At 49.2% G+C, this 57,671-nt stretch carries 46 protein-coding genes and 1 tRNA gene (1 of these 47 only partly in view); 34 read left to right on the top strand and 13 right to left on the bottom strand.

Going from position 1 to position 57,671, the window contains the following annotated elements; all coding sequences use genetic code 11:
• The 6 genes from CRN95_RS12890 to CRN95_RS12865 form a co-directional block, all read left to right on the top strand.
• Positions 1 to 179: the end of a ribose-phosphate pyrophosphokinase gene (locus tag CRN95_RS12890; protein WP_014545977.1), read on the top strand. It extends 988 nt beyond the left edge of the window; only the last 179 of its 1,167 coding nucleotides appear in the window; its start codon lies beyond the left edge, outside the window; its stop codon occupies positions 177 to 179.
• Positions 180 to 370: 191 nt separating this feature from the next.
• The gene (locus tag CRN95_RS12885; protein ID WP_097021159.1) at positions 371 to 4,153 is read left to right on the top strand and encodes a response regulator; all 3,783 of its coding nucleotides are present in this window, start codon (positions 371 to 373) and stop codon (positions 4,151 to 4,153) included.
• A gap of 7 nt (positions 4,154 to 4,160) precedes the next feature.
• The gene (locus tag CRN95_RS12880) at positions 4,161 to 7,187 is read left to right on the top strand and encodes a response regulator (RefSeq protein WP_097021158.1); all 3,027 of its coding nucleotides are present in this window, start codon (positions 4,161 to 4,163) and stop codon (positions 7,185 to 7,187) included.
• A gap of 114 nt (positions 7,188 to 7,301) precedes the next feature.
• Positions 7,302 to 8,588 (top strand): Na+/H+ antiporter NhaA, encoded by a 1,287-nt coding sequence (nhaA, locus tag CRN95_RS12875; RefSeq protein ID WP_235003042.1) that lies wholly within the window; start codon positions 7,302 to 7,304, stop codon positions 8,586 to 8,588.
• An 88-nt stretch (positions 8,589 to 8,676) separates the two neighbouring features.
• The gene (locus tag CRN95_RS12870) at positions 8,677 to 9,033 is read left to right on the top strand and encodes a GIY-YIG nuclease family protein (protein WP_235003041.1); all 357 of its coding nucleotides are present in this window, start codon (positions 8,677 to 8,679) and stop codon (positions 9,031 to 9,033) included.
• Positions 9,034 to 9,104: 71 nt separating this feature from the next.
• On the top strand, positions 9,105 to 10,049 hold the full coding sequence (locus CRN95_RS12865; RefSeq protein ID WP_097021155.1) for a hypothetical protein: 945 nt from the start codon (positions 9,105 to 9,107) through the stop codon (positions 10,047 to 10,049).
• Positions 10,050 to 10,051: 2 nt separating this feature from the next.
• Here CRN95_RS12865 and CRN95_RS12860 read toward each other — a convergent pair whose 3' ends face one another.
• The 5 genes from CRN95_RS12860 to CRN95_RS12840 all read right to left on the bottom strand — a co-directional run bounded on the left by CRN95_RS12860 (position 10,052) and on the right by CRN95_RS12840 (position 16,894).
• A complete protein-coding gene (locus tag CRN95_RS12860) occupies positions 10,052 to 10,822 on the bottom strand; it encodes a sulfite exporter TauE/SafE family protein (RefSeq protein WP_097021154.1) in 771 nt (256 codons plus the stop codon).
• Positions 10,819 to 12,096 (bottom strand): hypothetical protein, encoded by a 1,278-nt coding sequence (locus CRN95_RS12855; RefSeq protein ID WP_097021153.1) that lies wholly within the window; start codon positions 12,094 to 12,096, stop codon positions 10,819 to 10,821. Before CRN95_RS12855 ends, CRN95_RS12860 begins: the two co-directional genes overlap by 4 nt.
• Before the next feature lie 102 nt (positions 12,097 to 12,198).
• Positions 12,199 to 12,720 (bottom strand): hypothetical protein, encoded by a 522-nt coding sequence (locus CRN95_RS12850; protein WP_097021152.1) that lies wholly within the window; start codon positions 12,718 to 12,720, stop codon positions 12,199 to 12,201.
• 23 nt (positions 12,721 to 12,743) lie between these two features.
• Complete coding sequence (locus CRN95_RS12845) at positions 12,744 to 13,346, bottom strand: hypothetical protein (protein WP_097021151.1); 603 nt, start codon at positions 13,344 to 13,346, stop codon at positions 12,744 to 12,746.
• Between the two features lie 128 nt (positions 13,347 to 13,474).
• Complete coding sequence (locus CRN95_RS12840; RefSeq protein WP_097021150.1) at positions 13,475 to 16,894, bottom strand: transglycosylase domain-containing protein; 3,420 nt, start codon at positions 16,892 to 16,894, stop codon at positions 13,475 to 13,477.
• 177 nt (positions 16,895 to 17,071) lie between these two features.
• On the opposite strand from CRN95_RS12840, the gene CRN95_RS12835 reads away from it, so the two are divergent.
• Positions 17,072 to 17,160 (top strand) — tRNA-Ser (locus CRN95_RS12835).
• Positions 17,161 to 17,241: 81 nt separating this feature from the next.
• Here CRN95_RS12835 and CRN95_RS12830 read toward each other — a convergent pair.
• Positions 17,242 to 18,834, bottom strand: a complete 1,593-nt coding sequence (locus tag CRN95_RS12830) for a GGDEF domain-containing protein (RefSeq protein ID WP_159462318.1) — start codon at positions 18,832 to 18,834, stop codon at positions 17,242 to 17,244.
• A 225-nt stretch (positions 18,835 to 19,059) separates the two neighbouring features.
• Between CRN95_RS12830 and CRN95_RS12825 the strand changes: the two genes are divergently transcribed.
• Positions 19,060 to 19,407 carry a hypothetical protein gene (locus tag CRN95_RS12825; RefSeq protein WP_097021148.1) on the top strand — a complete coding sequence of 116 codons (348 nt, stop codon included), beginning with the start codon at positions 19,060 to 19,062 and terminating at the stop codon, positions 19,405 to 19,407.
• A gap of 276 nt (positions 19,408 to 19,683) precedes the next feature.
• Here the strand turns inward: CRN95_RS12825 and CRN95_RS12820 are convergent, their stop codons facing one another.
• Positions 19,684 to 20,862 carry an FprA family A-type flavoprotein gene (locus CRN95_RS12820; protein ID WP_097021147.1) on the bottom strand — a complete coding sequence of 393 codons (1,179 nt, stop codon included), beginning with the start codon at positions 20,860 to 20,862 and terminating at the stop codon, positions 19,684 to 19,686.
• A 428-nt stretch (positions 20,863 to 21,290) separates the two neighbouring features.
• Here CRN95_RS12820 and CRN95_RS12815 point away from each other — a divergent pair, with 428 nt between their 5' ends.
• The 12 genes from CRN95_RS12815 (at position 21,291) to CRN95_RS12760 (ending at position 32,110) form a co-directional block, all read left to right on the top strand.
• Positions 21,291 to 22,958 (top strand): thiamine pyrophosphate-dependent enzyme, encoded by a 1,668-nt coding sequence (locus CRN95_RS12815; protein ID WP_072829924.1) that lies wholly within the window; start codon positions 21,291 to 21,293, stop codon positions 22,956 to 22,958.
• Between the two features lie 18 nt (positions 22,959 to 22,976).
• Entirely contained in the window at positions 22,977 to 23,450 is a 474-nt protein-coding gene (locus tag CRN95_RS12810) for a 2-oxoacid:acceptor oxidoreductase family protein (protein WP_097021146.1), read from the top strand.
• A gap of 419 nt (positions 23,451 to 23,869) precedes the next feature.
• Complete coding sequence (locus CRN95_RS12805) at positions 23,870 to 24,205, top strand: type II toxin-antitoxin system RelE/ParE family toxin (RefSeq protein ID WP_097021145.1); 336 nt, start codon at positions 23,870 to 23,872, stop codon at positions 24,203 to 24,205.
• Between the two features lie 2 nt (positions 24,206 to 24,207).
• Positions 24,208 to 24,519, top strand: coding sequence for a helix-turn-helix transcriptional regulator (locus CRN95_RS12800; protein WP_088630107.1), 312 nt, complete (start codon positions 24,208 to 24,210; stop codon positions 24,517 to 24,519).
• Between the two features lie 122 nt (positions 24,520 to 24,641).
• The gene (gene lptC, locus CRN95_RS12795; protein ID WP_235003040.1) at positions 24,642 to 25,346 is read left to right on the top strand and encodes an LPS export ABC transporter periplasmic protein LptC; all 705 of its coding nucleotides are present in this window, start codon (positions 24,642 to 24,644) and stop codon (positions 25,344 to 25,346) included.
• The gene (locus CRN95_RS12790; protein WP_097021143.1) at positions 25,346 to 26,689 is read left to right on the top strand and encodes a hypothetical protein; all 1,344 of its coding nucleotides are present in this window, start codon (positions 25,346 to 25,348) and stop codon (positions 26,687 to 26,689) included. The genes lptC and CRN95_RS12790 overlap by 1 nt, the downstream gene beginning before the upstream one ends.
• 5 nt (positions 26,690 to 26,694) lie before the next feature.
• Complete coding sequence (gene lptB, locus CRN95_RS12785; RefSeq protein ID WP_014545959.1) at positions 26,695 to 27,423, top strand: LPS export ABC transporter ATP-binding protein; 729 nt, start codon at positions 26,695 to 26,697, stop codon at positions 27,421 to 27,423.
• An 8-nt stretch (positions 27,424 to 27,431) separates the two neighbouring features.
• The gene (gene rpoN, locus CRN95_RS12780) at positions 27,432 to 29,063 is read left to right on the top strand and encodes an RNA polymerase factor sigma-54 (RefSeq protein WP_085491716.1); all 1,632 of its coding nucleotides are present in this window, start codon (positions 27,432 to 27,434) and stop codon (positions 29,061 to 29,063) included.
• A gap of 183 nt (positions 29,064 to 29,246) precedes the next feature.
• Entirely contained in the window at positions 29,247 to 29,564 is a 318-nt protein-coding gene (hpf, locus tag CRN95_RS12775) for a ribosome hibernation-promoting factor, HPF/YfiA family (RefSeq protein ID WP_014545957.1), read from the top strand.
• Positions 29,564 to 30,592 carry an HPr(Ser) kinase/phosphatase gene (gene hprK, locus CRN95_RS12770; RefSeq protein WP_073424744.1) on the top strand — a complete coding sequence of 343 codons (1,029 nt, stop codon included), beginning with the start codon at positions 29,564 to 29,566 and terminating at the stop codon, positions 30,590 to 30,592. The genes hpf and hprK overlap by 1 nt, the downstream gene beginning before the upstream one ends.
• Complete coding sequence (locus CRN95_RS12765) at positions 30,585 to 31,502, top strand: MlaD family protein (protein WP_097021142.1); 918 nt, start codon at positions 30,585 to 30,587, stop codon at positions 31,500 to 31,502. The genes hprK and CRN95_RS12765 overlap by 8 nt, the downstream gene beginning before the upstream one ends.
• 134 nt (positions 31,503 to 31,636) lie before the next feature.
• Positions 31,637 to 32,110: a TraR/DksA C4-type zinc finger protein gene (locus CRN95_RS12760; protein ID WP_088630112.1), complete on the top strand. Its 474-nt coding sequence runs from the start codon at positions 31,637 to 31,639 to the stop codon at positions 32,108 to 32,110.
• A 136-nt stretch (positions 32,111 to 32,246) separates the two neighbouring features.
• On the opposite strand, the gene CRN95_RS12755 is transcribed toward CRN95_RS12760, so the two are convergent.
• From CRN95_RS12755 to CRN95_RS12745, 3 genes are all read right to left on the bottom strand, one after another.
• On the bottom strand, positions 32,247 to 33,290 hold the full coding sequence (locus CRN95_RS12755; RefSeq protein ID WP_088630201.1) for a serine hydrolase: 1,044 nt from the start codon (positions 33,288 to 33,290) through the stop codon (positions 32,247 to 32,249).
• A 299-nt stretch (positions 33,291 to 33,589) separates the two neighbouring features.
• Positions 33,590 to 33,904: a hypothetical protein gene (locus tag CRN95_RS12750; RefSeq protein ID WP_014545952.1), complete on the bottom strand. Its 315-nt coding sequence runs from the start codon at positions 33,902 to 33,904 to the stop codon at positions 33,590 to 33,592.
• A 45-nt stretch (positions 33,905 to 33,949) separates the two neighbouring features.
• Positions 33,950 to 34,849, bottom strand: a complete 900-nt coding sequence (locus tag CRN95_RS12745; RefSeq protein WP_088630113.1) for a glycosyl transferase family 2 — start codon at positions 34,847 to 34,849, stop codon at positions 33,950 to 33,952.
• 246 nt (positions 34,850 to 35,095) lie between these two features.
• On the opposite strand from CRN95_RS12745, the gene uvrC reads away from it, so the two are divergent.
• The 7 genes from uvrC (at position 35,096) to CRN95_RS12710 (ending at position 43,792) form a co-directional block, all read left to right on the top strand.
• Complete coding sequence (gene uvrC / locus CRN95_RS12740; RefSeq protein ID WP_088630114.1) at positions 35,096 to 36,970, top strand: excinuclease ABC subunit UvrC; 1,875 nt, start codon at positions 35,096 to 35,098, stop codon at positions 36,968 to 36,970.
• Between the two features lie 60 nt (positions 36,971 to 37,030).
• A complete protein-coding gene (locus CRN95_RS12735) occupies positions 37,031 to 37,483 on the top strand; it encodes a hypothetical protein (protein WP_088630115.1) in 453 nt (150 codons plus the stop codon).
• 408 nt (positions 37,484 to 37,891) lie between these two features.
• Positions 37,892 to 39,709 carry an ABC transporter substrate-binding protein gene (locus CRN95_RS12730; protein WP_097021141.1) on the top strand — a complete coding sequence of 606 codons (1,818 nt, stop codon included), beginning with the start codon at positions 37,892 to 37,894 and terminating at the stop codon, positions 39,707 to 39,709.
• Positions 39,710 to 39,744: 35 nt separating this feature from the next.
• Entirely contained in the window at positions 39,745 to 41,136 is a 1,392-nt protein-coding gene (locus CRN95_RS12725) for an ABC transporter permease (protein WP_235003038.1), read from the top strand.
• Positions 41,137 to 41,138: 2 nt separating this feature from the next.
• Positions 41,139 to 41,984: an ABC transporter permease gene (locus tag CRN95_RS12720; protein ID WP_073424752.1), complete on the top strand. Its 846-nt coding sequence runs from the start codon at positions 41,139 to 41,141 to the stop codon at positions 41,982 to 41,984.
• Between the two features lie 10 nt (positions 41,985 to 41,994).
• Positions 41,995 to 42,993 (top strand): ABC transporter ATP-binding protein, encoded by a 999-nt coding sequence (locus tag CRN95_RS12715; RefSeq protein WP_097021140.1) that lies wholly within the window; start codon positions 41,995 to 41,997, stop codon positions 42,991 to 42,993.
• Positions 42,983 to 43,792, top strand: a complete 810-nt coding sequence (locus CRN95_RS12710; RefSeq protein ID WP_014545945.1) for an ABC transporter ATP-binding protein — start codon at positions 42,983 to 42,985, stop codon at positions 43,790 to 43,792. Before CRN95_RS12715 ends, CRN95_RS12710 begins: the two co-directional genes overlap by 11 nt.
• A gap of 141 nt (positions 43,793 to 43,933) precedes the next feature.
• Here CRN95_RS12710 and CRN95_RS12705 read toward each other — a convergent pair whose 3' ends face one another.
• Entirely contained in the window at positions 43,934 to 45,562 is a 1,629-nt protein-coding gene (locus tag CRN95_RS12705; protein WP_097021139.1) for an FISUMP domain-containing protein, read from the bottom strand.
• Positions 45,563 to 45,641: 79 nt separating this feature from the next.
• Here CRN95_RS12705 and CRN95_RS12700 point away from each other — a divergent pair, with 79 nt between their 5' ends.
• Positions 45,642 to 47,378 (top strand): DUF4832 domain-containing protein, encoded by a 1,737-nt coding sequence (locus tag CRN95_RS12700; protein ID WP_097021138.1) that lies wholly within the window; start codon positions 45,642 to 45,644, stop codon positions 47,376 to 47,378.
• Positions 47,379 to 47,513: 135 nt separating this feature from the next.
• Here CRN95_RS12700 and CRN95_RS12695 read toward each other — a convergent pair whose 3' ends face one another.
• Entirely contained in the window at positions 47,514 to 49,757 is a 2,244-nt protein-coding gene (locus CRN95_RS12695; protein ID WP_097021137.1) for a cellulase family glycosylhydrolase, read from the bottom strand.
• A 429-nt stretch (positions 49,758 to 50,186) separates the two neighbouring features.
• On the opposite strand from CRN95_RS12695, the gene CRN95_RS12690 reads away from it, so the two are divergent.
• From CRN95_RS12690 to CRN95_RS12665, 6 genes are all read left to right on the top strand, one after another.
• Entirely contained in the window at positions 50,187 to 51,140 is a 954-nt protein-coding gene (locus tag CRN95_RS12690; RefSeq protein ID WP_088630121.1) for a T9SS type A sorting domain-containing protein, read from the top strand.
• Positions 51,141 to 51,331: 191 nt separating this feature from the next.
• Complete coding sequence (locus CRN95_RS12685) at positions 51,332 to 52,822, top strand: glycosyl hydrolase family 8 (RefSeq protein ID WP_145993996.1); 1,491 nt, start codon at positions 51,332 to 51,334, stop codon at positions 52,820 to 52,822.
• A 78-nt stretch (positions 52,823 to 52,900) separates the two neighbouring features.
• Positions 52,901 to 53,917 carry a BatD family protein gene (locus tag CRN95_RS12680; RefSeq protein ID WP_097021135.1) on the top strand — a complete coding sequence of 339 codons (1,017 nt, stop codon included), beginning with the start codon at positions 52,901 to 52,903 and terminating at the stop codon, positions 53,915 to 53,917.
• Positions 53,917 to 54,978 carry an acyltransferase gene (locus CRN95_RS12675; protein WP_097021134.1) on the top strand — a complete coding sequence of 354 codons (1,062 nt, stop codon included), beginning with the start codon at positions 53,917 to 53,919 and terminating at the stop codon, positions 54,976 to 54,978. Before CRN95_RS12680 ends, CRN95_RS12675 begins: the two co-directional genes overlap by 1 nt.
• 73 nt (positions 54,979 to 55,051) lie before the next feature.
• The gene (locus tag CRN95_RS12670) at positions 55,052 to 56,098 is read left to right on the top strand and encodes a hypothetical protein (RefSeq protein ID WP_097021133.1); all 1,047 of its coding nucleotides are present in this window, start codon (positions 55,052 to 55,054) and stop codon (positions 56,096 to 56,098) included.
• A complete protein-coding gene (locus CRN95_RS12665; RefSeq protein WP_097021132.1) occupies positions 56,085 to 56,405 on the top strand; it encodes a TfoX/Sxy family protein in 321 nt (106 codons plus the stop codon). Before CRN95_RS12670 ends, CRN95_RS12665 begins: the two co-directional genes overlap by 14 nt.
• A gap of 34 nt (positions 56,406 to 56,439) precedes the next feature.
• On the opposite strand, the gene CRN95_RS12660 is transcribed toward CRN95_RS12665, so the two are convergent.
• The gene (locus CRN95_RS12660) at positions 56,440 to 57,633 is read right to left on the bottom strand and encodes a YhcG family protein (protein WP_097021131.1); all 1,194 of its coding nucleotides are present in this window, start codon (positions 57,631 to 57,633) and stop codon (positions 56,440 to 56,442) included.
• Positions 57,634 to 57,671: the final 38 nt, after the last annotated feature.

Raw genomic sequence — 57,671 nt, 5'->3', positions numbered from 1 at the left:
TCATGAACCGTGACTGCCAGGGCCGCCTCCGTAAAAAGCTCACCGTGCTCAAGCTCGGCAAGTGGATTGCTCGCCACGTGATGCAGATGTACGGCATGGACGATGGCCGCTTCGAGAAGGACTTCTACAAGATCGATATGTCCTCGAAGAACCCGCGTTGGCCGCCTGCATTCTTCTAATAGAGTCTGTATATGGAAAAAAAGTCCGGATGCCGCAAGACGTCCGGATTTTTGTTTTTTTTGAACTTTTTTCCGGAAAAGTGGTTTAAATGTCGGGTTGAAGTATTGTTTAGCTTGACATAAATATTTTCGCTGATTTGAAATTTTAATAAAACGTATTATTTTTATAAGAAAGGATATGGAACCACTTTATGGCTGACGAACACTCGATACCGTTGACGACAAATATTTTGGACGGGGTAGGCATAGGGCTTTGGGCTGTCGAAATTGATGACGGCTGCGCTCCACGTATGACTGCGAATCCGACCATGCTCAAGTTGCTTGGGCTTGAAGAGGGTGTTTCTGCCGAGGATATTTTCCATGCTTGGTTTGATAATATCGACCCGGAGCATTTTGCCGAAGTCAAGGCGTATGTCGACAAGATGAGTGCAGGCGAGGCGCCTGAAATTCAGTACCCTTGGCATGCTCCCGATGGCCGTGTCCGTTTTGTCCGTTGTGGTGGAACCCGCAATTTTCACTATAAGAAAGGTGTGAGGCTTGAAGGCTGGCACAAGGATATCACAGAGCTTGCGCTAATCCAGAAGACCACCGAAGAAGAGCTGCGTGACGAAATCAAGACGATGGATCTTGATACAAAGCGCGAACGCTTGCAGAGTGCCCTCAACGAAAAGCTTTATGGAAAGGCGATTCTCGACAAGGCGTATAGCTATTTCAAGGTGAACTTGTCGGAGGGCAAAGTCTCTCGCCCTTTTATCCAGATTATTGAAGGCAAGTCCGTCGATGTGAGCGATTCGTTTGGCGAAGACTTCCCGCATTACGATGCGATTATCGAGAAGATTGCAGACCAGCTCGTAGATAAGGATTACCGTAAGGCTTTTGTGCAGCACCTCTCGGCAAAGTCGCTCATTGACCAGGTCAAAAAAGGCGATTCCATCCCTGAATACACTTGCCGTTTTTATTCGCCGCATATCGGCTGGCATTACAGCCGTTTTGTCTGCTACGTTTCTAAGAACGAAATCCTGAATGAATACCAGGCGATGTTGGTCGCTTATAACGTCTCGGAACAGCAGAAACAGGATGCCGCAATTCGCGACTGCATCGATGTTCTCTATAAGGAAAATCGTTCCAAGGACGCTATCGAAGAACTGCTTGCAACGCTTGCCTCTTATTACGATGCCGATAGGGCGTATATCCTGGAATGCGACAAGGAAAGGGAATTCCTCTGTAGCACGTATGAATGGTGCCGCAAGGGTGTAAGGCCCAACAAGGCGGGGCTCCAGCATATTCCATTGGAAATTATCAGTCCGTGGATTGAATCCGTGGGCGATATGGACGCCGTCTATCTCGAATCGCAGGATGATGAATACGGTGTCTGGGAAAGGCTGTACAGCTCGTTGCCGGTTCTAGATATCAAGAGCATAAGCGTTTCGACGATTGCTTCGAATGAACAGCGTTACAGTTTCCTTGTTTTAGACAACCCCAAGGAATCGCAGAAGAATTTTGCTGTACTCAAGCTCGTCGCGAGTTTTGCCGAAAACGAAATCAACCGCAGAAAGCGCATGGACGAAGATGCCGCTGTGACTTCGCTCTTGGCGTCGGACTACTCGTGTATTTTCTATTGCGACCTGGAATACGACCTGGTGACAGCGCACAAGCTGAACGCGAACATCCAGAAGATGCTTGGCGATTCTCTGGGTGAATTTACTTATAGTGGTGCGATTAATCATATCGTCAATAAAGTTGTCGCTCCTGAATATCAAGATGCCGTGCTGAAAAAACTCTCGGCCAAAAGTCTCAATTCGCTCTTGCAAAAGAAGGGCGTCACGAGTTTTGAGTTTGTGAGCTATTCGGACAAGTTCTGCGAATGCAAAATCGTTGCCGTCAACAAGGGGCAAAAAGCTTTTGTGATTGGCTTTGCCGACAAGGATGAACAGATCCGCACGGTACGTATGCATCAGAAGAAGATTGAACAGGACCTGGAAATCATTGATGTCTTGGCGTCGGAATATTCTTCTGTTTATTACATTGATCTTGAAAAGGATGCGATTACGCCGTATTCGATGAACAAGGAATCGGAGTCGCTGTTTGGTCGTCGTTTCCGTTCGGGTGTTTCGTATTCCAAGGCCTTTGAAGAATATGTCGATGGTGTTGTTTGGGAACGTGATCGCCAGATGATGCACGAGGCCGGAACGCTCGACAATATTAAAAAGCAACTTGTTCGGCAGAAGACTTTTATCACGACGTATCGCGGGAATGTCGATGGCAGACCGCACTATTGCGAAATGAAGTTCGTGAAGGTGGGCGATGAATTCGATAAGCCGAAGGCTGTTGCGCTTGGCTTTGCCGAAAAGGACGACCTCATCCTCAAGGACTTTGTGAACGACATCCTGTACGATGATTACGTGTCCATCTACTTTGTGAATGTCGAAGACAATTCGTTTCGCACCATTAAATCTTCGAATGTCTCGTGGGTCGAGAAACGCCCGCTGTACAGTTCGTACTCTTCCGAAATCAAGCAAATCAGCAGTATTGTCTCAGACGAATTCCAGCAGGATTGGCTGAAGCTGTCGAACCTGTTCTATGTGCAAAAGTTCTTGAAGGGGACCGACCAGCGCGAACTGGAATTCAAGATTGCAAGCGGTGAATGGCTGCGTGCAAAGTTCACGACTATCGAACGCAATGACGATGGCGAGGTTGTCTCGTTTGTGCTTTCGTTCTTGCTGTTGAGCGATGACCAGGTTGAAAAACTGGAACTGGATGCGAAGATTGCCGAGCAGAACGACTTGCTCGAAAAGCAGCAGGTGATGCTCCAGAAGGCTCTTTCGATGGCGCAGTCTTCGGATCGTGCAAAGACGACGTTCCTCTCGAACATGAGCCATGATATCCGTACGCCGATGAATGCAATCGTGGGCTTTACGGGCCTTGCCATGGCACACATTGATGAAAAGGAAGTGGTTCTCGATTACTTGCGCAAGCTTGGCCAGAGTTCCAATCATTTGCTCTCGCTCATTAACGATGTGCTCGACATGAGCCGTATCGAATCGGGCAAGGTTGTGCTTTCGGAAAAAGACGAAGACCTGATTGAAATTATCAACGCCCTCAAGGACATTGTGCAGGCCGACGTCGATACGAAGAAACTCTCGTTTGATGTGAATATGAATATCTATGATTCAGGAATCGTGTGCGACAAGCTGCGACTGAATCAGGTGATTTTGAATGTCCTTTCGAATGCTATCAAGTACACGCAAGAGGGCGGCTCGGTTACAATGGTGGTGGACGAACGGGAATCGGAAAAGCCGAATTCGGCTCGATTTGAAATCCGTATTCGCGATAACGGCATGGGCATGAGCGAAAAATTCCTGAAGACGATTTACGAGCCGTTTACGCGCGCCAATTCTTCGACGGTGAGCGGTATTCAGGGAACTGGCCTTGGAATGTCCATCACGAAGAACATTGTCGAGATGATGGGCGGCAGCATTCAGATCTTTAGCGAAGAGAATAAAGGTACTGAAGTTGTCTTGAGTATCGACTTCAAGTTGCATGGCAAAAAGAGTGTCGGTTCCCAAATGCAGATCGGTGATTTCAGCTTCAAGGGCAAAAAGATTTTGCTTGTCGAAGATAACGAAATGAACCGCCAGATTGCATGCGATATTCTTGACGACAACGGATTTATTGTGTTTACGGCGGAAAATGGAAAACAGGCTGTGGAACTTATGCAAAATGCAAAGCCCGGGCAGTACGATCTTGTGCTCATGGACGTGCAGATGCCTGTGATGGACGGTTTTGCGGCAACGCGTGCAATCCGCATGCTTCCGGCAGGTTATCAGTCCCGCATACCGATTGTCGCCATGACGGCAAATGCCTTTGAAGAAGACCGCAAGGCGGCCCTTGATGCAGGCATGGATGAACACATTTCGAAACCTATTGACATTGACAAAATGAAGTATATTTTGTCAAGATTCCTCAAGAAGTGATGACTGAATGCTGAAAAATATTGATGGTACCCATAATGACAAGGTGATGCATAAGGATCACCTTGTTTTTGCTGTAATTCTTTTTGTGGTGACGGCTTTTGTTTTTTTGTTTATCTGCCAAAAGGTTTTGAAAATCGTTGAAGACGGTTGCTTCAATAGACTTCGTGAATATGCCGAGGTGGCGTCGAACGAATTTATAATGAATAACCTGCATTACGGTGGAGCGCTCCAGTTTGTGGCGGATGCCTTGGGGGACCGTGGCGATTATTCTGTTGACAGCCTGCAGCCGAAATTGGGTGAAATGCAGCCGTTTTTGCGCGACCAGAAAATCAGCATTCTCTTGCCGGGCGATACGGTGATTTTGCCAGATGGCGTGGTAACGAGTTCCTCGAAAATGAAGTTGTCCTTTGAACAGGAGGCAACGCCGAATCCGCATGTGACGGTGCGCCTTGAAAGCGATAAGCAAGAAGAAAAGCTCTTGTACCATTTTGTGCCGATTAAAAGTCATGGTCATACGGTTGCTGTGGCCTACTGGAATTTCAGTTTGGGCTTGATCCATCAATACTTGCGTAAGGACAAGCGCTATGACCGTAAAATGTACGTGTACGTCATCAATCGCGACGATGGCCGCCTGATTGCAGATACCAAGCACGATTCGCTGAAGAGCGTCCATGATTACAAGAACGAGATGGATAATGAAAAGGGCTTGTTCTCTGCCCTTGTGGATAGCGTACTTGCTGGCGCTTCTGGTGAAGCCTGCGTCGAAAACTACTGGGAAGAATCGAACTGTTTCTATTACAAGCCTTTGGCAGTGAATCACTGGAGTATTGTGATTTCGTCTCCTGAAAAGGTGGCGATGTCGGCAATCCATAAAGTCCGCTTTATCCTTCTTTGCTTTGGCGTTGTAGTGTTCGTATTTTTTGCGGCTTATTTTGTGTTGCTCCGCCGTGTGGCCATCCGAAGCATTGTGAACGAGACTGAACGTATGAAACAAGACGAAGTGGGCAAGGTGCGCTACATGCAGATGAAACTTCTCGGTCTTTTGTCCAAGAACTTTATTCACATTTACTACGTGAATCCGGAATCGGGATCGTATGTTGTTTACCCGAGTGCCATGAACGATCTGTACAAGGAAATCCTCAGTCGGTTTGACTGTAACGTTTCGTTGTACGACATCATGAACAATGATGAGCTCACGAAAATCCACAAGGATGATTTGGAACTTTGCCATAGCGTGTTCAACAAGGACGCTTTCCTGGAGATGATGGGCCCGAATGAGTCAAGAAAAGTGGTGGACATGCGCTGGTTCATCAATGGCAACTGGGTGTGGCTGCGTCATACGCTGATTGGCCTTGCTGATGGTAAGGGCGATGGCTATGTGCTTATCGGTGTTGAAGACGTGAACGACGAAAAGGTTGCTATCGAAGCCGAACGTGAAAGACTTTCGGTAATCAAGGGCCTTTCGGAAGACTTTACGCTCGTGAGCTTTATCAACCCCTCTACACGTGAAGATCATCTTTATTACGTCAAGAAGAATAACTGGGCGGATAATCCGAACTGGAGAAAGGTCGGGAACTTTGAAGACCGCCTAAAGCTGATTGCAAATACTCTTGTGCACCCGGATGACCGCAAGATGTTCATGGAAATGACGTCTAGCGAAGTTGTGAGTGAAAAGCTTGCGGCGAAGGGCGCCTATTATGTCAACTACCGCATGATTATCAATGGTGTGGTTGAATATTGGCAGCTCAAGTTTGTGATGGCGGGTAAGGCTCCTGATGCGCAGAACCAGATCGTGGCGGGCTTTATCAGCGTCGATGAATCCACTCGTTTGCAGCTGGAGCAGAAGGAACAGCTCGAAACGCAGGCTGAGGCTTTGAAACAGGCGCTCTCGGCAGCACAGGCCGCAAACAGTGCCAAGAAGGAATTCCTCAATAGCATAAGTCATGAAATCCGTACGCCGCTCAATGCCGTTATCGGCCTTACCTCGATTGCGTCTGCGCATTTGGGGGATAGCGAACGCGTCAAGGATTGCCTTGTGAAAATTGACCAGAGCTCCGATCGCCTGCTTTCGATTATCAACGACATTCTCGACATGAGCCGTATTGAATCAGGCAAGTTCGACCTCAACGAAGGTCCGATGCACTTGTTCGAAGTCATCCATGAGGTGGAACGCGATATCCGCAATGACTTGCAGGCGAAGGACCTCAAGTTTGAGCTGGATTGCGTCGGCATCAATGATGACGAAGTCGTTTGCGACAAGGAACGCTTGCGCCAGGTGCTCCTCAAGGTGCTTTCGAACGCGATCAAGTTTACGAAGGAAGGTGGCTCTGTCTCGATGAGCGTCAAGGAAACGCCGCTCACGAAGTCTAGCTATGCGGCCTACGAGTTCCGCATCAAGGATAACGGTATCGGCATGAGCGAAGAGTTCCTCAAGACGGTCTATGAACCGTTTACGAGAGAATCTGCAGTGTCGAGAGATGTCCGCGGCATGGGCCTTGGACTTGCCATCACGAAGAATTCCGTCGAGATGATGGGTGGCCAGATTGAAATTGCAAGCCGAAGAAATGTCGGTACCGAAGTTGTCATGACGTTTGAATTCAAGCTTGTGCAGTCCAAGAAGAGCGACGAAAGCAATGATGTTGCCAATTCCGGATTTGCAGGAAAGAGGATTCTCCTTGTCGAAGACAATATCCTCAACCGCGAAATTACGATGGAAATCCTCCAGGACAATGGTTTTATTGTGACGGCGGTGGAAGATGGCGATATTGCCGTGAAAATGCTTGCAAAGGCAAAATCGAGGCCGTTTGACGTCGTTTTGATGGACGTTCGCATGCCGGTGATGGACGGTTACGAGGCGACAAAGCGCATCCGCGCGTTCGAAAACAAGGATGTTGCCGAAATCCCGATTATCGCCATGACCGCTAACGCGTTTGACGAAGACCGCAAGGCTTCTTTCGAGGCGGGCATGAACGAACATATCGCAAAGCCGGTCAGTATTGAAAAGCTGAAGGACGTGCTTGCGATGTTCTTGTAATTTTATTCCTATTTATCTGTTACAACGGCGGTACAGCTCCAAAAAAATGTAAAAAGTTATCTATATTGAAAACATATGTCAGCACGAGTAACAAGCAGCGATAAAATTGAAGATATGTTTCCGGAAACCCCGGTACGTAAGATTATCACCCCGATCGAGCGCCTGATGAAGGTGGAGACGACGGGCGGCATAGTGCTTATCATTATGACGCTTGCGGCTCTCATCTGGGCGAACCTGAGTCCGTCATCGTACGAGCACTTTTGGCATTTGCCGTTCGTGGTGACGATTGGCAGCTGGGTGGGCACTGGCGACTTGCACTGGTTCATCAACGATGCGCTGATGACGATATTCTTCTTCAATATCGGGCTTGAAGTCAAGGGCGAAATGACCTATGGCGAACTCCGCGATCCGAAGGCGGCGAGCCTCCCGATTATTGCGGCTGCTGGCGGTATGCTTTTCCCGGCGCTGATTTACTTGGCTCTTTGTCCTCCGGGTACGTCACATGGCTGGGGAATCCCGACGGCGACGGATATCGCGTTTGTGGTGGGCTGCATGGCGATTTTGGGCAAGAAGGTGCCGCATGCGCTCCGCGTGATGATTTTGACTTTGGCCATTGCGGACGATATCGGTGCAATCCTCGTGATTGCGATTGGCTACCCGAGCGGCGACGGCATCAACTTTAGCGCTCTTGGAATGGCTTTTGTGCTCCTCGCCTTGTTTAACGTGTTCTTCCGCATCGGTGTCCGCAACATGCTGCTGCTCCATTTCACGGGTATTGCCGTGTGGGCGTTCTTTGTCAAGTCCGGGGTGCATCCGACGATTGCGGGCGTGCTCCTTGGCCTTTCCGTGCCTGCGAAAGCCGTGGTGGCGAAAGGCATGGTCGCAAGCTTCACGAACAGTGTTGGAAACGTGCTCTCTGGCGAGACGAAGGACCGCAACGAACAGTATGAAGTCTTTACGATGCTCAAGCGCGGGGCAAGCGAAAGCGTCTCCTTGCAGGAACGCTTGTACAAGATGCTTGTGCCTTGGGTGAACTTTGGCATCATGCCGATTTTTGCGCTTGCAAATGCCGGTGTCGAAATCAAGCTCGGTGGCCTTGACGTGCCTGTGCTTGGTGCTGTGGCTCTCGCTCTCATCTTCGGTAAGCCGATTGGTATTTTCCTCTTCAGCCTCCTCTCTGTGAAGATTGGCGTTTCCAAGAAGCCGAGCTACTCCTGGAAGGTCCTTTGGGGTGGTGGCATGCTTGCCGGTATCGGATTTACGATGGCTCTCTTTGTCACTGGCCTTGCTTTTGAGGACGGTGCGAACAAGGACTCTGCAAAGCTTGGCATCCTCCTCGGAAGCTTTAGTGCTGCCATCCTCGGTACCATCTACATGAGCATTGTGTCTAAGAAAGAATAGTTGGTGGAGTTTAGAACTTAGGAATGTCATGCCGGCCGCAGCCTGTGCTGAGCGTAGTCGAAGCATGCCGGCATCTCCATATACGGTAATGACCAAAGCTCACTTTGTCTACATGCTCCGTTGCAAGGGTGACCGCATTTACACGGGCTATGCCGTGGATGTCGATGCCCGCTATGAGGAACATTGCAGTGGGCGTGGCGCGAGGTTTACCAAAGCGTTCCCGCCGGAATGCATTTTACGCACATTTGAACTCGAAACTCGCGAAGAAGCGCTCCGCCTGGAAGCGCGTATTAAAAAGCTTAAACGCCCGCAAAAGGAACTCCTTGCTGCGGGTGATTCTGCATTAGAAGGCGAATTGCGATCGGGTCTTGGTGAACGCCTAAAGCCAAAAAAGAAATGCCGGAAACAGAAATCGAAAATTCGCAAAGCAAAAACCGACGCTTAAGTGCTAATGCGTTTGGTGTTGCCGATGAATGCTATTGTTTTAAACGGCTAATGAATGTACATTATTTATGTATGATATCTATCGAAGACGCCAAAAATCAGGAAGACCTCTTCCAAATAAAGTCCGCCATCATGAGCAAGAAGCTCGAAGAGATTGGTGGTCGAAAAGGCGTGATGGAAATTTTGAGTTTGTCCCTGGATGCGTACAAGAATAAGGATTACGAAAAGTCTCTCAAAATTCTTGAACCGCTAATGCGGGTGCTTAAAGAACATCCATTTGTGACTAGCGATGATGTCCGCTATGTCGCTATTTCGGACGAAATGGAATGGGTGCTTTATCAGCATTTTTACCAGAATCCGTCGCAACAGGTAAAGAACGTCAGCGTCGTCTGCCCGATGGACTGGATCTATCGCCAGTATGCGCTCGCCGCTTTAGATTTAGGCGATTATTCTACGGCGTTGAAAGGCGTGACCGAAGCCGTCCAGTGGAACCCGACCTCTGCAAAATGCAGAATCTTGTATGCGATGCTCTGCAGTGCTGAAGGTCATTGGGAGAACTTGCTCAAAGAAATTGTTTCTGCCATGAAGTACACGTATCGTTCTAGCGATATGATCCATTGCTTCCGCTTTTTGAAAGATTATTTTATGTACAAAAAGATGTATGATGTGGCTGTATATTGCAGCTTTTTACGCTCGCGCTTTTCGTCTTCTGAAAATGTAATGCTTGAAATCGTGGGCGATATGGTCATGCTCCTTAAACGCACGAATTTTGACTACAGCAGTATAAACGATGACGATATGATTGCTGCTTGTAAAAAGTATGGGTTTATGCCCAACTTTAATCCAGAAGTAATTGCAGTAGCTCAAGACAGTTACGAAGACGCCTTCCTTGCAAAAGATACTGGAAGGGCTGCTTATTTCGCACAGATTATGGAAGACCTCAAGACGGAACAAGAAAAAAGAGATGCCGTCAATCTACGGCAACTCTTCGAAAGTCACAGAAATCCGGTGAGCTAGGCTTATTTCATCACCAAGTCCACCACGAGCGCGATTGCCATGCCGATACTGCAAATGCTGATAAATCGCTGGATGAACTTGTTGCCTTTTTTTCGCTGCGTGAAGCTGCCGAGGTAGCCGCCGAGCCAGGCGCCTGCGGCCATGATAATCGCTATTGGCCAGTCAATTTTCCCTGCGATGCCGAGTGCCACTGTGCTTACGATCAGGAACACGTTCGTAAGTGCATTCTTGACGGCGTTCACGTGAATTGGGTCAAGACCGGTGTAACGCGTGAGTCCAAATATTTGCACGAACCCAACGCCCACCTGCACAATGCATCCATAGACAGCGATGGCGAAAAATCCGATGGCGCCTTTGACGGTGAGTTTCTCGGGCGGATTCTCGGGAGGCTTTCCGAGAATGTCCTTTCGCAAGTTGCTCATGATGACCACAAGGCATATCACGACGGCGAGAATCGCCTGAAATAGTTTATCGCCAATGCGCACCAAAAAGCAAGCGCCGACGAGTGCGCCAAAAAATGTCGGCAACAAGAGCTGCAAGAAAATTTTCTTGTTCAAATAGCCATGACGTGCGAGATTAAAAGCACTGCTGAAATTCCCGATGATGAGCCCGATGCGGTTTGTGCCGTTGGCGACGGTCGCGGGGAGCCCGAGGAAAATCATGATGGGGAGGCTAAGCGTAGATCCGCCGCCTGCGATGCTGTTGATGAGACTTACGACTGCACCCAAAATAAAGAACGCCGGGTACTGGGCGTAATTCCACCAGTCTGTCACTTGGCGAGTTCCTTTTCAATAAACTTTCTGTTGCTTTCGACTTTTTCGCGCTGCGTTGTTTCCGGGAATTCCGCAAGGCATTTGTCGAGTGGTGCGATGGCGTCGTTCAGCAATTTCTTTTTCTTTTCTTCGTCCGTTTGCTTCAAGGACTTGGCAAAAATCTGCGATGTTGTTTTGCGCTGTTTGTTGCAGTAGGCATCGGCAAGAGCGATGTACTTTTCGTTTGCTTCTTTGCGGAGCTTGCTCGTCTTGAGTTTGTTCAGCAAATCCTTGGCCTTGTCAAACTTTTCGTTTGCAATAAGCGTGTCGGCCTTGGCGAGTGCTGCGGCAGGGTCCTGCTTTTCCCACATTTTGGCGGTCTCGGAATCGGTAGCCTTTTCGAGTTCGTCAACGTGATTCAAGAATGCTTGCACATGGAGCGTATCTTCGAAATCGCGGTAGCGGATGCGGAAAGTTTCGGTCTGCTTGCGGGCTTCGGCGAATTGCGCCTTTTCATCGGCGAGAATCTTAATTTCGTCAAATTCTTTCGAAGCTTTCTTGAGTGTGTTCGTATAAGCGATTTTCTTCTGGTCTTTAGCCCAGTTCGCGAGCGAGTCACCCGGAGCGAGCTGAGCAATCAAACTGTCAGCCGTTTCGGCGACCATGCTGTACGAGGCTTGCACGCGGTTCATGTTCTGAATCTGGAGTGCCATCGATTCAAATTCTTTTGCCTTTTCTTCACGGCGTTTGCCGAAAGCTTCGCGGAGCGTATCCGAATGCGCTTGCCATTTTTCCCACATCGGAGCCATTGTCGAGAAGCTGTTCAAGATGACGGAGGCGGAGTCTGTTTGGCCTGCGCGGCTGAGCGTGTCGGCGTAGCTAAAGACGTAATTGGCGAGTGCCGGGAATGCCTTGTACGGGTCCATCGTCGTTTCGAGTGTGCAATGCGAAAAATGCGTCTTGTCGCATGGCGGCAACATCATCAAGACCGTATCGATTCGAGTTTGTACGAGAATGGTCGGCGTCTGTTCCGGAGTCAGAATCTGGTCGGGCGTTGAGAGCTTGAACTGGTCGAGAATCTGCGAAGCGCTATCGCCGGTGACGACCTGCATCTCGGAATACTTGCCGGTCTGCGTTTCTGTTGTTTGAACGGTGTCTTGCCCTAAAATAATCGGCGAGGTGCTAACACGGGTTGCATCTGGGGCGGGGCATTGATTTCTTCCGTTAATGCATGCCGTGAGCGAAAATGCTGCGGCGATTGTTGCCATCTGGACAAAAACAGTCTTTTTTGACATGAAGCATCTCCGAAAAAAATATCCTTATGTAAAAGATAATAAATTAGGATAATCGCGTCGGCGAATGGTTTGATTATGCCTTGGTCAAAAAACTTTAATCCACTAGAAAAGTATAGTTGCGTTTATGCCTGCACCGGCATTCGCTAAATCTATAGAGGGAACAAGTTTTATTTGTGTGGAATTCCTTTTTGTTTTGTATCGTTCTGCGGCTTCTTTGTATTCGTCACGTTTTTCTGCATGTTTTTTGTGCGTGTGGTATCGTCTGATATTGTATAATAGAATGGGAAGTCCCGCTCCAAGTACATGGAGTCCAGCAAAAATGGCAATGGCTCCTCCAACTCCCTTGAATCCGCTATCGCCAGCTTGAGGGATCCCTGCAAAAACAAAAATTGTCCCAAGGACAGTTAGGGGAGCGCTTATGGCTATACCAATAGAATTAGGGATGTAGCTTGCGTCTTTTCCGTATTCTCTGCTTAAATCTTCATAAAATTCGACGCTGTCGATTTCGGTGCTTGTATTCAACGGAATGCTGGAATCGGCTGAACTATGTTGATTGTCCATGGCGAATGCACTGCAAAATGAACATACGAATAAAATTATGAAAATGATTTTTTTATTAAACATAGCAGTTGCTCCTTGTTGAAAAATTAAAAACGTAAAAGTGCATTGAAACCGATGCTGCCCATTAGGTTTACAGAAGGTGTGATTACTAATTGGGTTGAATTATGTCTTGATTTGTAATACTGTAGTTTTTGTTGGATTTCATCACAGTAAATGGCATTATTTCTATGGCTTTCGTATTTGTTGAAATTGTATATAAAAATGGGGATGCCGATAAGAGAAAGTGTGGCGCCTATAATGTAAGAAAAACCGACTTTAAGCCCACTTCCAAAGTCTTGTATTGTGTTTGTTGTGGATTCTTGAAATTCACAAGTTTTTTTTGAGGCGCTTGTTGTTTCACCATTGCAATTGATAGATTTTTTTTCTGGTGTGTCCGTTGCTGCGGAAATAATGAAAACCGTTCCTAAGACGGTAAGGGTTCCTCCGACAGCCATTCCTATAATGTTAGGTTTGTAATTTGCATTGGCGTTTGCTTGTGCGTATAAATTTTCGTAAATTGCAACGCTGTCAATTTGAGTGTCAGGATTGTTTTTGTTCGCTCCTGTTTCGTACCATGGAGGTACGGGTTGTGCAAAAGTATTGCAAAAAAGGGCGAAAAATGCAAAAAAGATAATTTTACAATAGGCCATAGCGATTCCCCTTTTTTCAAAAATATACACTGTTGAGAGTATTGATACTTTTTTTGAAAAAATAATACTTCAAAAAAGAATAAGCCCATTGGATTCAATGGGCTTATATCAAAGGAATCGTTTATGCGTTATTCAGCATCGGCTTCGATGGGCACGAATGCATTTTTGCTGCTGAAGTTTTCGGGCAAATCCCAGTCGTCATCCTTGGGCATGGCGGCCTGCGGTTTTGGCGGCTGAACTGGCGTGAACGTCTGCTGCGGATCAAGTGGAATCTGCTTTGCGGCTTCCTTTGCCTTCTTGATGGAATCTGCCTTCATGACTTCTGAAACTGGCCTTGCATCAGCAGGGATGACTTGCTGCGGCTTCGGCGCGCTTGTGATTGGCGCTGTCCCAGCTTGCGCTGTTGCATTTTGTGCGGTCTCGGCCGGCGTCGTAGCGCTTGCTTGCGTTTGCGGTGCGGCCGTTGGCGTTGCGTTCTCGGCGCCTGCTGCACCCGGCTGTGCGTTACTCGGTGTTGTCTGCGGCATCGGCAAGCTCACGACAATTCCAGATTTTGCAATTGTTTCGGCGGCTATCTTCTGTACTTGCGGCGGTGTGAATCCTGGCACATCGAGCCACGGGAGCGGGCGGCCTTTTTCGCCGTTCACCAAAGCTTCGCCGGTCATCGGGTCCACCGTGAGTTCTCCACGTTCGTTTGTCAGCATCAGCGGCACTTCGCCCGTGGCGATCATCGAAATGTCGAGGAAGTCGATTTGCTTCGGAATGCCGAGAATGTCGATTTCTTCCTTCGCAAACGAAGCCCATTGCGGCAAACCACCCGAGGCGCCTGCAATACGCGTGCGTCCCGATTTCAAAGGCTTGTTGTCGTCAAAGCCCACATAGCTACCAATGGCAATCACGGAATCCAGTGCGATGCCGTTCTTTTCCTTGACGTACGTCGGGAGCGCTCCAAGGAACGCCACGTTGCGGTAATCGTTTGTTGTACCCGTCTTACCCATTACCGGATAGCGGAGCTTCGATGCGCCTTCTGGATTCTTGACGCTCAGTGCGGTGAGCTGGCTATGTGCCGTACCGTTTGTAAACACGGAGCGCAGCATCACGCCCATCTGCGTTGTCACGGTATCGTCAAGCACCGTCATCGATTCCATCTTGTTCCTGAAAATCGTACGGCCGTCGCGGTTCTTGATTTCCTTGATAAAGCAGGCTTCGGTCCAGTTGGCGTCCTTGCATTTGAAAATCTTGCCTGTGAGGAGCGTCTGGTAGGCGGTCGTGATTTCGGCAAGCGTAATGTCGTTCACGCCGAGCGGCATACTGAACACTTTCTGCAATTTCTGGTGGATGCCGATTTCGTTGGCAAAGCGGGCGTAGTCGGCCATCGCAAGCGCACGGCGGTAATCCGGCCAGTAACGCAGATGAGCCATGTCAAAGTAATCTGCATCGCTATCGACCGGTTCAATCATGGCGTTCAAACGTTTAAAGTCGGCAAGCGTAAAGTTTTCGATCAGCTGTACGGAATCGAGCGGCAAGAGCTTTGTCGATTCATCCGGGTCGAGCTCCTGGATTTCGCGGGCACGCCAGATTTCAGAGTAACGCTTAAAGTTGTGGTTTACGTACTTCGTAATTTTCGGGTCGCGCTTCGCTTGTTTCAAACCGATGTCCGTAAACGTGCCGTAGCGCAAGTTCTGCACGGCGCGGGCCTGCAATACCTTGCCGTCGTTCATATAACGTTCCACGAGCGCATCGCGTGCCTTCGTGAATTCGATTTCGCGCTTGACGTCTTCCTTCATCATGAGGCCGAACTTGTCGCGCAAGCGTTCCACGAACTTGATGCGTTCTTCGTCCGGGTTGCGTGCAAATCCGTTTTCGCGAGCGACGTCTTCGAATTCCTTGTCTGAGAGCTTGTCCATGAGGTGTTCCAAAAGCCAAATACTTGCAATGTTTTCGGAACGCGTAGCGGCCCATGCAATGCTGACAACGTCACCCTTGTTTTTGTGGTCTGGGCGCGGGAAGTAGAACTGGTTCCCGTACTGGAAAGCGTTGAATTCGTTTTCAAGATTGTCGAGGTAGTTCCAGTGGTACTTGAGGGCGAGAGCGTAAAGAATCGGCTTCCAGCTAGAACCGAGTTGGCGGAGCGCCTTGAAGCTACGGTCAAATCCTGTGTTGTGGAACCCGCCTTGGCTTGCGAGCACCTTGCCGTTCTGGATGGCGACGAGTGCGCCTTGCAGCACCGGTTCTGTTTCAATTTTGCACTGTGCGTAACCGTCAATCGGGGTTTCGTCGATGATGCTCACGAGGAGAATGGCGCCCGGCTTGAGCTGGGTCGCGAGAATCTTGTTCACATCGCCACCGGCGAGCTTGGCAAAGTCGTTTACGGACTGCTCCGTGACAATGCCCTTGAGCTGTCCGAAGTTCAACTTGAGCGATTGCAGTCTGCCGGTTGTATCGTAGAAAACGCTATCCACGGCGCCGTAGAGGTAATCGCCCTTGCGAGCGGTGCGGGCGCGGTTTGCAAATTGCGCCTTCGGGAGCACAAAGCCACCGAGCTGTAATTGCAAGTTGCTGATGTTTGTCTGCAATGCGCGTTTGGCGGCGTCCTGCGACTTGGCGTTCAAAGTTGTCGTGATTTCGAGCTGAGCCTTGCGCCAGTCTTCGATGCCTTCCTTTTGGAAAAGTTCGTGGAAAAAGTCGCTGTCGAGGCGTTCTTCCAAGCGTTCGAGCGTCGTGCTCATTGTGAAGCGGAAGTTGCCGTGGTTGAATTCCAAAGGCTTTGCGGTGGCTGCATCCATGTCGGCCTGTTCGATGTAGCCTTCTTCGACCATGCGTCCGAGTACGTAGCGGAGTCGCGTCTCGCCGCGTTCGATTGCCTTTTGCCTGCGTTCTTCGGTGCGCTGGATGAACGGGTCGTAGTTGAACGGTCCCTTCACCGAGCCTGCGATGAATGCGCATTCGGCAAGCGTCAGGTCCTTGAGTTCCTTGTTAAAGAAGTACTGGGCGGCGATAGCCACACCCTTGCCCGTACCCGAAACGTGGAACTGATTCAGGTAAAATTCCAGGATGTCTTCCTTGGTAAAATGCTTCTCCATGCGGAGCGCGTTCAAAAATTCCTTGAGTTTTTCCTTGACGCTACGCTCTTCGCGACCAAAAATGTTCTTGACCGCTTGCTGCGTGAGTGAGGATCCGCCCTGGCTGACACGCCCTGATTTGATGTTATTGACCATGGCGCGCATGAAACCCTTGAGGTCATAACCGTTGTGGGTCCAGTAACGGGAGTCTTCGGCTGCGATAAGGGCGTTGATCAAGTTGACCGGAATATCGCCGTAGGGTACGTACACGCGGTGGTTCGCGTCAAAGAATGCTCCGAGCAGGTTTTCGCCGTCTTCATAGAAGACGCGGGTTTCGCCGGAGAGCACCTGCAAAATATTGGCGCGGTTGAATTGGTTGTCCGGGTCGCGTTCGGGGAGGATCTTGAACACGACGATGTAAAAAGGGATGTAGCAAATCAAGGCTACAAGGAAGATGGCGACGATGATTTTGACAAACTTGTTCATGTTTCCGTAAATTATTGACTATTAACGACTTACAAGATATAAAAGTTTTGAAGGGGTGGCCTGCCTGGGAGCCCGTAATATGTAAAAAATAGGCCTATTTTTGTGGAAAATCAATGAATTTGGCTGTTACCCCTTGAAATTTTGCTGAAATTTTGTTAAAATTAGTGTCCCCAAGATGGGAAGATGGCCGAGTTGGCCGAAGGCGCGTCCCTGCTAAGGACGTATAGGACTAAATCCTATCGCGAGTTCGAATCTCGCTCTTCCCGCTGAAAAGCCCCGAGTCGAAAGACCCGGGGTTTTTTTGTGTCTTCTCTCCGCGGAGGCGGAGAGCTCCCTGCACAAATCCGTTAATTCTTAAACTTCCCTTTATTTATATACATGAACGTGTCGGCTCTCTTGAGCACGTCCTTAACGCATTCGTCAATTTTGCTGCTGTAATCCGCCATGCCTGCCGCAAACGAAATGCTCTCCTTCGGGGCGTCTGGCTTGCGGTTCACGGATGATTTCAGCTTTTCAAAAAGTTCTGCGCGTTTTTCGTACTGTTCGCCGAAAAGGATGATGACAAATTCATCACCGCCGATGCGGAAAACCGGGCTGTGCTTGAAAATATCGCAGAAAACCTTGCTGCAGTTCTTGAGATATTCATCGCCCATGTCGTGCCCGAACGTATCGTTGATAACCTTCAGGTCGTTGACGTCGCATTCTACAAGCGCAAATTTTATTTTGTCCTTGGCGTTGATTTCGTTGTCAATCAGTTCGCATTTTGCCTTGAACGCGGCGGCGCTCCCGACTCCTGTGAGCGGGTCTTTGTTCGCAATGAGCTTTGTATGCTGGAGATCCTTTCTCAAGCGTTGTGCGGTTTCTTCTAGACGATGTTCCTCTTCGACGTTGATAATGCCGATAATGAACCCCTGGGCGTTGCTTTTGTCGCTTGCGATTTTCAGGCGGTAATGCTCAATCTGTCCGTTGATGCTTGCGAGGAATGGGATGGTATAATAGGGGGCACTCTGTAAAAGTTCGATGCACTTGTCAATTGTCGATTTTTCGATAAATTCGCTAAATTCGTTGGGGACGTAAATGCGCTTCATAAAGTTGTCGAAATCCTTGGGGTTGGTGGAATTGCGACCTTCCCACAGGAGCGGGGTGAACTTTTCGCTGATCTGGTAGAACTTGGCTTGGTTCTTGGGAATATTGACGTACACGACCACGTCGTAGTCCGAAGAAAGCCCTGCGATGATGACCGCCTTTTGCGACAAGTCCCTGTTGCGGCTAATTTTCGAGATGAAAAACGCGTAGATGGTGCAGCAGCCGAGCATGGATCCGATGGAATCACACGGAGAAAATGGAAATCCCCTTTGCAGAAAACCGCACAGGACCGGTGCCGAAATAAACAGGAACCCTGCGGCATAGTGTTTGCGGGCGCTTGTCTTTTTTGCGCTCGCTGTTTTGTAAACCAGAAAAATTGCAATGACGAAGAATGTGAAATATTGGCTGTAATATAGCAGGTTTCTCCCGTTCATGACGATGTAGGTGCCCTCGTCGCTGATGCCGAAAAGAAAACTTGACCTGAAATTCATCAAAAGAAGGATTAGCTGGAATATGACTAGCGCTAGGGACAATATCTTGGCGGGAATAGCCTTTTCGCGCTCGATGTTGATGAAATTCAATATGTAGTTGAGCCAGATAAAGGCCATGACAGCGGCTGCCGCATGGAAAAACGAGGATGACAGGAAAAGCAGGAAGTTGTTCTTGATAGCTCCGCAGCCGAAAATCCCCCAGATACCGTCCTGGAGGCAAAATACAATCACCCAGTTGGCAAGGTACAAGAAATCCTTGTCTGTTTTTTCGCTTTTGTCCAATACGATTCTAAACTGATTCTTGAAAATCAGCAAGACGAACGCACAGGTAAAAGCTAGCACGGAATAAAGAGGATCAACCATATACACCTTGAAGTATTTTAAATTAATATAAGATTTTTGTACCATTTTTGCAAGCTTTAACCTTTGTCACCCCGGCCTCCGTGCCGGGGTCGGCATATGTCATCCTCGACCAACGAGAGGGAACCCATAATTTCTCGTAAAAAAGGCATTTTTCTAAAAAAAACTTGACTTTCCCGTTTTTTTAATGGATATTATTAGGTGGATTTGATTACAAGGAGTTTGACTATGAAGACGAATAGCTTTTTAGTCGGTGCCATTCTCGGTGCCGCAGCGACTGTTGCCATTACAAAGAAGTTTTTTAAATGCTGTTCTTGCAACGAAAACGAAGCCTGTGATAATCCGGTTATCAAGGATGCCGACGATGCCGTCGAAAAGCTCCGCAATTCCGTGGACAGCCTCCGCAAGGAATTGAATAGCCGCATTGAATCCGAACAGACCTACGCTGCCAAGTGCGAAGATCTCAAGGACCAGGTCGCCAAGCAAAACGCAGAAATAAACAACCTTAAAAATGTCTGCGAAATGCAGGACAGCCGCAACAAGAAACTCGAAGAGGAACTCGCCAGCAAGAAGTAACTGGTGAACGCTCCTCGCGCTTGTCACCCCGGATTCCATTCCGGGGTCACCTTTTTTTAGTGTCATTCCGGCCAGAGCCTGTGCTGAGCGGAGTCGAAGTAAGCCGGAATCTCCATACTTGTCATCCTGAAACCCGTTTTCACCTCGTCATCCTGAAACCCGTAAGGGTTGAAGGATCCAGTGACATTTTCTAAACGAAAAAGTCGGCGTCCGCCGACTTTTTTTGCATGGATTCTGTCATGCCCTGCTTCGACAGGGCATCTCCTTTATCGTCTACTACGCTTTCCCCAAATCCTTCGCGAATTCTACGGCAAGTTCTTCAAGCTTTGCGGCAGAAGTCTCGTCAAGGGCGGACTTGAGCGTGACTGTCGTTTCGCAGAATGTCACGTTCTTGAGCGTGTCAAGAATCTCGTGCATTTTCTTTGCGGCCATGGGTGCCCATGTGCCGTTTTCGACAATGCCGACTTTGCGGTTGCAGTAGTTTTTCGCCTTGATGTGCGTGAGGAACTTTTCGGCAGCGGGGAAGAGCCCGGCATCAAGCGTTGTTGCGCATACGGCGAGATGGCTGTAACGGAATGCCTGTGCGACCGTCTCCGAAGAGTACGTGCGTGCCAAATCCATAATCGTTACATCAACGCCTTTTTCACGGAGCGATTCGGCGAGCCTCTTCGCGGCTTCTGCCGTGTGGCCGTAAACGCCTGCGTAGGCGACGAACACGCCCTGCGTTTCAGGTGCGTAGCTACTCCAGGTGTTGTACTTGTCAATGTAGAAACTTAAATTGTCTGTAAGAACCGGACCGTGCAACGGACAAATCGTCTTGACTTCGATGCCCGCGAGCTTCTTCAACACACCCTGCACCTGCAAACCGTATTTCCCGACGATGTTGATGTAGTAGCGTCTTGCTTCGCTCACCCAGTCTTCGCCGAGCTTGCTAGAAAGTCCGAATGTACCGAATGCGTCTGCGGAGAACAGAATCTTTTCGGATTCGTCATAACTGAGCAAGACTTCGGGCCAGTGGACCATCGGGGCTGCGATGAACTTTAGCGAGTGCTTGCCGAGCGAAAGCGTGTCGCCATCCTTGAGCGTGAGCGTCTTTGTGCCTTCCGGAAGCTTGACGAACTGCGGAATGAATGCAAGCGCCTTTGCGGATGCGGCGATGGTTGCGTCCGGGTACTTCTTGATAAATTCAAGAAAGCCGCCGGCGTGGTCGGGTTCCAAATGGTGGACAATTAGGTAGTCAGGCGTTTTGCCCTGCAACGCATTTTCAACATTTGTCAACCATTCACTTACTTTGTGTGCGTCTACGGAATCCGTGACCGCAATCTTCTCATCAAAAATCACGTAGGAATTGTACGAAACTCCGTCAGGAACTTTGTACTGCCCTTCAAACAAATCAATCTCGCGGTCATCCACCCCAACGAACTTAATGCTTTCGCTAAAATTTGAAACAATCATTTTTCTACCTCTTATTTTTAATTTCACTCATCGCGTCATTCTGAACGGAGTGAAGAATAGAGTGCGAGGCACACAAAGCAGGGCTGCTTGCAGACCTATTTTTGTGCCGAAGCCTCGGACGGCGTAGCCGTCAATCCAGTAAAGTCTTGTAATCGCTAACGAGAAATAACTGGATGGGGCTAAGCCCCTACTCTTTGGCTCGGTTATAAAAATGAGTTCACTCATTTTTGCAACGCTCGCCTTCTGAGTAGTCTTCGCTTTGCTCAGGATGACATCAATTGTTGTTAAGCAAATTGAATCATTTAATATATAACAAAAAATTACTTCTTGTTTTTGCGTTTCTTGAAGTCCGTGCCAAGGATGCACAAAATAGTTTTTTTCTATATTGCAGTTCGTTTAAAAAACGATTAAAACAAAAAAGGAATATCATGCCAGCTTTTGATCCAAATGCGAAAAAGATGCTGATTTCGGGCAACGAAGCCATTTCCCTTTCCATGCGTCATTGCAATGTGCAACTTGCCGCAGGTTATCCGGGAACTCCGTCCACCGAAATCTTGGAAGATTACTCTGAACTGGGTGGCTATGCCCAGTGGGCTCCGAACGAAAAGGTCGCTGCCGAAGTCGCTCTCGGTGCCGCTTTTGGTCACGCTCGCAGTGTTGTCACCATGAAGATGGTTGGCTTGAATGTGGCAAGTGATGTTCTCTATACTGCAACTTACACGGGTGTCGATGGCGGCATGGTGTGGATTGTTGCCGATGACCCGGGTCAGGGCAGCTCCCAGAACGAACAGGATACGCGTAACCACGCGAAGGCATCCGTTTGCCCGATGTTCGAACCGTCCAACTCCCAGGAAGCCTACGATTTCTTCCGCATCGCCATGCAGACGAGCGAAAAATTCAAGATTCCTGTCATCCTCCGCATGACCACCCGCGTGGACCATTCCAAGTCCATCGTCGTGCCGAAGGAAGAACTCCCGGCAATGGTGCCGAACTTCGAACGCAATATCGCCCAGCACGTGATGGTGCCGGGATTCTCGAAACCGGCTGGCCGTCGCCTCCGCGCCAAGATGGACGAAATGGAAGCTTGGAACGTTGCCGAAGGCCCGAACAAGGTCGAAATGCGCAGCGCCGATTTCGGTATCATCGTGAGCGGCATCAGCTACCACCACGTCCGCGAAGCCGCCCCGGAAGCAAGCATCCTCAAGCTCGGTATGACATACCCGCTGCCGATGCAGCTCATCAAGGATTTCGCGAAGAAGTTCGAAGGCAAGCGCCTCATGGTCATCGAAGAAAACGACCCGTGGCTTGCTGAAAACATCAAGGCCGCTGGCATCCAGTGCGAAAGCAAGTTTGACCCGATTTTCCGCTTTGGTGAACTCGACGTGAACCGCGTCCGCCGCATTATCGCTGGCGACAAGAACCCGGATCCGGTTCCGGTCAAGGGTAAGCCGCCTATGCTCTGCCCGGGCTGCCCGCACCGCAGCTCCTTCGCAGTTCTCAAGGAACTCGACTGCATCGTTTCCGGTGACATCGGCTGCTATACGCTGGCCGCCCTCCCGCCGATTAGCGCCATGGACTACATGATTGACATGGGTGCCGCAATCGGTATGGGTATCGGTCTCCGTAACGTGCTTCCGCGCGAACAGGCAAAGCGCGTTGTCTCCGTGATTGGCGACTCTACGTTTGTTCACAGCGGCATCACCGGCCTTGTGGAAGCGGGCTACAACCGCCCGGAAACTGGCCATGTCGTCATCATTCTCGACAATAGCATCACCGCTATGACCGGTCAGCAGGAACACCCGGGTACGGGCCGTCACCTCGACCACTCTCCGGCATATAAGATTGACTACAAGGAAGTCGCAAAGGTCGCCGGTTTCGACAACGTCTACGAAGTGAACCAGGTCAAGGAACCGGAAGAATTCAAGCGTCTCGTGAAGGAATCCCTCGAAAAGGACGAACTCACGCTTATCGTTGCTAAGAGCCCCTGCATTCTCGCCCTCAAGAGCATCCTTGCCTGGGACAAGGCAAACAAGGAAAAGGCCGAAAAGGCTTTGGCCGAAGCAGAAGCCGCTGCCAAGAAGAACAATAACTTTTAATAGAGAGGTTGAATAATTATGAGCGTAATTAACGTTAAATTTGCAGGCCTCGGTGGCACAGGTGTTATCAAGGCTAGTGACGTGATGGCCGAACTTGTTTTCGAACAAGGTTACGACGTGAAGAAAGCCGAAGTCCATGGCATGAGCCAGCGCGGCGGTTCCATCGCTTCTGACGTGCGTTTTGCAAAAGATGAAGAAGTGCAGTCCCCGATGATCCCGTGCGGCGAAGCCGACTACCTCGTCGTCTTTGACGAAACTCAGGTTGTCGTGAACGAAGCTTACATGAAGCAGGGTGGCGTGCTCCTCACGCCGGCTGACATCGATGTTTCCAAGCTCGAAAACGTGAAGGCTTTGAACGTCGCCATGCTCGGCAAGCTTTCCAAGCACTTCGACTTCACCGTGGACCAGTGGCTCGTCGCTTTGAACAAGCTCTTTGCCGAAAAGTTCCACGAAGGCAACAAGAAGGCATTCATGCTCGGCCGCGAAGGCTAATCGCTTACTGTCATCCCGCACTTGTTGCGGGATTGCCTTTACAATGTCACCCCGGCCACTGTGCCGGGGTCGCCTTTTTTATAGCGTCATCTTGACCTTCGCACCTTCGTCATCCTGACGCCGCTTTCACTCGTCATCCTGAACGAAGTGAAGGATCCAGTAACATTTCAAAAGGACTGCCCCCGCGCAGTCCTTTTTTCTGTATTCTATCTTGAATGTACAAAAGTTATAAGACGATTTTTTGGGGGGCGGAAAAGCTGATTAATCAGTGATTTAATCGATTAATCACTTTTTTATTTGAGAAAAATTGACGATTTTTAATCAAAATCGCCGATTCTTGTTTTGGCATAAATTTTGCAAATGCATAATGTCCCATTAATTTTAAACTATTGACATTATGTCAAATCTGATATATATTTATGAGTACGAAACATAAACCTTTAGTTTGGTTGCACGAACTGCCGAAAACTCCACCTTTGTCACAGAAAGCGAGGATAGAAATTGGATATTTGTTGCGATTGTTGCAATCGGGGGTGAATCTGTCTTTGCCACAAAGTCGTCCGATGCAGTCAATTGGAGTTCATTGTCACGAGTTGCGAATTCAAGACGAAAATAAAATTTGGAGGTTGTTTTATCGTGTAGATGCGGATGCAATTGTTGTGATTTTGTGGACTGAAAAGAAAACGAATAAAACTCCTGATGAGGTGATAAGCCTTTGTCAAAAGCGTTTGAAATTTTATGATATGGAGAATTAAATATGGATCAAGCGAAAAAAGAAAGATTGCAGAAGAAGGGCTGGGTCGTTGGCGATGTGGATGAATTCCTCGACTTGAATCCAGCCGAAATGGCTATTGTTGAGATGAAAGTTGCTTTGGCAAAAGCTCTCATTGCTAAAAGGAAAAAACTTGGTGAAACGCAAGTGTCCGCTGCGGTTATTGCAAAAACAAGTCAATCTCGTTATGCAAAAGTGGAACATGCGGATGCGAGTGTATCGCTTGAGTTGATGATTAAGTTGTTTTTTGCTTTGGGGGCAACTAAGAAAGAGCTGCTCAAAACTCTTTCAGCGTGATAATCTCCTTCTCCCCAAGAAATACGCCCAAATTCCCTCAAATTTCCGAGAAAACCTTAAATAACGTGCTTTTATATTTGTAATTTGTGTTTGTGGCACAATTTTTGCAGAACATTCAAAATATGCTTACACCGGCTTCTCGCTTGTGGGGCGTTTTCGCGTGTGCCGTTCTAGCTGCATTTTTGCTCGGTTGCGAAGAAATCGAGGAACCCAAGCCTTGGATTCGCGTCGAGCGCCCGCAGATGCTCTTTACGGATACGACGCTTCTCGACAGCTACGACAAGGGCGTGCTGAACTGGCGTCTGAAAACCGCTTATCTGGAACGCTGGGCCGACAAGGAAATTGTAACGGTGCGTCCGGTGTTCGTGGACATTTACGATTCCATCGGCGAACGCGTGGCGTTCTTGCGTGCGGACTCCGGCAGTCTCGACATGACGTTCACTTACGTTTACGCTTACGGTCACGTTTATGCGCTGACTCCCAAGGGCGCCTCGGTCCGTGCGGATTCGCTCCTCTGGAACAAGAAGGATAATTTGGTCAGAACCGCAAGCTATGTGCGCGTTGTGTCCGAAGATGGCGACGTGTTGCAAGGCGTTGGTTTTGAAAGCGATGCGCAGTTCGATAACTGGAAAATCCTTTCTAACGTGACGGGTATTTTCCAAGATGCGGCAAAGCGCATGAAGGATGAAGACAAACGACAGGCTGAGGCAGAACGTCTGAGCAATCCGCCGTCATCGTCATCGCAGGCGTCAAAGCCCGCATCGTCACCGTCTAGAAAGGCTCCGCCACGCGGTCTCCCGCCTAAGCCAAAGGCAGGGAAACCGTGATGAATTTCCGCGCATTCCTCTTCGTCGCCGCGACCTTCCTTGCCTCTACTCTCGCTTTTGCGCAGTCCTCGCCGCTCATCATGTACCACGCCGACAACCTCGATGTGTCGCGCAAGCGCGGAACTCTCCTCTTGACCGGCAACGTTCACTTTGTTCACGACAGCGTTGCTTTTAGGACGCAGCGCGCCTCCTGGAACCGCAATACCGAAACGGTTGAATGTGGTGGCGGGTTCCTCTTCACGCACCCGTCCGGATTCGTGCGCGCAAGGAACGGCTCTTATCAAAGAAAAAGCGAAATTGCGATTGCCTCCGGCGAAGTGAGTGCAGGCGATTCCGCAGGCAGTTACCTCATGACCGGTCAGTACCTCAAGTACGACCGCAAAGAAGACATCGTTTCAATTCCGATGTCGCCGAGACTTTATCAGTACGAAAAGCAGAAAAATGGTACGATTGATACCGTAACGATTTCTTCGCGCTCCCTCATTTTCGACAAGAAGAACAGCTTTGCACAAGCTTATCAAGATGTGAAGCTCACGCAGAAAGATCTCGTAGTCACTTGCGATACGGGTTACTTTAATCGCAAAGACAACTGGCTCAGCATGAAGGGCCATCCGACTTGCGATATGAAAAATTACCACCTCACGGGCGATTCCATTTTCCTCGTGCTCGATGAAACGGGCAAGATGCTCAAGTCCGCACTCGTGATCCGCAATGCTCATGGCGTCCAGAACGAAGCCCCGAAGCGCGGCAATCCCGGCAACGTGACCGAAGCCTTCGGTGACACGCTCTACTGCGAATTCAAGAAGGGGAAAATTGAACGTCTTTACGTGAACGTGAATGCCAAGGGCTTTTTCTACGAAACGGACTTGCAGGATTATCGCAATTTGATGGACGGTGACCGCCTCGATTTGTATTTTAAAAAGGGCCGCATGGATCGCGCAATTGTTTCGGGCAAGGCTCAGAGCACATACTTCTACGTGAAAAAGGATAGGACTGTCTCTGGCAAGAACGAAGCGACGGGCGACACGATTCACATCTTGTTCGACGCCCAGAAGAACGCCGTGAAGTCGCTCAAGCTCTTGGGCCGCAAGACGAACGCCAGTGGGCGATTTATCGACTTGGAAAAGGCGAACCGCGTCAAGGAAAACGCCAAGAAGGATTCGCTCGCAAGGCTTGATTCTCTTGCTGCAAAAGAAAAAAGTTCAAAGAAGAATTTGACTAAAAGCGATTCGACGACGATAAAGAAATCAGCGAACGACAAAAAGTTGAGAGGTCTTTTCAACCGCCGGAAAGAAAAAGGAAAGCCGACGGATGAAACTGCGAAAACGGAGGAAGCACAGTGAAAAATTTGGTTAGCACGATACGCACCGACAAGCTGCGCAAGATTTATGGTCACCGCCAGGTGGTGAGCGATGTCTCCATTCAAGTTTCGCAGGGCGAAATCGTCGGGCTCCTCGGCCCGAACGGTGCCGGCAAGACGACCACGTTCTACATGATTGTGGGCATGGTCCGCCCGGATGCAGGTCACATCTTTTTGGACGATATCGAGATGACGGACAAGCCGATGTACAAGCGCGCCCGCCTCGGCGTGGGTTACCTTCCGCAAGAAGCGTCCATCTTCCGCAAGCTCTCCGTTGAAGACAACATCATGGCGATTCTCGAAACGCAAGACATGAAGCGTGCCGAGCGCAAAAAGAAGTTGGAACAGCTCCTCGAAGAATTCAAGATTACGCACATCCGCAAGACGAAATCCATGAGCTGTTCCGGTGGCGAACGCCGCCGTCTGGAAATTGCACGTGCGCTTGCAAGCGACCCCTCATTCCTTTTGCTCGACGAACCGTTTGCGGGTATTGACCCGATTGCCGTGGCCGACATCCAGTCCATTATTTCGGAACTCAAGGACCGCGGCATGGGTGTGCTCATCACGGACCACAACGTGCGCGAAACGCTTTCGATTACGGACCGCGCTTACATCATGTACAAGAGCCAGGTGCTCACGGAAGGTTCTTCGCAACACTTGGCCGAAGATCCGGAAGCACGTCGTATTTATCTTGGTGATTCTTTCCGCTTGGATTAGGAGTTTTTATGAATCTTGGAATGCAGGCAAATATCGGACAGACGCAGGAGCAAACACTATCTCCTGCGCTTCTCCAGTCTGTGAAGATGCTTCAGAAAACTTCGCAGGAACTGGAAACCGCCATCAAGGAAGAAGTCGAAGTCAATCCGCTCTTGGAAGTGGACGATGGCGACTTTGACGATCAGGAAGTTCCCGTCGACAAGGACCCGGAAGAACTCGATCCGCGTGCAGATTCGGATGAATTCCCTGATGATATCGAGGACATGGCTCGCGGTTCTTTGGACGATACCGCCGATGTCGATAGCAGTTACCTCGACGGCGAATCTTCGGATGTGAACTGGGATAGCTATTTGGGCGATGGCACATCGTACGATGACGCTCCCTTTAACGATTTGAATTCTGGCGGGAAGGACCCGGACGAAGATTGGGACCGCCCGATCAAGGACGTGGGCAAGAGCTTGCAGGAACAGCTCGAAGACCAGCTCCGACTTTGGAACGGCACCCGTGAATTGCAGGAACAGCTTCAAGAAAACGGCGTGACTGAAGAACATTTTCGCAAGCTGGTCCAGTACCTCATCAACTCCATTAACGACGATGGATTCCTTTGCGATGCAAACCGCGACAATGAATCCGAAGCGATGGTTGTCCAGTCGGATGACAAGTACATTGACGAGATTGAACGCGTGCTCCGTGGGGAACTCAAGCTCGAAGACGCAAGCCTCCCGGTGCGCGAAGCTGTTCACGTTTTGCAGTCCTTCAAGCCGAGCGGCATTGGTGCCCGCGACCAGCGTGAATGCTTCTTGATCCAGGCGTACGCAATCCCGAATTTCCCGAGCCTTGCCATCCGCATTCTCGAAGAAGAATACGAGAATCTTTTGCAGCTCCGCTATGCAAAAATTGCAAAGGCGTTGAACGTTTCCGCCGACGAAGTCAAGACGGCTGTCGCAAGCCTCTCGCGTTTGCGCCCGCATCCGGGCTTCCAGCTTTCGCATTCGTATTCGCACATTATCAATGCGGATTTGAAGGTTGTCGAAAAGAAGGGCAATTACGAAGTCGTCTGCTTTAAGACCAAGATGCAGAAGTCACTCCGCATCAACCAGACGTACAAGGCAATTCTCACGGATCCGTCAGCGTCCAAGCAGGATAAGGAATACGTGAAGGCGCAGCTTGCGAAGGCGACGGATCTCATCAAGGCGGTCGATAACCGCTTCTCGACGATTGAACTTGTGATGCGTGCGATTGTCAAGCGCCAGCGCGGATTCTTTGAAAACGGCCCCGCATTCCTCAAGCCGATGATCCTCCAGGATGTGGCTGACGATGTCCATTTGGCGGTGAGCACGGTGCAGCGCGCGACCGACCAGAAGTACGTGGAAACGCCTTATGGCATGTACGAACTTAAACAATTCTTTACGTCTGGTGTGAAGCAGGGCACAGCCCCGGATGCCGAAGAAGTGGGTTCTGCGCAGATTATCGATGCCATCAAGACGCTTATTGACGAAGAAGACAAGTCATCTCCGCTTTCCGATCAGGACATCAGCGACGAGCTTTTGAAGCAGGGAATCAAGGTGGCTCGCCGTACAGTCGCCAAATACCGCGAAAAGGAGCTCAAGATTTTGCCTAAGAACCAAAGAAAACGCTAAAAATGTGTATTTTCGGCGGTTCGCTATAGTAAATATTCCAAGATGGAACGTTTTTTTTTGCAAAATCCAATTTAGTTGTGGACTTTTGAAATAAAAAGATGTATATACTTTAATTGCGGAACGGAAGTTCCAAAGAGTTTTTGAACGTAAATATATCTTAACATTAACATACGGAGGTTTATCATGGATATTCAGTTTTCTGCTCGTCATTTTAACGCATCGGCAGGTCTTCAGGACCGTATTCAGGAAGAAATGGATAAGTTGGCCAAATTTTACCCGAATATCACTAGCGCCTCTGTAATTCTCGACCACGAAGTTGAACACCAGCGTCATTGCGAAATTTCTGTCAACATCACAGGTTCCGTCATTGTCGCTTCTGCCGACGAAGAAAACATGGGCAAGGCAGTTGACGTAACGCTTGAACGTATCAAGGTCCAGCTCAAGAAGGCCAACGACAAGCAGAACGATCACAGATCTCAGCCGGTTTCTGAACTCACGTAATGGCTGATAGATTAAATGACATCAAGATCCTGCACCGGGAACGCTACCCGGTGCGGGACTTTTTTATCCGCTACGGCAAAGATTTGCAGATGGTGCAACATTGCCCCGATGAGGACATGAACTCCTGCATCGAAGAAAGCGGAATTCACCGCCCTGGCCTTGCCATGGCTGGTTATACCAAAGTTTATAGTTCGCAGCAGATTCAGGTGATTGGCCATACGGAATGGAATTACCTGGAATCGGTTGGACCAGAAGCGCGAACGAAGATCTTTGAAAATTTGTCTGTATTCCGTGCGCCGATGTGGGTCGTGACGCATGCGCAGACTCCGCATGATGAACTCAAGGCAATGTGCAACCGCTTGCATATTCCGCTGTTCTCGACAACGCTTCACACGTTTGAATTTTTCAAGATGGGCCAGAGAATTCTCGATGAATTCTTTGCTCCGCATGCCGTGATTCACGGAAGCCTCGTGGACGTCTATGGCGTGGGCATGCTCTACGTGGGCGATAGTAACGTCGGTAAGTCCGAATGTGTACTTGACCTTGTCGAAAGCGGGCACCGCATGGTGGCAGATGATGTTGTTCACATTAGCCATGTCGGAAACTCCATTATTGGACGCCCGGATCCGCTGATCCGTCATCACATGGAAATTCGCGGTGTGGGCATTTTGGACATTCGTTCGATGTTCGGTATTCATGCCATTCGTAAAGTCAAGAAAATCGAAATGATTGTCGAACTCCAGCAGTGGCGTCAAGATGTTTCGTACGAACGCACCGGCCTCAACGAAATGGAAGAGAACGTCATGGGCGTGAATATCCCGAAAGTGGTATTGCCTGTGGCACCCGGCAAGAACATGACCGTGATTTCTGAAGTGATTGCCATGAATGTCCTCATGAAAATGAGCGGGCAAAACGTGGCTCGGGACTTCAATGAGTCCTTGATGCAGAAGATTAAGGCGAAGGCGAAGGGTGAATATACGGATGATTTGCTAGATTTTAATCCGCAGAACTGGTCTTTCTATGAATAGTTTGCTGTTTAAAATCAAGAAAAATTTTGTAGCAAGTCTTATTTTTCTCGTTATCGTGGTCTCGTGTGGGCTGGCGGCTTATTATTTCCATCCGTCTAGCCCGTACCACAAGCGTTATACGTTTGTCGTAAAATACGAAACGATCGGTACACTTTCTCCGGGGAACCTTGTGCGCGTCCGTGGCATTGCTATGGGCGAGATTGTCGATGTAAAGCTTACGGACGAAGCCGTTTATGTTTCTGCTCGCGTGCTTGCCGATGCGAAGATTCCTGTGAACTCTGAATTCCGCCTCGTGACTGCAGGCCTCATGGGCGAGCGCGAAATGAGCATCATCACCGGTAACTCTAGCAAGTTTGTGGCCGATGGCGATACTGTCAGCGGTCTTTACGACGAGGGTACTTCCGGGATTTCGAAAAACTTGACCGCCATGTTCAAGGATATTGGCGATATCAAGCAGATGGTTACTGGATTTGCAGATTCGTTGACGGTGGGCGAGACGGGTCAGCGTATGGACCGTGTCGGCAAGAAAGCCAAGAAACTCATTCGCGTGACGAAAGCCGATATCCGCAAGTGGAAATCCATGGTGGATGAACTGCTCGACGGTTACCGCGAAGCGGGTGAAAAACTGGAACGTTCGTTGCAGGAACTTTCGGACCGTGGTGGCGAAACGGCTGCAAAAGCGAACGAAACTATGGACCGAGTGCGTGCACTGATGGACCGTATTGATGCTTCGAAGGCAGCTGCGCTTGATGTTGTCTCCAAGTTTGATGAAAGCGATGGAACTGTCAAGATGTTCCGCGACGAGTCCTCGAAATTGAATAAGAACTTGGATTTATTGCAAAAAGACTTTGACGCCATGCTCAGCGGTGTCAAAAAAGACGGCCTCAAGCTCAACGTAGATATATTCTAGCCGGACAACTCCTTTTTTACCGATTTATCAACATTTTTTTTTGAAAAATAATATTTTAATTGTTCTTTTTTGTAAAAAAAAGATAATTTAAAGCGGTGCTTATCACAGTGTAACTCACAAAGAAGGAGTTTAATATGGCTGAGAAGAAACCCGTAAAGATGAGCGATGCTGATCTTAAGTTCTTTGAAGATATGCTTTTGGAGAAGAGACGCGAGCTTGTGACCGCCCAGAGCGATTCCGAAAAGGCTAACGTGTTCTTGGACCAGAAGAATCAGTCCGGTGACGGTGGCGATTCCGAAGGTGCAGATTCTGCAACGGATATCAACTCGCTCGAAACCAACCTTTCATTGGCTGCCCGCGAAGGCAAGTACCTCGTTTATTTGGAAGAAGCTCTTAAGCGCATCAAGAATGGAACTTTTGGCGTTTGCAAGATTTGTGGACAGCTGATTCCGAAGGCGAGACTTATGGCCGTACCGACTGCTACCAAGTGCGTGAACTGCAAGGAAGAAACCAAGAAAAAGGAGATCCTTGACAACCGCATGGAAATGGCCAAGATGTTTGCTGAAGCTCAGCGCAAGGAAATGCTCCGCAAGGCTTCCGGCCGCTAATAAACTTGTCATTCCCGCCGGAGCCTGTGCTGAGCGCAGTCGAAGTAAGCGGGAATCCCCCTTTGAACGAAAACGACCCGCATCGCGGGCCGTTTTTGCATTCTTGTCAAGCCCGCCACCGAGCGGGCTTCTCCTTTTATCCAGAAATCGCGCCGAAGAACGCGTCCGCAAGCGTGGCGCGGAATGCGTGAATTCTGTCGGCGTTTGGTTCGCGATGTGGATAGGTGAAGTTGCTGAGGAGAATGATGGCGCCTCCCTTGTCCGGGTCGGCGACGATGCTTGCACCCGTAAATCCCGTCTTGCCGAATGCTTGCGGAGAGACCTTTGTGCCCATAAACTTGCTCGCGTTCAGCTCCCAGCCGAGGGCTGTTTCTGCTCCGACGCTATCGGCGAGGGCGTTGTGGCTTACGATGTCCAAGATTCCGGCAGGGGCGATTTGCTTGTCCTCGAACTTGCCGTCCATCAGAATCATCTTCACGAACTTCAGAAGGTCGGGGACGCAACTGAACATGCCGGCACTCCCGACGGGGAAAAGCTTTTGCAGAACCCAGGCGCTTTCGTCGTGGACTTCGCCCTGGATTTCTCGATGGCGAAATTCGCAAAGCTCGGTTGCGGCAATTTCTGATTTCGGAACGCGCGTGAGTGGGTTGTAGCCCGAGCGTGTCATGCCGAGCGGCGTAAAGAATCGCTCGTTACCTTGTTCCTGTAAGTTCTTGCCTGTAAGTCTCTGCAACAAAATGCCGAGCAGCACGCTTGCGGGGTTCCCGTAATTAAAGATGGTTCCCGGAGCGGCAGAAAACTGGTACGTGTAAAGGGCGTTCAGGATTCCTTCGGGCGAGAGCGTTCGCAATGTCTTCATCGGTACGCGGTAATCGAGGCTGTGCGTGAGCAAGTGCGAAACGTAGATCTCGTCGCGGTAGTTTGTCTTGAGTTCCGGGATAAAGTCGATGACTTTGGCATCAATGGAGAGCTTGCCTTCGAGAATGTACGAGAGTGCAAGTGTCGAGGTGGGGCAGACCTTCGTGAGCGATGCGATGTCGAAAACGGTGTCTTCGGGGGTGTTGAGCGTAACGGTGTGGCTTGAGCCGTCTGGGAGCAAATAGCCAACGACGGCCTTGTCAAAAATATCTTCAGATTCTGCTTTTTCTAAAAGTTCGGATAGTTTTTCGGAGATCTCCATTTTCGCCCCGGCAAATTTTGCCACAATAAAAAAAGGGCATCTCCTACGGTACGAACACTCGAAACTACTATTTTACAATGATAGCAGCGCCTCGGGGATTTGTTTTTCGCGTCGATGCGCGCCTAAACTGAACCACAAGAGCAACGAGCTGATTTATTCCTGTTAGATCGGGTGTAAAATCCGTGGGATGCCCACGTATAATATATGTTTCTTGAGGGCTAAAAACAAGGGAAAAACACAAAAAAATCTCGGCAAAAATACCGAGATTTCGTATGTGTATTAAATGTATCCGGATTGGCTTAAACTTGGTTGTCGGCTTTAGGGAGGCCCTCGTCCAACTGGAGCGAAAGTTCCCTAAGGTCCTTATCCATCAAGTCGTGGTATGTTTTGGCCTTGCGCAATTGCTTGCGCAGCTCGACAATCTCGGAAGTGAGCTCCACAGCCAGTAGGCACAGCTGCTTCTTCAGTTCCAGTTTAAATTTCGAGGAATTATCGAGACGACTTTCGATGAAATCGACGATTTCCTTCAAGTCCGTATCGGGCAAGTCTGTGCGGATGTGGATGCGTTCTTGAGCGACGTTAATGCTGACTGATCTAAGTGTCTCGTTTGCCATATTATTTCATTCCTACGCCGAATGGATCGTTATCCAACAACCACCTTAGCCGAAAAAACCGGGTTGCGAGCCTCCATTGCTCGCGAACAGGTCAGGGTTTTCATCTTGCGGTTTGTTTTCTGCCTGTTCAGCAGGTGCTTGTTCTGCTGCCGGCTCGTTGTTGATGTTGATTTCGGTACCGAGTTCGTTTTCGATCGTAGAAAGGAGCTGCTGGAACTTGCTCTGGGCTTCGGAAATTTCGTTGCCCTGGTTCTGGACCTGGTTGTTCAGATTGTCGATGATGTCGTTCTTTTCGGCGACCTGACCGTTGAGGCAATCAATGATGTTGTTCTTTTCGTCCATCTGGCCGTTAAGAGAATCGATGATGCCGTTCTTTTCGGCGATCTGGCCGTTGAGGGAATCAATGATGTTGTTCTTTTCGGCGACTTGGCCGTTGAGGGAATCGATGATGCCGTTCTTTTCGGCAACTTGGCCGTTAAGGGCGTCGATAATACCGTTCTTTTCGTTGATCTGGCCGTTCAAGGAATCGATAATGCCATTCTTTTCGTTAACTTGTCCGTTCAAAGAATTGATGGCGTTGTCCTTTTCAGCGACCTGACCGTTGAGAGTGTCGATGATGCCATTCTTTTCGGCGACCTGGCCGTTAAGGGCGTCAATGATACCATTCTTTTCATTGATTTGGGCGTTCAAGTTGTCGATAATGCCATTCTTTTCGTTGATGGCTTCGTCCTGTGCGGCTGCCTGGTTGGCTCTTGCATTGAGGGCGGCTTCGTAGTCGGCGATCTTTGCGTTGGCAGAGTCCAATAGGTTTTTCTGGTCTTCAGCCTGGGCGTCTTTGCTTTCGAGAAGCTGTTTGAGTTTGGCGTTTTCTTCACGCAGGGCGCGTACTGTTCCGAGGACGCTTTCAACCTTCTGCGACAACAAGTTCATGTTTTCGAAATTCATTATTTCTCCATATTTGGCGGGGTGCGAAACTTACTATGTAAGATATATAAAATTTTCTTGTAACTAGAGTATGATAAAATGTAAAATGACCTTTGTATTGTAGATTTTTTTTGCTTTGCCGTCTCCTGACTTTTATGCTGTCATCCCCGATTTATTCGGGGATCTCCATTTCATAATTGATAAAAAGGAATTGCTTGTTTTTATTGGGGCGCGACAATATAAAAAATTAAATAGATTTGAATTTACATGATTCCAGTAAGTGAACACATTGAGCGACGACTGGCGGAACTCCCTCTGCTACCTGGGGTGTACATCATGAAGAATGCCCAGGGGAAGATTATATATATAGGGAAGGCGAAGGTCCTGAAGAACCGCGTGTCGAGCTACTTTGACGGCAGCGACCATGCTGGCCACCGTGCGGCGACGCTCATGCTCCCGTATATCCGCGACATCGAGTGGATTATCACGGAGAGCGAAACCGAAGCGCTCATCCTGGAAGCAAACCTCATCCGAAAGCATACGCCTAAGTACAACGTATTGCTCAAGGACGATAAGCATTTTCCGTATCTCGCGTTCTCTGTGAATGAACCTTTCCCGAGGCTGTTTCTGAGCCGTTCGGTCAAGAAGGATGGCTGCCTATATTACGGGCCTTATATGAGTTCGCGCATGATTCGCCAGCTGCAGGATATTGCGGCGAGACTGTTCCAGATTCGCGAATGCAAACTGAAGTTGCCACTCAATCGGCCGGTGCGACCTTGCCTCAATTACCACATCGGGCGTTGTGGCGCACCGTGTGCAGGGCTTGTGACGCGTGAAGAATACCAGAAGAAAGTTGCGCAGACGCAGATGCTTTTGGGCGGCAAGCGCGATGACCTGATTGATCTTTGGGAACGCGAAATGCTCGAGGCGAGCGAACGCATGGATTTTGAGACGGCGGCGAAAAAGCGTGATGCGATTCAGGCGCTCAAGGCGACGAGTGCGCACCAGAAAACGGACGTTTCCGATGCGAGCCTCTGCGTGGACGTGCTTTCGCTCAAGCGTAACGGCACGATGGCTGCCGCCGTGATTTTCGAGTACCGCAACGGTGTGCTTTGCGGGCGCCGCCACTATCGCCTAGAATGCAAGCTCGAAGATGATGAGACGGAAATTTTCCGCCAGATGGTGGTGCAATGGTACATGGACGTGGAATTTATTCCGGGTGAAATTGCAACGGATGTGCCACTCCCGACGGACATGGCGGAGCGAGAATCTATTGAACAGGCGCTTGCGTCCAAGACAACGCACAAGGTTGTGCTCACGAATCCGCAGCGCGGTGAAAAACTCGGATTCTTGAAACTCGCCTCGGCGAATGCCGACATGATTCTCGTGGAAATGCGCGCCGAAGTGCAGAAGTACAGCGAAATCGACAGCAGCGTTTTTGAATTGCAAAAAGTTCTTGGCTTAAAGAAGACGCCGTTCCGCATCGAGTGCGTGGATATTTCGCATTTGTCCGGTACGAATACGGTTGCAAGCCTTGTGGCGTTCAAGAACGGGCGACCCGACAAGAGCAATTACCGCAAGTTTATCATCAAGACGGTGACGGGGATCGATGACTTTGCAAGCATGCGCGAAGTGATGACCCGCCGCATCCGCCGTCTAGAAGAAGAAGGAATTCCGATGCCCGACTTGTGGGTGTGCGATGGCGGTAAAGGCCAAGTTGATGCTACGATGCAGATTTTAAAGGAGCTTGGTCACGATAAGGACTTGCCGCTGATCGGGCTTGCAAAGCGCCTTGAAGAAATCGTGTTCCCCGATGACCGCAAAAGCATCGTGCTGCACCGCACGAGTCCCGCGCTAAAGCTTTTGCAGAATGCTCGCGACGAGGCGCACCGATTTGCCATTACGTACCAGCGCAGCAAACGCAAAAAAGATCTCGAAGTCGAATGGCTCAAGATGCCGGGCGTCGGTCACGAAACCCGCATCAAGATTCTGAGCAAGTACAAGAGCGCCGAAGCGTTTATGGACGCCCCGCTCGAAGACATCGTCGATTTGCTTGGAAAAGTCCGCGGCACAAAGCTCCGTGAACAAGTCGCTGAATACTGCGCCGCCGGCGATACCGCTGAAGATGGCAATTTGACTTAATTAACTTGATTATTTAAATTTATGATGTTTTTGAAAATTGGATAATATTAGAGGTGAATCATGAAATTAGGGCTTCTGTTTTGTGCATTTATGATAATGGCTGGTTGTGCGTTGAATCATAATGTGTCGCAGCCTCAAAATACAGAACCTCCAAAAAAATATATTGAAGATGCTCCACGTGATAGACAATTAGTTTTAAGTGGAAAAGTTATTTCTGAAAGTGAATTAGGTGGGGTTGAACGGTGGTATGCTATAGACAAGTATGGTGGCTCAAGTAAAGTTCGTTTTCAGGTAGGCTATTTTAGAGATGAGCCTAATATTGGATTTGTGTTATATGAGGGAGGAACTCGAGGCGAATTAGCAATTTGTTATAGAGCTGGATTAAATTTAAGATGGGATTGGGGAAATTATTCCATTGTTATTAAATCAGATGGAACTGGCTTGTATTATGATTTTTCGTCAAAAACGACAGATGTTCCACCTAGAGAAACTTTTAAGGTTAATAAATTCTAGTATCATTTTATAGAATTGTGATAAGTGGCCACAAATGATGTATAAACATTGTTTGTGGCTTTTTATTAGTGGATAAAGCGCGAAGAATAGTTAAAGAACGATAAGTGTTTTTTGTTGTGAGAATAAGAGCGTCGGCCAAGGATGGGGAGGGTGCAGGGAGGGGCCCGTGCGGCCTTCGCAACTCTGAGCTGGGGCCCCGCCCGCATGATGTTTTTATAAGGGATTAAAGGGCGTTAGCCCTTGTTAAGTAAACATTTATAAATGTAAAAATTTCTTAATCCGATTTGAGAAATCATCAAGGCTTTTTTATTTCTTTCGAAAATAATTTTGAATTGGAATAATCTATATTAGATTTGAATTTTCAATTAAAAGGGGCCCCTGCAAAGGCCCTATTCTAAGAGGACTCAAATGATTGGATTGAAATCGATTGCTAGAACGGCCTTGGTGCTTTCGGCAACTGGCGCACTTTTTGGGTGCGGTAGCTCATCGCAAGACGAGCTTGCCAGCGGTTCCTTGCCGCGTCAGGAAACGCTCTATTTGTCTGGGCAGCAGAATGATGCTCCTGGTACGTTCAACCCCCTTGCAGAAAGCTGGATGACTACCTGGCCTGTGAGTGGTCGTTTCAACTTGATGTACGAACCGCTTCTCACCTACAACTCCTTGACGGGTGAAATTGAATCCCTCCTCGGCTCGCTCGTGAGCAAGAACAATGACTCTATCGTCGTTGACTTGAATCCGGCTGCAAAGTGGAGCGATGGTGAAAAGGTCACTTCTCGTGACGTGAAGTTCATCTACACGATGGGTTCCATCAACACTAGCGAACAGATTTCCGCAATCCATGTTGATACCGTTAAATCCGAACCGGCAGGTGAGGTGGAACGAGTTGCTTTCCTTATCAACAAGAAGCAGCGCAACAACCCGCTTTCTGTGATGGACTTGTTGCAGGCCATCCGTATTGTCCCGGCTCACGTGTTTGAACCGCTTATCGAAAAGCTCGGCTCCAAGGACGAAGTCAAGAAGCTTCCGATGGACCAGAACCCGGTCGTTTCCGGCCCGTACGCTCTCCGCAGCGCCGACCCGAACAAGATTATTCTTGAACGTCGCGACGACTACTGGGGCAACGCCGCTCTCCATAATGGTCAGCTCCCTGCTCCGAAGTATATCGTTCACCCGATTTACAAGAACAACGAACACAACACCATCGCTATGCGTAGCGGCAACCTCGACGCATCCCAGAGCTACATCCCGCGTATCAACCGCAAGGCTGGCGCTGGCGTACACACATGGCTCAACGAACCGCCTTACTTCTTGCCGGGCGCAATGCCGATGCTCATCATCAACACGATGAAGGAACCGCTTAACGACAAGCGCTTCCGCCGTGCTCTTGCAACCGCTATTGACTACATGGCTCTCCGCAAGTTCGCTGTGTCCGATTACACGGACCAGATCAAGCCGGGCCTCATCATGCCGACTAACCTCGAAGGCAAGTACATCAGCGACGAAGACCTCGCTAAGTATGGTGTCAAGCTCACCATCACGGACGAAAAGGAACGCGTCGAAACGGTGAAGCAAATGCTTTCTGAAGCTGGCTACAAGTCTGTCTGGAATGACGACGGTACGCTCGACCACATGGAAAATGCCAAGGGCGAAAAGATCCCGACGATGTACATCACGAGCCCGAACGGCTGGACCGACTGGGAAGCTATGGTGACCATCGCTGTCGAAGGTATGCGCAAGGCTGGTATCGATATTCGTGAAGGCTTCGTGGATGGCGGTTCTTACTGGCCGGCCATGGGTCTCGGTAACTTCGACCTCATCATGCACAAGCCTGTTGCTGACGTGACTCCGTCTCTTCCGTGGAGCCGCTTCAACGAAATCATGGCAAGCCGCGATTGGCAGCCGCTTGGCGCCTGGGCTGGCGTGAACATCGGTCGTTACAACCAGCCGGGTACCGAAGGTTTCCGTCCGGAAGTCGACAAGCTCCTCAATGCTATTCCGCTCATGAAGAATGCTGATTCTATCGCAACTGCTTACCGCGAACTCAACAAGATCTTCATGGAAGACCAGCCGTCCATTCCGCTGGTTTACTTGCCGGAACAGTTCTATGAATTCAGCGACCGCGTCTGGACGAACTGGCCGACTGCTGAAAACCCGTACGCTCCTGCTCAGCTTCCGTGGGTGGCCTCGGGTACCAAGACCCTTTGGAATTTGAAGCTTGCTAAATAAAGGATAAAGGACTACCAATGCTTAAACAATATCCTATGCTACGTTATGTCCTGCAGAAGGCGTTCTGGTACTTGTTGACCTTCGTCTGCGCAGTGGCACTCAACTTCGCGTTGCCGCGTCTCGGCGACAACAACCCGGTTGACATCATCATGGGTCAAGCCGGTAAGGGCCTTTCTCCGACTGAAGCTCAGAAGAAAAAGGCTGAACTCCTTGTTTCCTTCGGTATGGCCGAATTGGACAAGAACGGCAACGTCATTTACGAACCTGAAACTGATGCTAACGGCAACGTTATCATGCAGAAGGTTCCGAAGCTCGACGAAAACGGCCAGCCGGTCGTGAACGTCGTGAAGGTCGTTGACGAAGCCGGCAATCCGGTGATGGTCGAACGCCAGAAGCTCGACGAAGCTGGTAACCCGGTCTTTGTTGAAAAGGCTCCTGCCGACCACAAGGGCAAGAAGGGCAAGAAAGCCAAGAAGGCTAAGAAGGTCAAGGCCAAGAAGGGCAAGGCTGCTAAGGCTGTCGCTGCAGTCGAAAAGGTCCCTGTCATGGAAACTGTTCAGGCCGAACGCATCGATACCGTCATGGTCGATCAGCCGGTCATGAAGACCGACCCGAAGCTCTCTTCCGCTGTTTCTCAGTTCTTTAGCTATATCGGCAAGGTGTTCCACGGTGACCTCGGTCTTTCTTACCAGAACAATGAACCGGTGACGAACGTTATCAAGAAGTCCCTCCCGTGGACGCTCGCTATCCAGGCTCCGACGATTCTTCTCGGCTGGATCGTGGGTAACCTTCTCGGTGCTTTCGCTGCTTACAAGCGCGGCATTTTTGACAAGGTATTCTTCCCGTGCGCCATGTTCCTCAACGGTGTGCCGTTCTTCGTGTTCGGTATGCTCCTCGTGGCATTCTTCTCCATCACGCTCGGCTGGTTCCCGGCTATGGGCGCTTACAGCCCGGATATTCCGGAACTCACGTTCAGCTGGTCCTGCTTCAAGAGCGTCAGCTGGTACTACGTGCTCCCGTTCTTCTCTGTGTTCCCGATTCTTCTCTCTGGCCAGGCAACGGGTATGCGTTCCATGTCCATTTACGAACTCGGTACAGACTACATGAAGTATGCTAAGTGGCTCGGCCTCCGCGAAGGCAAGATTATTAGCTATGTGTTCCGCAACGCTATGCTCCCGCAGCTCACTGGTCTTGCCCAGAGCCTCGGTGCCATGGTGGGTGGCGCTCTCATTACCGAAATGATCTTCTCTTATCCGGGTCTCGGTATGGCAATGCTCAATGCCATTCAGAAGAACGACTACGCAACGATCCAGGGTTGCACCTTGATGATTTCTACTTGCGTTCTCGTTGCAAACTTTGCAGTTGACGTTTTGATCGCTGTCTTTGACCCGCGTGTCAAGGCCGGTCTCCAGATGGGAGGTAAGTAATCATGGGTAAGCTTTTAAGAAACCTTCTCAAGTCCCCGATGTTCGTGATAGGCGTGTCCATCTTTGTGCTCACGCTCCTCATCGCCATCTTTGGACCTCTTTTCTACAACGTAGACACTCACGCTCGTGACATCGTCGCTGGCCCGTATGCAGGTTCTAGCTCTGCTCACTGGCTCGGTACCGACCACCTTGGCCGTGACTACGTGTCCCTCTTGATCGCTGGCCTTCGCAGCTCTCTCTATGTGGGCTTCGTTGCAGGTATCATTGCTACGACTATCGGTGTGCTTATCGGTCTGTTCGGCGGTTTCCGCGGTGGCTGGGTTGATGAAGTATTGAACATGCTCACCAACATCTTCATCGTTATCCCGCAGTTCGTGATTCTCGTTCTTATCAGCTCCGCTGTTAAGGATGGCCGTTCCCTCACCTTGATTGGTCTCATCATCGGTCTTACCGCTTGGAGCTGGTCTGCCCGTGCCGTTCGTGCCCAGGCATCATCTCTCCGTAGCCGCGACCACATCGCCCTTGCACGCCTCAACGGTGCATCGACTTTGACGATTGTGATCAAGCATGTGCTTCCGTACTTGCTCTCGTACGTGTTCATGGTGTTCATCATGCAGGTGTCTTCCGGTATTCTTTCCGAAGCTTCCATCTCCATGATCGGTCTTGGCCCTGTCGATTCCACCAGCCTCGGCATCATCTTGAACCAGGCTAAGGATAACGGTGCTCTTTCCGACTCCATCTGGATTGCATTCATCCCGGCAACGATCGTCGTTACCCTCACGGTGTTTGCTCTCTACCTGATCAACACTTCCATGGAAGGCGTCTTCAACCCGCGCCTGCGCAAGTAAGAGGTAAAAAATGTCTGAAAATGTTTTTGAAGTTGACCACTTGGGTCTTTATTACCTCGGCCGTTTTGGAGACAAGACTCACGCTGTAACAGACGTGTCCTTCTCCATGAAGCAGGGGGAAATTCTCGGTATCGCCGGTGAATCTGGTTGCGGTAAGTCTACGCTCGTTTCTGGTCTCATGGGCATGTGCATCCCGCCGCTTTACCCGGAAACGGGTGACGTTCGCGTCAAGAACGGCGACAAGATGGAATCCCTCATGAACCGCTCCATCGAAGATGTTCGTGCGAATGTCCTCGCTCAGCAGGTTTCCATGATTCCGCAGGGCGCATTCAACGCTCTGAACCCGGTCCGTAAGATCAAGGATATCGCAGCCGACGTGCTCAAGGCTCATGCCAGACCGGGCGAAAAGCAGGACGCTAAGCAGATCTACGATCGCGTCTATGCTCACTTCGACCGTATCGGCATGGACACCAAGCGCGTGCTCAATTCCTTCCCGATCAACCTCACTGCAGGTGAACGCCAGCGTTGCGTGATTGCAATCTCTACGATTCTTCTCCCGAAGATGGTGATTGCTGACGAACCGACTTCTGCTTTGGACGTTTCCACGCAGAAGGAAGTGATCAAGATGATCTTCGACTTGCTCGACAAGGGCATCTTCCAATCGATGATCTTCATTACCCACGAGCTTCCGCTCCTCTACCACGTGGCAGATAACATCGCCATCATGTACGCAGGTGAAATCGTGGAAAAGGGTACTGCAGAACAGGTCGTCAAGGACCCGCGTCATCCGTATACGCAGGCTTTGATGGGCGCTATGCTCAGTACCGAGGCAAGCCAGCGTGGCCGTCATCCGGTGGCTATCGAAGGTGCTCCTCCTAGCCTCAAGAACAAGATTGTGGGCTGCCGCTTCGCTCCGCGTTGCAGCAAGGCATGCCCGGACTGCAAGAAGAATACCCAGAATCTCCGCATTGTCGGCGATCGTGACGTGAGGTGCGATTATGCAAAGTGATAAGCCCATTGTTTTTTCTGCCAAGCGCATCAGCAAGGATTTCGGTGCCGGCAAGAGCTTGAAGACTGCTGTTAAGGATGTTTCCTTTGACATCTACGACGAAGAATTCATCTCCATCGTGGGTGGTTCTGGTTGCGGTAAGTCCGTGCTAGCTAAGATCATGCTCGGTCTTTACCAGCCGACTCGCGGTCAGTTCCTCTATCGCGACAAGCCGATCAAGAACCTGAAGGACCACTGGAACGAAGTCCAGTCCGTTTTCCAGGACCCGTTTGGCTGCTTTAACCAGTTCTTCACAATCCGTAGCCAGCTCGAAGACGCTCTCAACATCCTCAAGGACAAGCCGTCCAAGGAAGAAGTCCGTCGCCGCGTTGACGAAGGTCTCAAGGCCGTTAACGTCGCTCCGGCAGATATCGAAGGCAAGTATCCGTTCGAACTCTCCGGTGGTCAGATGCAGCGTATGCTTCTCGCCCGTATCTTCGCGCTCCGTCCGAAGGTCCTTATCGCTGACGAAGCTACCTCCATGGTGGACGCCTGCGTTCGTGCAAACATCCTCGATTACCTCCGCAAGTTGAAAGACGAGCTGAAGATGACCGTGGTGTTCGTGACCCACGATATCGGTCTTGCAAACTACGTTTCTGACCGTATCTTCATCATGCACGACGGTAAGATCGTGAACCAGGGTACTCCTGCTGAAGTGCTCGACAACACGAACGAACCGCATACGCTCCGCTTGCTCGATGACATTCCGGAAGTCCACAAGACTGAATGGATCAAGAACAGCCATCGTTCTAAGAAGTAATGCAAATGTCACCCCGGACGCCGTTCCGGGGGCGCCTTTTGTGCAATTCGAAAAGCCGCAGCAACCGCTGCGGTTTTTCTTTTATATAAAAAAGCCTGACGTTTTTTACGTCAGGCTTTCCTGTGAATTAGCAATATCTGTTTAGTCTACGATGCAGCGGATTGCCCCGTAATCGACGTCATTGCGAGCCGGACCGGGATAATATTCATCGATTCCATTACCGGACCAGCGGTAATAATGGTAGTGGTCAAAGTCAGAACCGATGTTTCGGGTTAGTCTGTTGATGTTGATCCATGTTTGACTCTTGGAGTCGTAAGCGCCATTTTCGAGCATTCCAAGACCGCTTGCGTTGTTCAGCTTTTTGAAGTCGTCGTAGAAATCATCGTTTTCGAAGTAGTCGGTATAAGCCGTGAACAGCTCATTGAACTTGTATTTTTCCCACAGCAATCTGTATTCCGTTGAAAGTGGCAGATGCGTTCCCTTGGGGCACAGACCCTGCTTTTTGTTGAAGTCGATGGTGTCTCCGTTCAGGGCTTGTACTACCGTGTACATTCTTCCGTAAATGTCGCAGTATTTTTCGTCATTGGCGGGGCAGACAGAGCCTTCGCTGGCGTAGTTCAGGTTTTCTGCAAACCAGACGACTCCATCGATATCGATGGTCTTGTAGTATTGCCCGTCTCTTTCGTCCTGGATCGTTCCATACGTTTTTTCTGGATTGAGCAGGAACCACGAATATTTAAAGACTTTTCCGCTTGATTTTTCGTAGAGCGTATTGTCCTTGCATTCGTACTTTGTGCCGTCATAGGTGCGGCCGCGGCAGATATCGTAGGCAATGCCGTCCTGGCAGAACTGCTTTGTGTTGTCAATCGTTTTCCCGCCGCAATCTTCGATATTGCTCAGGCATCGGATCGAAAGCTTGGTGCTTGGATCTGCGTTGGCAAAGCAGGCGAGCTTTGAAGGGTCGTTTACTTTGCTGTTGCAGAAATATCCCGAGTTGTTTGTTTTCTTGTTAGATGACGGGTGGGGATTGAGTTTTAGAAAGTCTCCCGTTTTGTAATCTCTGGAATTTCTTGTGGAACTCCAAAAGTTTTCGTCGGTGCCCGTGCCGTCTCCGGTAAGGACTGGCTTTGCGTTAAACCCGTAGTCGTCTGTTCCATTCCAGTTTCCCTGTTCGTCGTTGGGCCAGCCGGTTGTGCTTTTTAGCTTTTGAGCGGCGACTTCGGCACCGCCAACAAAATTGACAAGTGCATTAAGTTCCTTGAGCGAGGGAAGGTGGAACCCTTCCGGGCATACATCCAGTGCGTTTTCGAAGGTGTAAAGGCTGGAATCTCCGTAGCTCAAGTCTTCGGCCATCCATGTCTGGGGTCCGATTTTGGCGAGCTTGTATGTTTTGCCATCGCGGGAATCGGTAAATGAACCGCTAGGCGCCTTGATGCTTTCGCTCGAAGAGTATTCTGGAATTTGGGACGAGGAAGATTCTGTGGCGCTGCTAGATTGCGGCAGGGAATCGCTTGATGAAGATTCTGAAACTTGCTTTTGTGATGATGAGGATTTTGGGGAGTTACTTTTTTCCGAAGAAGAAGAGGACTCCTTTGTTTTTCCTTTTTCAGAAGAGGATGATACTTCCGGATTTACAATTTCATCAGAGCTGGATGAAATATTGGCAAAAATTTCATCGTTTGCGGATGTGGAATCACTACAGGCGGTAAATGCTAAAGAAAATAGCGCCGAGGCTGTTAGGCTGGCGGCTGCCTTTGTGAAATTGTTCATATATTATCTCCTTTGGAGAGATAAAGTAGAAATTTTTAGTTTATTGAACCATAATCGATGAATATTATATATTAATTCTATGGCATTACTTTCTACTCATTTTGGCATCTTGAGGGGAACCGTATTGGCGACCCTGTCGCTTGCGTTTTTGCCGTCGTCGGTTTTGGCAGCGGGTCTTGTGAAGCAAAATATTGATACGACCGATGCCATGCGTACACTCGCTAATTACGATCGCGGATTCTACACGCCGCAGGTGTTGCATATAAAGCCCTCGGGTTCTAAGCCGATTGAAAAACCATATAGCAAGCTTTTGCACTTGCGCGCCGAGATTTCGGAATTCAGTAGCCGGGCTTGGCTCGGGATCGATACGACGGGCGGCAAGAAGGATACGACTTGGGGCAAGAGCCAAGACCTCACGGAAGATGCCTTGAATGTGCTACAACAGACGTTTGACAATATCCGCGCGAACAAGGGTTTTGTAATTGTGCGCATCTGTTATGATCCGTGGTACAATGGCCGCAGCAATGTGACGCCGGAACACAAGTGGGTGCTCAAGCATGTGGAACAGCTCGCGCCTGTGCTTTCGAAAAATACCGATGTGATTGTTGCGCTCGAAATGGGCATGCACGGCGCCTATGGCGAAATGCATTCCGATACAAGCATCACTTATGACCGCGTTGCCGAAGCGACGAACCTGATGCTACGCAATACGCCTCCCGAGCTCAAAATTTTAACGCGTACAGGGAACTATTCGGCAAAGGTGCTTGGCTTTGATAACTGGGGCGTGGATTTCCATATCGACGGTGAAAAATTTGCGGAGATAGCAAAGGCCAAAGGCGATACCATGTACCGCGTGGGAATGTTCAACGATGGCTACTTGGGGACGCAATACGATTACGGCACCTGGGGTGCAGACTGTAAAACGTCCATTTGCCGCGAAGAAGGCGTTGCCTGGCTCGAAAAGTACGGCATCAACACGCCATACGGCGGCGAGGCGCTTTCCACAGCGAACGGCTACCAAGTCATCAATACGCCGGAGTTTTTGGCGTACGAAGGTTTCCGCACGCATACGAGCTATCTGAACATTCAATGGAACAACAACCTGATCGATAGCTGGAAGAAGTCGCATTTTAATGGGAAAGATTTTGAATATGACGGCACAAAAATTGACTCGCTTACAGGTTTCAAGTACATCAACGACCATCTGGGTTATCGTTTTGTGCTGCGTGAATCGTGGATTACGGATAAGGTCGGTGCCGATGGCGTTTTCAAGGCTAAGCTGCGCATCCAGAATGTGGGCTTCGGCAACCTGACGCGCAAGATGAAGGTTTCGCTATATGTTAACGGCTATCGTCAAGAGGGTATGCTGGATACTTTGGCCGTTATTACTTATGATGTTCCGCTTTCTGATTCTGTTGATTTTATGAAAGTGTATAGCCGCAAAATCGAAATAAAGGGGGCCGATACAGTGATGACTTTTGATGGGAATAATGAAATTGAATTTGAAGTGAACGTGCCAATTTTTAAGGAATGGAGAGGATGGCCCTTAGATATTTTCTTGCGTGTTTGTAGTGAAACTAATTCTAGCGATTGTATCCATTTTGCAAATGATTCGCTACGTGCAGGAGCTATATATGGAGGAATACGAATCGGAAGTTTTGTTGTAGATGATAGGGAACAGGCTATTGACCCGCGCTTTTCGCGAACAGGTGATGCTGAAAAACAAAATACGCCCTTTGTGCAACGTATCCGCAATAACATCGTTATTCACAATGGTGATAAACGATACCGCTTGAACGGTGCGGGAATCCAGTAATGTAGACCGTAACTTTCCGGACTTGTTTCTTGCGTCGTTCTGGGTATGCGGAGCGTACGAAGAATCCGAAGCATTGTAAAAAGAAAGACCGCAGCGGATTGCTGCGGTCTTTTAAACTTTCAAGAATCTAAGCGATTACTTGTTCATCCAGCGGATGGAAGCCTTCTGGCTGCCCTGGCGAACGACGAGCGTGTAGGAGCCGTTTGCGAGACCCTTGAGGTCGATGGCGTGGCTGCCTGCGCTGTAGACATCGGACATCTGCTTCACGCTTGCGCCAAGTGCATCGTAGATGTCAATCTTGACGAGGCCCGTGTTCTTGGTCGTGAACTGGAGTGTCGAACCCTTCATGCTAGCCTGGAGACTGTTCGTAATCTTCTTGACCGGCTTGATGGAAATCGGTTCAGACGGATTGACGTAGTCGTTGTATTCCTTCAGGTTCACTGCAGAAGCGCTGTCGCCGATGATGAACGTGACCGTTCTAGTAGCGGCTGCGTAGAAGTCTGTTTCCGGAACGTTGGCGGTAACAGCAATGACTGCATTTTGAGTGCCGGCGACATAGCCTTCACCCTGGCGGGTCAAGTACGGGGAGGTCGGCTGTCCATTGTAGGTGTAGGTAATCGGGGTCTTTATAGAAAGCGTTGTTGAGGCAAGGCCTGTTGTAGAGGTTGCGCCAAATGCAAGCTTCTGGTTCTTGAATCTGCTGTCGAAGCGCTGTTCACCCTTTCTGTATTCGATTTCAAATGTATCCTGCATGGCGCGGAAGCCGGTAACTGCAGCTGCGGTAGCCACGACCTTTGCTTTTCCGAAACCCTGGAAGTGCAACATCCAAACTTGCTGGTTCTTCTGGGCGTTAGAGCAGTTGGTGTTCTTGCAGGTGCTCTTGCTAACGGTAACGATGGACGGGTCGAGAGAGGTAAGTGTGAACTTGGAACCTTCGTTCGTCTTGTCTTCCATCGTGAGGAGGTAGTCTTTGTTGCCGTCATCATCGAAGTCAAGCGTTCTGCCGGACGTTGTTCCGATCATGCAAGTACCGGAATATGTGCAGTAGAGGTTTTCGAGGTTCGTGATGCTCTGACCTGCAACCTGGGAGATGGTCACGACAGACTGAGAACCGTCGTTGCCAGTCAAGATGGCGTAACCGTAATCGTTGATGACGATGTCGCTGCCAGAAACGGTGACGACCTTTTCGTTGCTAGAGGTGTAAGTACAGCCGGACTTGAGTGCGCCGGAAATCTTACCTTCGGTCTGCTTTGCTGTGACGGCCTTGAATGCGCAGCTGCCGCTCTTGCCCTTGACGAGGGAGTCAGCCCAGGAACGTGCGTTCTTGGTGAGGTAGCTCTTGATGATGTTACCCGAGGAAGTGTAAGTTGCGGCGTCGAGAGCTGCTGCAGTGATGAGGGACTTGTTGCCTGCGAAGATAGCGGACTTTTCGCTCTTCTGGTCGACGTCACTGGTCTGCTGACGCAAGCTCCAGTTGCAGTTCGGGATCATGTTCTGGTCCATAAACTGGGTCCATTCGTTTGTTGCGCTGGAGTTCGGTTCGCCGTCACCGTCGGCATTGGTGGTTCCCCATTCAGAGATGAATACCGGATAACCTGCGCTGAGTGCGCTCGTGACGTGTCCACCGAAGCTGCCCTTGGAATGGGTGGCTGCGTAGAAGTGCAAAACGTATGCGATGTTCGTCGAAGAGATCGGGCTCTGTGCGCCCTGTTCCGGATGCTGAGACCAGTTCGGCGTACCGACGATAATCAAGTTCTGGGTGTTGGCACGGATTGCCGGGACAACCTGGTTGGCGTAGGTCTTGATGGCATCCCAGCTTCCGCCACTACCGCTGACCGGTTCGTTGTAAATTTCATAAATGATGTTCGGCACATCCTTGTACTTTGTGGAGATGTACTGGAAGAATGTAGCTGCCAAGGATGTTTCCAAGTGGGCTCTGTGGCTGTGCCAGTCGATAATGATGTAAACGTCGTTTTCGATTGCAGCCTGGACCATGCGGTCAATCGTAGAAAGCTGACCTTCTGGAGACTTTGCGTAGGAAACCTGGTCGTCCAATTTGTTCTTGGTGCCGCCATTGGAATCGTAATATTCAATACCCATGGCATAGCGGAACATGTCAATTTTGAGATTGTCTACAGCCCATGAAATGACGGCCGGGTTGTAATAGGACAAACCTGTTGCATCGGACCAGAAAAGGCTTACACCGCGAAGCATGACCTGTTGGTTGTTCTTTGCGCCAATGATTTTACTGCCGCTGGTGTGGAGGGCTCCGTAATAGGATACCGGCCCGACTTTCTTGGGGGTTGCTGTCGATGCATCAGCATAGGCGGATATAGCCGCGCCTGCCAAGATGCCTGTCAGTAGCTTTGTCAATTTCATGAGTGTTTTCCTTTTGTTTTGACAAAAATTATCTTAATAAATTCAAGATAGTAAACATTTTACGCTAATTTTTTGTTTACCAATGAACACAAGGCAGTTTGCTTTGCCTCCATTGTACACCTTTACCCCGATTTTTCACCCAATATATAATGTAGCTTTCTGAACGCAGGAATGAAATAGTTGCTTCGTAATAAAAAAGTTGCGTAAAAATTCATGTGATAAAAGACACAGAAAAGAATCTGTTTAAAGTTTGTTTGTGACCTTATCGCCCGCCAACCCGCCATTTTGCTCGTAAAAACCGGACTTTACTCTATTATGTAAATTTTTTTTTCAAAGGCTCGTAGGTATGGCATTTTTGGAGAAAAAAAAATATATTGTTGTCCAAATCGCCCTTATTGGGCAACAACAGTTAAAAAAAGAGAGAGAATTATGAATAAGAAACTCACTTTGGCTACAGCCCTCCTCGCTGGCTCTGCAGCTTTCGCTGGCCTCGATGACGGTGTCTTCGATACATGGCTTGGCTCTGCTGGCGAACCGCAGGTCATGACTGGTCTTGATAACGGTTCTCAGACTGCTGGTTACTGGTTCAGCTACGCCGACGGTGGTGATGGTGGTAAGTCTCGCGTTGAATGGAAGGTTCCTCCTGGAAACGACTACTCCGCTGACGCTCTTGACCCGGTCGTTCTCGCTTGCGGTGGTGTTTGCGGTACTGCTATCCTCGATAAGGGTACTTTGACCTATCAGCCGTTCGTCGGTATCGGCTTTAACGTTGTTGGCGAAGGCGCTAACGGCGATCCGGAACCGGGTGACGCTACTGCTTGGGGCGGCGTTTGCATTACTTATTCTTCTGCTGCTGCTCCGACTCTCGAACTTGGCCTCGGTAGCTTCGACGCTGAAATCGGTTACGCTAACCCGGCTGCAAACCTTAACAAGTCCGCTGCTGGTACTTCTAAGGTTCTCGCATGGACTGACTTTAAGCAGCCGTCTTGGTACAAGGGTGCCACGAAGGTTTCTGGCGCTGAAGCTGCTAAGAAGCTCGTTGCTGTGAAGTTCAAGATCCAGAACGCTACTGGTAACTATGACTTCAACATCTGCGCTATCGGTCCGAACGCTGGCACCTGCCCGGCTACCTGCGACGCTGTTCCGGGTATCAAGTCTGTCCGCGCAGCTTCCTCTGTTAAGGCAATCCTCTCTGGCCGTACTCTCAGCTTCTCTGGCGTCAAGTCTGCCGCTACTGCTGAAGTTCTCAACCTCCAGGGTCAGGTTGTTGCAACTGGTGACGCTTCTCGCGCACTCAGCCTCGCTAACCTCGACGCAGGCGTCTACATGGTTCGCGTTGCTGGCAAGTCCGTCAACTTCTCCAACAAGATCGTGTTGAAGTAATTTCGGATTTCAACGAAACTTTAGAGAAGGGTCGCGCAAGCGGCCCTTTTCTTGTATGAATACCATTCGTGTTTGTGCTCACAGGTAAACTTGATTTTTTCTTTCAAGTTTTCCCGAATAGCTATATTTATATATATTACTTTGGCATTTACCAAGCCCGTATTTTGGGGCAATCTTTTAAAGAGGCTTTTATGATCTTCAAGAAAATCCTGTTGCCTGCTTTTGTAGGCTCGGCCTTTTTCCTGGGCGCCTGCGGTGGCGACGACACTCCGGTTTCTCCGGAGAATAATCCGGCAACAAGCTCTGCAGCACAGCCGTTCCCGCTGAGCAGTTCTTCTGTGATTCCGCTGCCGATGAGCTCTTCTGTGACTCCTCTTCCGGTAAGTAGCTCTGCTGTCCCTGTGCCGACAAGTTCTGCTCCGGCAAGCTCTGCATCCCCAACTCCGACTCCTTCGAATTATGCTGCTCTTGCCTCTACGGCAAATGCCAACTACGCTGTGAACCACTATGCCTTGTGGAAGAGCTTTCACTTCACGACCGAAGAAGCGGAAATGGCTGTTTATCCGTCGCTTGCAGGTGAATTCAGTATTGTGTTTACGCCGTCCTATGTACCGGCCGGTCGTGTGATCTGGTCGAATCAGAGCGGTTATTACAAGAATTTCTGCACTGTGGAGGATGCTACCGTTATGACCATGAAATTCCGCGCTTGCACGGTGTCGGAAGGTATTGGCTACGGCATGCTCCTTGCTTACTTCAATAACGATGATGATGCGTTTGTCCGCTTGTGGAACTACACAAGGGCTATGAGAGAAAATCATAACAGAAAGCTCATGCCGTGGATTACGCCGTCGTTCGACTGGAGTCCTGTGGACAATTCCAGTGCAACGGATGCCGATGAAGATATTGCAACGGCTTTGATTCTTATGTACTATAGAACCGGTATCCAGGTGTACTTGCAGGACGCATTGACGTTTATAAACGCTATTTGGGATACTGAAGTCAATCCGACGACAAAGCTTCTTTACTCGGGCGATGAAGACTTTTGGAAGGGCGATAAACCGGTTTACAACTTGAGCTACTTCTCTCCGGTGGCACTCCGTCTCTTTGCCGCTGTAGACACACAGCACGACTGGAAGAGCGTGTTGGATGCCATGTACGCTTATATGCAGCTTGTGCAGTCCAAGGGTACCGGCGTGTTCCCGGACTGGAGCGATGCTACGGCAACGGCTGCAAATCCGCCTAACGGAGCTGCTGGTACGAATGCCAATACCTACACCTGGTATACGTTCAACAAGGAATCTGTTCGTATCCCGTGGCGAATTGCTTGGGATTACTTCTGGTACCAGGATACGCGTGCAGCTGCAATCTTGAAGCAGTTGAACGACTTTATCAAGGATAAGGCCAAAAATGACCCGAACGACATGGCTTTGGCCGTCAACTACTCATGGGATCTTTCTTTGGGCAAGGACTATACCAAGAACACGGTTGTGTCGAGCCAGTGGTACGCTGCATGGTGCGCTACGGGTATCGCAGGCAATACTGCATGGTTTAATACTTGCACGACCGGCTTGAATACAAGAGTGCCTTCGAACAATGGCGGCAGTTACTTTGCCGACATCTTGCTTACAATGTATTCTGGCTTGCTGAACGGCTTGTTCTTGCGCCCTGCTGCAATGCCGTAATAAATATCTGATAAATTGCTATGACTCCCGGAATCCTCCGGGAGTTTTTTGTTATGTAATATTTGTATATTCCTTGATATGAAGAAGAACGCTATTTCTAAGACTGCGAAGCCTGCCAAGGCTAAAGAGGCTAAGGCGAAAGAATCTCATGAAAGTGTAGACTCGCTACTCACTGTACCGACAGCGGGTTCCACGAATGTTCTTACGGTGGAACCGGATAGTGCAAGCGTTAGTGGCGATGCAGATGCCAATGCTGCGATGATGCAACTCCCGACAGCTGAACAGCTCGGGATTACGATAACCGCCGGAAATGTGGGTGATGTTGAATGTGCCGGGAATGCGACGAGTGTGCCGCTTTCGGCGACTGTGGGCGATACCATCAACTTCCCGGTGACGGTTTCGTGGAGCGTGAACGGGAGCGCGATTCTCGTGGTGCCGACGAGTTCGGCAAATGCAAAGGGCATTTTGCAGTTGGGCGTGTCGCAGGAATCTAGCCGCTCGGTAAAGAACGGCAAGGAAATGGCGCAGATTACGTTCAACTACAAGCTCGTTATGCAGGATACGGGAAACTTGAACATCCCTGCGATGCGTTTTGAAATTCCGACTCCGACGGGGCAGTCGCTCGATTTGCGTAGCGATAGCGTGCCTATACGTGTCGATGCTCCGTTCAATGCGATGCCGTTTATTGCAGGCGGTGTGGTAGGCGTTTGTGTGCTTTTGGCGGCGTTGTGGCGCATGCGCAAGCGTGCAAAGGCAAAAGCTGAGCTTGCCAAATGGAACGGTGCATTGTCTGCAATTCGTGAACGCATGATGGTCTTGAAACAGCGTGTGAACGTTGCGGATAGCCGCGAATGGCTCTTGGAATTGGAAGGGGCCTGCAAAAGTTATGCCGCATTGCGCTTTGGCGCTAGCGAATCTGAGGCTTCATCCATCAATCTTGATAACCTTGTGAAAGAAGGCGCGTTAGAAGGCTGGGAGCACCTCGTTGAAGAATTTGCTCATGCCCGTTATGGTGGTGGTAATCGCGACAGCTTTGAAAACAAGGAAACTTGGAAACTTGCCATGACGCTCATGGGGCTGGAAGAGGACGAGTAGTGATTATTGATAAGGAAAAAGCGAAGCACCGCGCGGCTGGGCTTGATTTATTTCGCGTTGTAGCGGCTGTGATGGTGCTGCTGTTCCATTGCAATATTCATCATGGGAATGATTTTGGCGCGCTTACGGGATTTGTCTCGATGGGCGCTGTGTTCATGACGGCGTTCTTTATGCTTTCGGGATTTGTCTTGTTTCTCACTTATCGAGAGCGCGACCTCCTTAAGAATGATGCACTCAAGAATTTTTACCTGAAACGCATTTTTGGGATTTTTCCCTTGTATTTGATCGTGGCTGCGTTGTATGTCGTGACCTTGGGGCAAGAATCGGCGTTCCAGAATCTGGTGCTGTTGCCGATTGAAGTCTTGGGATTGCAAAGCGTGTTTTCGACGCTGTTTCCGGTGAGCCATAATGGCGGGACCTGGTTTATCTCTTGTTTGCTGTTTGCGTATTTGGCTTTCCCGCTGATGCAAGAAGTCGTAAAGCAGATGTCGACTCGTGCGAAGTGGATTGTGCTTGCAATTTGCACGGCGATTTTGTTCTGGTCTCCGCTTGTTGTGCATACGTTCAAGACGGACTCGATTTATTCCAATCCGTTTTTCCGCGGGCTGGAATTTTTCATCGGTGTGCTTTTGTGCTCTTTGCCGATTCGCGCGGGAATCGCGAAAATTCTTGCGACTTGGAAAGTCTTTGTCGCTGAGGCGGTGCTTTTGGTGGCTGGAATTTCAGTTGCGGTTCGGCTGAATGTTTTCGTGGGTAACTACATGCTTTACGACTGGATTGTAATTCCGCTGTTTGCCTTTATGATTATAACGCTAACGGGGCTCAAGTCGCCGAGATTGCTGGGTTCTGCGGTGTTGCGTTATGCGAGTGCGGCAAGCTATGCGTTTTTCTTGGCGCAAACATTCAATACCGAAATCGAAAATTGGCTGTTTGCAGTGTGCGGTATTCAAAATAATGTGTTGCAAATTACGTTGTCGGTTTCGCTTTGTACGGTCATCGCTGTAGCGTTGCATGAACTTGTAGAAAAGCCCTGTGCGGAGATGCTGAAAAAGAAATTGTAAAAACGCGGCTTGCCGGTTGACTTTATCCTAAAATTTGTATTATTTGCAATAAACGATTTGGAAGGAGCCTTTCATGAAATTCTTAAGTCTTGCTAGTCTGCTTTTTTGTTCTTTGATGCTTGCCTGTAGTGAAGGTGGCGAGTCTAATCCGGTGGCAGATAATTCAAGGGAAAATTTTGTGGGGATTAAGTACCCGTTGGTTTTGGATGAGGTAAATCGGAAGTTTTCGACTTATGAAGTACACAGTTATGATGTTTGCAAAGTTGATGATGACAAATACGAATTCGTGACGATGGTGGATACACAACATATTGATAGGGTGTATGATTTCAGAGGCGATACGCTTGTTATTTTCTATAGCGATGAAGATGTTAGAACGTATGGTCAAATATTTGTTGGTGGTAAAAATGGACAGATTAAGAACAAATGGAAAATGATAAACTGTAAGTATGTTCAAGAAAGCAATTCTCTTGATTGCCGTGATGCAAGCGAACTGAACGGCTGGCTAAAAAATACAATCACATACTTTGATTTTACGCAGGATACTCTTTTTGCGTCAGTGATTGATTTGAAAGGAAATGCGGTAGACATAAATGCCCCGACAGAAGATGAATATGATGATTATACGGGGTCTTCGTTTATGGAAAAAATCTTTTATTTAATTATTTATACAAATGAGGGTGTCGGCGTTTCAGGAAATATAATTTCCCCAGGGTCTGCATTCTGGGAAAGTGAAAGCTTTGATGCATATGTGCAAAAAAAGAATGTTGTTATTAACAATAGAGATAAAACGCATATTTCATTTGTGATCAGTGGGCAGAATTTTGAGGTCGAGTTTACCAAGGCGAAGCGTTTGCAGTATAATGGTGGTAGTTATGTAGAAGTCGGTGCAACTTTGAAATCTGACAATGGAGTTTGCGTTTTGGATTATATGTCCGATTCCAAAATGACACCGGAAATTTGCAAGGCTGAAAACGCTAATTTGATGGATCTTAGTTCCACCTATAATAGCAAGGACTCACTTTTGTATTATGGTGCGGATAGCTACCATATTGGTAATGCTGGTGAATTTAGTGACTGTATCGTTAATTTGGTGAAGAATAAAAATGCCGAGTTCTAAAAAGTTCCGTGATTACGTCTTGGCGCAGTTCAAGGGTGAGCTGCGCGTGACGACCCGCAAGATGATGGGCGAGTATATCCTTTACGCTGACGGAAAAATTTTCGGCGGGATTTACGATGATCGCTTGCTTGTGAAGCCTGTGGCCGCTGCAAAGGCGATGCTTCTGGATGCAAAATTGCAGTTGCCCTACGATGGCGCAAAACCGATGTTGCGCGTTGCCGCAGAGCAAATTGCAGACAACAGCTTGCTCGTGCGCTTGCTTGACGCCATGCTCCCAGAATTGCCTGCTGCAAAAAAGAAAAAGTAGTACCATTTTCCCGAGTGGGGAAAATGGTCGGTTTTTATTTTGAAGTGTCGCGATTATCGTTGACTTCTTTTTTGAGCCATCGGGTCAGTTCATCTTTGGCAGGGAGACTCAGCTTGTATTTTTGTACAAAGAGTGATTCCTCGATTCCCGCTGTTGCGTATTCCACAAGTTCCTTGCCAGCCTTTGTACACATTAAAATTCCTACAGGGGGATTGTCTCCCTTTTCCATTACATTCTTTCGGTAATAGGCGAGGTACAGGTTCATTTGAGCAATGTCGTCGTACTTGATTTTTGTGGCTTTCAAGTCAATTAACACATGGCATTTGAGAATCCTATGGTAAAAGACTAGGTCGCAGAAAAAGTAGTCGTCATCAACGAGAATGCGCTTTTGACGCGTCTCGAAACAAAATCCATTGCCCAGTTCCAACAGGAACTCTTCAAGATGGTTCATCAATGCGTTTTCCAAATCGGATTCTTCGACAACATCTTTGTTGTTGATACCGATAAATTCGTAAACATACGGGCTCTTGACCAAATCTTTTAAGGTCGGGGAATGTCCTGTCTGGGCAATACGGGACTGGACGATTGCGCTCATTTTTGCAGGGTTCTTGCTCAGGGCTGTGCGCTCGAAATAGTTGGAGTCGATTTGGCGCTTGAGTTCACGAAAAGACCAGACTCCCTTCATTGTTTCCAGTTCATAAAAAACTCGTCCCAGTGGATTTTCGACACCCATAATGAGTAGGAAATGTGAATATGATAGGTGGTCGAAAAGCTTTTCGGGCGGAATTTCGATTTTTTCAGATTGGGCAAACAGTGTTTGCCCAATTTGGCAAACGCCGTTTGCCAAATCTGAATCCATAGGGGGCAATGCTTCCAGATTGGCCCCCAAATCGGCTGTTAGTAGCCTGTTTGAGCCGAATTCTGAAGCCGTGAATTCAAGAACCGGACGCGCCAAATTTTTGAATTCTATGTAGAATTGACGATAAAGCTTCAAGTTCCTGTAAGAAAGAGATTTCTTGTTCAGGCGTTCCGCTAGTTTTTGGAGCGTTTTAGCTCCGTACGTTGCCCTGTCGTTGCCGTTCTGCTCGTAATGCACAATGTAGTAGCCGGTAAGCCAGTTGCGGGCGGTCACGTTCTTGTTGATTGCCTTGGCGGTGTTTTCGACGAAAGCTTCGTCGATTTGCGCGATAGCGTTACAGAGTCCGTTGAAATCGATATTTTTAGCCATGATATGCTCCTGTTTTTTGCGGTTCGCAAACGGGAGAT

Origin of the sequence: Fibrobacter sp. UWB16 (assembly GCF_900215325.1) — a bacterium.
In the GTDB taxonomy this organism is placed as follows: domain Bacteria; phylum Fibrobacterota; class Fibrobacteria; order Fibrobacterales; family Fibrobacteraceae; genus Fibrobacter.
This window is presented reverse-complemented; position numbering and strand designations above follow the sequence as displayed.

What these genes read in the sequence shown, in the direction of transcription:
- CRN95_RS12885 (WP_097021159.1), top strand. Translation starts at nt 371, where the DNA reads ATGGCTGACGAACACTCGATACCGTTGACGACAAATATTTTGGACGGG.
- CRN95_RS12880 (WP_097021158.1), top strand. Translation starts at nt 4,161, where the DNA reads ATGCTGAAAAATATTGATGGTACCCATAATGACAAGGTGATGCATAAG.
- nhaA (WP_235003042.1), top strand. Translation starts at nt 7,302, where the DNA reads ATGTTTCCGGAAACCCCGGTACGTAAGATTATCACCCCGATCGAGCGC.
- CRN95_RS12870 (WP_235003041.1), top strand. Translation starts at nt 8,677, where the DNA reads ATGACCAAAGCTCACTTTGTCTACATGCTCCGTTGCAAGGGTGACCGC.
- CRN95_RS12865 (WP_097021155.1), top strand. Translation starts at nt 9,105, where the DNA reads ATGATATCTATCGAAGACGCCAAAAATCAGGAAGACCTCTTCCAAATA.
- CRN95_RS12855 (WP_097021153.1), bottom strand. Translation starts at nt 12,096, where the DNA reads ATGTCAAAAAAGACTGTTTTTGTCCAGATGGCAACAATCGCCGCAGCA.
- CRN95_RS12850 (WP_097021152.1), bottom strand. Translation starts at nt 12,720, where the DNA reads ATGTTTAATAAAAAAATCATTTTCATAATTTTATTCGTATGTTCATTT.
- CRN95_RS12845 (WP_097021151.1), bottom strand. Translation starts at nt 13,346, where the DNA reads ATGGCCTATTGTAAAATTATCTTTTTTGCATTTTTCGCCCTTTTTTGC.
- CRN95_RS12840 (WP_097021150.1), bottom strand. Translation starts at nt 16,894, where the DNA reads ATGAACAAGTTTGTCAAAATCATCGTCGCCATCTTCCTTGTAGCCTTG.
- CRN95_RS12830 (WP_159462318.1), bottom strand. Translation starts at nt 18,834, where the DNA reads ATGGTTGATCCTCTTTATTCCGTGCTAGCTTTTACCTGTGCGTTCGTC.
- CRN95_RS12825 (WP_097021148.1), top strand. Translation starts at nt 19,060, where the DNA reads ATGAAGACGAATAGCTTTTTAGTCGGTGCCATTCTCGGTGCCGCAGCG.
- CRN95_RS12820 (WP_097021147.1), bottom strand. Translation starts at nt 20,862, where the DNA reads ATGATTGTTTCAAATTTTAGCGAAAGCATTAAGTTCGTTGGGGTGGAT.
- CRN95_RS12815 (WP_072829924.1), top strand. Translation starts at nt 21,291, where the DNA reads ATGCCAGCTTTTGATCCAAATGCGAAAAAGATGCTGATTTCGGGCAAC.
- CRN95_RS12810 (WP_097021146.1), top strand. Translation starts at nt 22,977, where the DNA reads ATGAGCGTAATTAACGTTAAATTTGCAGGCCTCGGTGGCACAGGTGTT.
- CRN95_RS12805 (WP_097021145.1), top strand. Translation starts at nt 23,870, where the DNA reads ATGAGTACGAAACATAAACCTTTAGTTTGGTTGCACGAACTGCCGAAA.
- CRN95_RS12800 (WP_088630107.1), top strand. Translation starts at nt 24,208, where the DNA reads ATGGATCAAGCGAAAAAAGAAAGATTGCAGAAGAAGGGCTGGGTCGTT.
- lptC (WP_235003040.1), top strand. Translation starts at nt 24,642, where the DNA reads ATGCTTACACCGGCTTCTCGCTTGTGGGGCGTTTTCGCGTGTGCCGTT.
- CRN95_RS12790 (WP_097021143.1), top strand. Translation starts at nt 25,346, where the DNA reads ATGAATTTCCGCGCATTCCTCTTCGTCGCCGCGACCTTCCTTGCCTCT.
- rpoN (WP_085491716.1), top strand. Translation starts at nt 27,432, where the DNA reads ATGAATCTTGGAATGCAGGCAAATATCGGACAGACGCAGGAGCAAACA.
- hpf (WP_014545957.1), top strand. Translation starts at nt 29,247, where the DNA reads ATGGATATTCAGTTTTCTGCTCGTCATTTTAACGCATCGGCAGGTCTT.
- hprK (WP_073424744.1), top strand. Translation starts at nt 29,564, where the DNA reads ATGGCTGATAGATTAAATGACATCAAGATCCTGCACCGGGAACGCTAC.
- CRN95_RS12765 (WP_097021142.1), top strand. Translation starts at nt 30,585, where the DNA reads ATGAATAGTTTGCTGTTTAAAATCAAGAAAAATTTTGTAGCAAGTCTT.
- CRN95_RS12760 (WP_088630112.1), top strand. Translation starts at nt 31,637, where the DNA reads ATGGCTGAGAAGAAACCCGTAAAGATGAGCGATGCTGATCTTAAGTTC.
- CRN95_RS12755 (WP_088630201.1), bottom strand. Translation starts at nt 33,290, where the DNA reads ATGGAGATCTCCGAAAAACTATCCGAACTTTTAGAAAAAGCAGAATCT.
- CRN95_RS12750 (WP_014545952.1), bottom strand. Translation starts at nt 33,904, where the DNA reads ATGGCAAACGAGACACTTAGATCAGTCAGCATTAACGTCGCTCAAGAA.
- CRN95_RS12745 (WP_088630113.1), bottom strand. Translation starts at nt 34,849, where the DNA reads ATGAATTTCGAAAACATGAACTTGTTGTCGCAGAAGGTTGAAAGCGTC.
- uvrC (WP_088630114.1), top strand. Translation starts at nt 35,096, where the DNA reads ATGATTCCAGTAAGTGAACACATTGAGCGACGACTGGCGGAACTCCCT.
- CRN95_RS12735 (WP_088630115.1), top strand. Translation starts at nt 37,031, where the DNA reads ATGAAATTAGGGCTTCTGTTTTGTGCATTTATGATAATGGCTGGTTGT.
- CRN95_RS12730 (WP_097021141.1), top strand. Translation starts at nt 37,892, where the DNA reads ATGATTGGATTGAAATCGATTGCTAGAACGGCCTTGGTGCTTTCGGCA.
- CRN95_RS12725 (WP_235003038.1), top strand. Translation starts at nt 39,745, where the DNA reads ATGCTACGTTATGTCCTGCAGAAGGCGTTCTGGTACTTGTTGACCTTC.
- CRN95_RS12720 (WP_073424752.1), top strand. Translation starts at nt 41,139, where the DNA reads ATGGGTAAGCTTTTAAGAAACCTTCTCAAGTCCCCGATGTTCGTGATA.
- CRN95_RS12715 (WP_097021140.1), top strand. Translation starts at nt 41,995, where the DNA reads ATGTCTGAAAATGTTTTTGAAGTTGACCACTTGGGTCTTTATTACCTC.
- CRN95_RS12710 (WP_014545945.1), top strand. Translation starts at nt 42,983, where the DNA reads ATGCAAAGTGATAAGCCCATTGTTTTTTCTGCCAAGCGCATCAGCAAG.
- CRN95_RS12705 (WP_097021139.1), bottom strand. Translation starts at nt 45,562, where the DNA reads ATGAACAATTTCACAAAGGCAGCCGCCAGCCTAACAGCCTCGGCGCTA.
- CRN95_RS12700 (WP_097021138.1), top strand. Translation starts at nt 45,642, where the DNA reads ATGGCATTACTTTCTACTCATTTTGGCATCTTGAGGGGAACCGTATTG.
- CRN95_RS12695 (WP_097021137.1), bottom strand. Translation starts at nt 49,757, where the DNA reads ATGAAATTGACAAAGCTACTGACAGGCATCTTGGCAGGCGCGGCTATA.
- CRN95_RS12690 (WP_088630121.1), top strand. Translation starts at nt 50,187, where the DNA reads ATGAATAAGAAACTCACTTTGGCTACAGCCCTCCTCGCTGGCTCTGCA.
- CRN95_RS12685 (WP_145993996.1), top strand. Translation starts at nt 51,332, where the DNA reads ATGATCTTCAAGAAAATCCTGTTGCCTGCTTTTGTAGGCTCGGCCTTT.
- CRN95_RS12680 (WP_097021135.1), top strand. Translation starts at nt 52,901, where the DNA reads ATGAAGAAGAACGCTATTTCTAAGACTGCGAAGCCTGCCAAGGCTAAA.
- CRN95_RS12670 (WP_097021133.1), top strand. Translation starts at nt 55,052, where the DNA reads ATGAAATTCTTAAGTCTTGCTAGTCTGCTTTTTTGTTCTTTGATGCTT.
- CRN95_RS12665 (WP_097021132.1), top strand. Translation starts at nt 56,085, where the DNA reads ATGCCGAGTTCTAAAAAGTTCCGTGATTACGTCTTGGCGCAGTTCAAG.
- CRN95_RS12660 (WP_097021131.1), bottom strand. Translation starts at nt 57,633, where the DNA reads ATGGCTAAAAATATCGATTTCAACGGACTCTGTAACGCTATCGCGCAA.